The organism is Bacteroides sp. K03 (assembly GCF_019734355.1).
GTDB lineage: Bacteria > Bacteroidota > Bacteroidia > Bacteroidales > Bacteroidaceae > Bacteroides > Bacteroides nordii.
Window position 1 is genome coordinate 1 of sequence record NZ_JAASHC010000012.1, and the last position, 57,671, is coordinate 57,671.

Below are 57,671 nucleotides of genomic sequence, written 5' to 3' on the forward strand. Positions count from 1 at the left end.
GATAGCAACCCATTTAACTTATTTAACTGTTTTTTCTTGCACAAATATTTGCGCAGGTCTTAGAATTCTGCGTTTCATCAAAGACTTAAAACTCCGTGCCCTCTGCGTCCTCTGTGGTGAAATACCCTACAGAATAGACAGCGCAGCCAATTGGCACATTGGCATATTAGCATATTGCCACATTATTCAGAATCTTTTCCAGCAATTCCTCAATAGTATCTACCTTTGAAACTTCTCCTTTCTGAGAATAAACAGTAAAACTCCCCTCCTTTTTCAAGTCACCGACTTCAATACAAAACTCTGATTCTACACCTTTATCAGCAAGAATACCGTTACGTTGTAAAGCTTTACGCACCATAGCATATCCCTGCCCTTCTCCTATAAGACGAAGTTGTGTAATATATTCATTATTTACCCGGAAAAGACCGGTTTCAATATCAAAAATAATTCCCTTATGAGCAAAGAAGGTACTTAAACTACCATTGAGTGAAAGATCTTCAGGAGTACCAATTATAACTCCGTTCATTTTATCCATCAACCATATTTTGTCGGCAATCTGCAATGCCAATTCCAGGTCGTGTGTAGAAAGAAAAATAGTTTTATTCGTCTGACGGCTCAACCGATGAAGTAATTGCATCATCTCTACCTTACTGGGAAAATCAAGAAAAGCGGTCGGTTCATCCAGAAAGATAATAGGCGTTTCCTGTGCCAATGCTTTTGCAATCATCACTTTCTGCCGTTCACCATCACTTAACGTATGCACCATTCTATCAGCAAGTTTCTCTATCTTCACTAAAGAGATAGAACGTTCTACGATTCGTTTGTCATCTTCGTCAAGTGTTCCCCAAAAACCGGTATAAGGAGTACGTCCAAGTCCCACCAACTCCGTTACAGTCATATTGCGCACTTCACATTTTTCGGTCAGCACTACGCTGATGGCCATAGACAGGTCTTTATCCTTGTATTGTTCAATCTCTTTGCCCTGAATGCAAATTTCTCCGCCAAGCTTAGGCTGAAAGGCAGAAAGAGTACGTAACAAAGTAGATTTACCAATACCATTAGCTCCCAACAAACAAGTTAGTTCACCACTATTGATACCGGCATTGATATGCTCGGCAACAACCTTCACCTCTCCTTTACCAGGATAACCGATGGAGAGATCTTTTATATGAATGGTATTTTGCTTCATGATTATTGATGTATGGCTACAATTCCGGGGAACAAAGATACTTATTTATGCAGTGATAGCCCAGACGATAACGGTTTTCTTTTCCATCCTCACCGTTCTTCTTTAGTTTACTTACCGGGGAATGCTCCTGCTCTCACCGGGGGAAGATGTTTTAGATGTACATGTCGTACTGCTCCACATGTACATGTCGTACCGCTCCACATGCACATGTCGTACTGCTTTACATGTACATCTAAAACATCATTCCCCTACGACCTTCGGTACGTTGGGTTATAATAAACTTACCAATGTCCTTACTGCAAGACAAACTACCCAACCCGTTTGTGTACAAAAGGAGCGCAGAGAAAACAAAAGATAAAAGTCTGTATATCAACCGATAATAAAGTACGTACTTTATAGGTATAAGAGAACGTATTTAACAGCATGTTAAAATCTATTTTAACACACCTTTAAATACGTACTCTTGTTTATATGATATTCAATCTTTAAAACAGCGAAAACTGATCATTGCGCAGGCTTTTAACCAAACGCTCTTTCACGATATCATCTTCTTGCAATTCACCTACAAGCATAGGAGAATTTTTATCATGCTTGTTTAAATTATACTTCACCGTGTTATAGTTTCCTTTGATGGCATAACAATAAATACAGCCATTCAGGCAACTCTCATAAGTACCGATGTCAATACTCTCCGCACACCGGCAAATATCACGCTGATTTTTATCTTTCCGGGCGGATATAGGATAACCTGCAATTCTTTCCACCAATTGATTATCAATGCACAATCCACCCGGAATGCCCAAGTGAGTCAAATCTACCTTGGCTGTACATGTATCCAATTGAATAGAACAGGTATCCACCGTTTTTTTAAAGGATACCGCCATCTCCTCAATATCCGCTTTCAGTAGAGGTTGTATGTTGAATCGGCTGACAGCAGTGCGGATATGCTGATAATGATCTATAAAACCAAGCATACATTTCTCTGTATGTTCTTTTAACTCATATGCGATTTCAGCAAATTTCTCTTTGTGAAAACCAGGAGTATATGTCTCATTGGTAAGAACCGGATCATAACGCCAGATTACTTTCTCCTTACCTATCCGGTCCGAAAGACGCTTAAAAGTATCAATACGTTTACTTATAGCAGGGAGATGATTCTCAATATCCGGCCCATAAGGGTTGAGAGTAAACTGAAAATAGTAATTGTATTCTTTCAGTTTGTCCAGCTTTTCAAGCATCGGAGCCGGATTCTTTGACCAGAAAACAATACAGTCTACTACGGCAGGATCCAGACTAATCCTACTTATCATTTTTGAGTTATAAGGATTGGGAACAAGCACATACCTTTCTTTTATCCGGTTAAAAAACCAGTCTGAATAAAAGGCGGGTATATCAGTTCTGCGACTTGCACTAATTATCATCTTGTAAAGTTAGCAAAAAGAGAATAAGGGGAGAAAAAGGGAACGTAAAAAAAAGACAAAAGACTTTAAAGCTATCCAGGCAAAAGGTAAATAGTATAAAGTCTTTTGTCTTTATCCGTAAATCAGTAATCTACTGACCCTTAATCATCAGGCCCTGAAACCGATAACAGAACGTGGAGATAGCCGCATTTCATTGATCTTCATCCGATTTACGGCAAAACGCACATCTTCTTCTTCAATAGTCTGATAAAGCCCCTTATCCTCTGAAGGCGTACTTCTGAATACTCTTTCTGCCATCGCAGGAAGTACCCCGTTCGTTATTAATTGCCCCATCCAGCGGGCGTTACTGAAATAAGAATCTTTATGCTCACAGACGTGAACCACTGTTTCTTTCAGAACACTCCGCGCACCATTCGTCAGCACATACCCTTTCTTATCCAACAGATCATATCCTATCCGTAATAACTCGTCAACAGAGTAATCTTCAAAATGAAATTGATGCGGAAAACGTCCCCACAGTCCCAGGTTGGCATCCATCATCGCCTTCATCTCTTTTTCATAACCGGCAAATATAACCAGTATATCAGCATGCTCCAATGCAAGTACGGCTAATAAGGACTCTAATACCCGAAATCCAAAATCCTTATGGTCACTTGCTCCATCATAAAGCGTATATGCTTCGTCTATGAAAAGAACATTGCCCCGTGCACGTTCCAGAATCTCCTGCATATTTTTTTCCGTCTCTCCGATAAAACGCCCTACCAACTGCGAACGCCCGGTCACTATAACCTCTCCTTTGGACAGTTGCCCCAATGCATGATATATTTTTCCTACCATCTTGGCTACTGTTGTTTTTCCCGTTCCCGGATTACCGGTAAAAATCATGTGATGTGCCCCCGGCCCTTGAACAGGTAACCCCAACTGTTTACGTTTTTCATTGAAACGTACAAATTTGAAAGCCTGTTCCATATTCTGCTTTACTTTACTTAAACCAACCAAAGCATTCAGTTGCTTCATACTTTCATCAAACAAGTTGGCCTGAGCTTCAAAAAAAGTTGTATCGATATCTTGTGCTTCAATACGTATAAGGGCTTCTGATAAATCTTCGGATGGTTGATTCTCTTCGAGAAGAATGCGCTCCTGCATACGGGGATAGATAGCCTTATGGATAAACTTACTGACGGTATCTTCTTTCCAATATAACAATGTTCCGTTATCAGATTCTGTCTTCATGCTCCGGTACAAAACCTGTTGTGCATCCGACGAAAGATAAAAGGATTCGTTTTCCAGTTGTTGCTCTATTAAATTAAGTATATCATGCATAGAGAAACTTTCTGTCTTAAAACGGTTCTCTTCCGGAAAATACGCAGCAAGTTCAGGGACTAACTCAAACAGTTGATTGATCTCAGCGTCCATGCCGGACAGTATAAACATCCCCTCTTGTTTTTGCAATGCATTAATCATCTTGCCAATCACGTTCGAAGCACCCGGAGAGGTTAATGCTAATAAATGATCCAGATAAATAACTTTTCCAAAACACTGGGTGAAAAGTTCAGTTGCCGCTTCATATGGATTAACCGCATTATGTGTTTCGGTCAGCGTATACGCGTTCACCTGTTTAAAGTAAATTTCCGAACCGGTAAGTAGAAAAGCCGCATTTTTTGCGAAAATCTCCTTATTCTTTCCACCCGTTCCGGTAATGACAAAATTTGAATAATACCGGAGAATATTCAGCTTACGACGTTTACGCAACCGGCCGAATTCACTCTGTTTATATAAGTCCAATAGTTGATAACGCGCAGCTGTCATGCCCGGAAGCTTGTGTAACTCATTATACCACAATGGATTCTTTCCTAAATAACGGGCAAGCATATAGTCAACTGAGTTTTTATGGATAGGTTCATAGCCGCAATCGATCATTCCTTTTCCTCCTAAAGAGAAAGAAACCCTGTAAAGAGGCTCATCATTGTGTGATAATAGTACAAAATAATGCCCTTCCTTCCACATTCTTTTAGGATGGAAAGTCAGTCTCACGACGTTCTCATCTGACTCTGCATCTCCCGGCCTGCCTTCGGATTCACCTACCAGATTTAGCAAACTATTATAACAGAATGCTGTAAAATGATGAAAGGAAGTAACTGCTTCCCCAAAAAGGATATTCAAATACATACGTCCGGAAGTTCCGCAGATTTCTTTAGAATCCCCATGATGCTCAATATGTACCGATTGTATAGTATACTTATTACTTTTATCCGTAAATGTTTTGTTTGATTTATTCTTATTCATAGTAGTATAATAATTAAGAGTAAAGAATATAAGACTTTTAAATGTATAGAAACACGAAACCCCGCACAAGTTAATATACGGGCATGAGAAAGACCGCCTCAGTGAAGAGACAGTTATGCGCAAATCATAAAATGAATGAGGAAAAAGGTTCAATTATGAAAAGTACAGGCCTACATAGCTTTCTTCGTTCCCGATCTGCACGAATTTTATACCGGACAGATCTTGAACGTTGTTCAAAATGTCAAAGATCAAAATGTATCAACCAACAAAATCCCAGCCGGGACTCCGTTAATCGAATCACATTGTTCATCTTTGAATTCCGAATTTCAAAACTGTGTAGCCTCATTTTGAGAAAATATTTCTAGTTTTGTGCAAATATACAGGAACTTCCGGGTGTTTCCAAATAATGCTGAAGAAAATTGGAGTAAGCTCTAAAGATAACAACCGTAATTAAGGTATAACTATCCGTAATTTGTATACCTGGGCTTTTGTATATTCCAAGTAATTTTGCAACGTGAAATAATAGATAAGAATATGAAGTTATTAAAACAAATCCGAATGCGTATGTTTATAGGAATACTATTAGTTATTGTAGCTGTTTTCGCCTTGATTGGAATTGTTTTCATTAACCAGTCAAGCTTTGGCAAACTTCCTCAGGGTAAACGGCTGGAAAGAATCAGGCAGTCACCGCATTATAAAGACGGAGCTTTCCAGAATCTGCATGAGACAGTGATGATGACCTCCGACAAGAGCCGTTTCAGAAGCATCCTGGATTTTCTATTCAGAAAAGTCGAAGGACTACGCCCTGAAAAAGAAATACCGGTTATCAAAACGAATCTCCGGGGAATAAGCAACAACAAAGATGTACTGGTCTGGTTTGGACATTCTTCCTATCTTATTCAAATCGACGGGAAACGAATACTGGTAGATCCGGTCTTTTGTATGGGCTCTCCGGTTTCGTTCATCAACAAGCCATTTCCGGCTACCTATACCTACCAACCCAATGACATGCCGGATATTGATTATCTGGTGATAACGCATGACCATTGGGATCATTTGGACTATCAGACGATTATGCAACTGAAAGATCGTATCAGAAAGATAATATGCCCATTGGGAGTCGGCGAGCATTTTGAATATTGGGGATTTGAAGAAGATCAGCTTATAGAACTTGATTGGTATGAAAATTCCACTTCCGACAATGAGGCAGGGCTATCCATACACTGTCTGCCAGCCCGGCACTTCTCAGGCCGTGGCCTTACTGTCAACCAGACACTCTGGGGCTCTTTCCTTATCGAAACCTCGTCAAAGAAGATCTTTATCGGAGGAGATGGTGGGTATGATACGCATTTTGAAGAGATAGGGAATCGTTATCCCGGAATAGATCTGGCAATTCTGGAAAACGGACAATATAATGAGGATTGGAAATACATCCACACAATGCCATCAGAATTAAACCGGGTTGCCAAAGACCTGAAAGCCCGGAAGATACTGACGGTACACCACTCTAAATTTGCTTTAGCAAAACATCGGTGGGACGAACCGATCATGAATGTACGAAAAATGATAGAGACGGATTCGCTAAATGTTCTCAACCCTGTGATTGGTGAAGTTGTCAACATAGACAAATAGATACCGCATTCATACTCATTGGGAGTACAAGTACTGTATCCCAACTATTTTGAAACGCAGATTATCGCAAAGTCATGTAAAGAATATCATCCCTCAACTATAATGTAGTCTTATTATAATCTGCGAAAATCTGCGTTTATTTGCGTTTCAATAAAACACCGTCATAGTATGAACTAAATCTTATCTTTTTATTTCCAATCAGTAATATTGGTAACAATATCCGTAATTTATCTATTTCTTAACCAAACATATCAGAGTAATTTTGCATCAGTCAGATAAAAAATAAAAGATATGAGAACAAGAAACATTTTAATGATGCTTATAGTTATGGTAACAATGTCAGGAACAAATGTAAAAGCTCAGCAAGTATTTAAAGCAAAAAAGGTGTTAGTCGCCTATTTCTCATGGTCGGGAAATACCCGTAGTGTTGCAAACCAGATCGCAGAATTGACCGACGGAAAGCTTTTCGAAATTCAAACAACAACACCTTATCCGGAAGAATATCGCTTATGTACGGAGGTAGCTAAAAAAGAAAAAGAAGCAGACGCACGCCCGGAACTGAAAACCAAAGTCGACAATATAGATACCTACGATGTCATATTTGTAGGATACCCTAACTGGTGGGGAACTGCTCCTATGGCTATATGGACTTTTCTGGAAAGCTACAATTTCTCTGGCAAGACAGTCATTCCTTTCTGCACACATGGTGGCGGAGGTGAACAGAATTGCTTCAAAGATTTTGTAAAGCACACTGAGAAAGCTACAATAAAAAAGGGCTTTCTCATCAATGGAGGAAGCGCAAACTCAGCTCGGACAAAGGTAGAAAAATGGCTGCACGAAATTGATCATTAAAAACACAATTATGTTACGAAAAGTAAGACTCATTTCCGCCCTGGTATGTTTCACTCTGATCACTTTACTGTTTCTTGATTTTACAGGCACTATTCATACCTGGTTTGGATGGTTGGCAAAGATACAGTTCCTACCGGCCCTATTGGCACTGAATATAGGAGTAATCATTGCACTAATGGTATTAACTCTCATTCTGGGGCGGATCTATTGTTCAGTCATCTGCCCGCTCGGTGTGTTTCAGGACCTGGTATCGTGGATAGCCGGAAAACGCAGAAAGAATCGTTTTCGTTATTCCCCCGGCCTTTCGTGGTTACGGTATGGAGTACTGGCGGTCTTTATCATTGCCATTATTGCCGGTATAGGTACGATTGTTACCTTACTGGCACCTTATAGCACTTACGGACGCATCGTTTCCAATCTGTTTGCACCGCTTTACCAATGGGGAAACAATCTTTTGGCCTACTGGGCAGAACGTGTGGACAGTTATGCTTTTTATTCAGTTGATGTATGGATGAAGGGTGTCACAACTTTTGGTATTGCTATTACAGCATTTATCATTCTTGCTTTGCTGGCATGGCGAAACGGACGTACTTACTGTAATACAATTTGTCCGGTGGGAACACTTTTGGGTTTCGTAGCTAAATATTCATGGTTGAAGCCGGTAATTGACACTTCAAAATGCGTAAATTGTCAGTTGTGTGCCCGCAATTGCAAAGCTTCATGTATCAATATAAAAGAACACAAGATTGATTACAGCCGGTGTGTGGCATGTATGAACTGTATCGGAAAATGTCCTAAAAATGCGATTCAGTACAAACACCCTCTCAATGCCGGCACAAAAATAGTCAAAGTAACAGATGAACAGATAGACAATGCACGCCGTAGTTTCTTGTCTGCCACTTCTTTGTTGGCTACTTCTACCCTTCTGAAAGCACAAGAGAAAAAAGTAGATGGCGGACTCGCGATAATAGAAGAAAAGAAGATTCCCAATCGTACTACTCCTGTCACTCCGGCAGGTTCATTGAGTGCCCGGAATTTTGCAAATCATTGTACGGCTTGTCAGCTCTGTATATCCGTTTGTTCCAATCAGGTACTGCGTCCTTCCGCTAAGCTTGAAACACTGATGCAACCGGAAATGTATTATGAACGTGGTTATTGCCGCCCTGAATGCACGAAATGTGCCGAAGTATGTCCGACAGGTGCTATACGGCCCATTACCACAGCAGAGAAATCTGCAATACAAATCGGTCATGCAGTATACATATATGAAAATTGCGTAGTCAATACAGATGGCGTAAATTGTGGAAACTGTGCCCGTCACTGTCCGACAGGTGCTATACAAATGATAGCCAGTATTGCCGATGACCCGGAATCTCCTAAACTTCCGGTAATCAATGAGGAACGTTGTATTGGTTGCGGAGCTTGTGAGAACCTTTGCCCGGCACGTCCGTTTAGTGCAATTTATGTAGAAGGACATCAAAAACACAGAATTGTTTAAAAGAGAAGCCATGAATAAGAAAAATAAAAAGGAGATAGACCGTCGGAAGTTTCTGAAAGTATTAGGTGCAGGTGCCGTAACTACTACAGCTGCCATGTATGGTTGCAGTTACCAAAGTGACTCAGCAGCAATAAATGGAAACTCCGGAGACACCCAAACAGGCGAAATGACCTATCGCATCTCCCCTTCCACAGGTGATAAAGTTTCCATACTGGGATATGGCTGCATGCGCCTGCCAACTATTAATAATACCAGTGCAAGAGACACTCAGGATGAAATTGATCAGGATATGGTCAATGAACTGACCGATTATGCAATTGCACACGGCGTTAACTACTTCGACACATCGCCTGCATATTGCAGAGGGCGTTCCGAACATGCTATGGGGATTGCACTCAGCCGACACCCGCGCGACAGCTATTTTATAGCTACGAAGTTATCCAATTTCAGTCCGGATACCTGGAGTCGGCAGGCTTCCATAGCTATGTATCACAACTCCTTGAAAGAGCTACAAGTAGATTACCTGGATTATATGCTGCTACACGGTATTGGAATGGGAGGCATGGAAGCGTTGAAAGGCCGTTATTTAGATAACGGCATGCTTGATTTTCTTATCAAGGAACGCGAAGCGGGACGCATCCGTAACCTCGGTTTCTCATACCATGGAGATATTGAAGTATTCGATTATCTACTTTCCCGGCACGATGAAATAAAATGGGATTTTGTACAAATCCAGCTGAACTATGTAGATTGGAAGCATGCCAAAGAAGTAAATACCCGTAATACAGATGCTGAATACTTGTATGCCGAAGTTTCCAAGCGAAACATTCCTGCAATTATCATGGAACCTCTATTAGGAGGGCGTCTGTCTAATGTGCCCAACCACATAGTAGGGCGCTTAAAACAACGTCGTCCGACAGACAGTGTTGCCTCATGGGCATTCCGCTTTGCGGGTTCACCCGAAGGAGTACTTACGGTATTGAGTGGAATGACGTATATGGAGCATCTGAAGGATAATTTACGTACCTATTCACCTTTGGTGCCATTGACTGAAAATGATAAAGAGTTTCTGGAAGAAACGGCACAACTGATGTTGAAATATCCTACAATCCCCTGCAATGATTGTAAATATTGCATGCCTTGCCCCTATGGCCTGGATATTCCGGCCATTCTGATACATTACAATAAGTGTGTAAATGAGGGTAATGTCCCGGAAAGCAGTCAGGAGGAAAATTATCGTAAAGCACGCCGTGCATTTTTAGTGGGTTATGATCGTAGTGTACCACGCCTGCGTCAGGCCAATCACTGTATCGGATGTGACCAATGTGTACATCATTGTCCGCAGAATATAAATATACCGGGAGAACTACATCGCATTGATCAATTTGTAGAACAGCTAAAACAAGGTACTTTATGAATATGGAAAAATTAATCCAACTACTACATGAAGAGCAATATTCATGCGTTATCCGCCACAAACGAAAAATTTATGTATTTGAACAACGAGGAGTTGCTGACTTATACAACTTACTAAAACAGACTCCGTGGATACTACAAGGGGCCCATATTGCAGACAAGGTAGTTGGAAAAGCCGCGGCCGCCTTAATGATATTGGGCCAGGTGAAACAACTGTATGCTGATGTAATAAGTGAACCTGCCTGGGAAATATTGCAGGAAGCAGCTATCAAGGTGGAATTCAGGCTAAAAGTACCTCTGATAAAAAACCGCACTCAAACAGGTTGGTGTCCGTTGGAAACGCTATGCAAAGAAAAGGCTACTGCCCAAGAGTGTTTTATATCTATACAACATTTTATAAATACACAGAATAAGATTGCAACGTGATAGAAGTAACTATCATAAAAGTATTTTATATGCCCAAAGCGACATTTTACAGGTGAGATAAATATAGATTCCCGGCAACATTAATTTTGTGAAATTCTGTATTCATTTGGTGCCACTCCGGTTATCTTTTTAAACAGGCTGCTAAAGTACTGTACATTAGTGAAACCTAACTTATCTGCAACCAGGGCAGTCGTATTGTTCTTATCGGACAACATTCTTTTAGATGTCTCAAAACGTTTTTGCTGGAAATACTCATATATATTTTTTCCTGTCTCAAACTTTAACAGGTCGCTAAAGTAATGAGGAGATAATTGAAGGTTCCTTGCACAATACTCGGCTGATGGCAATATGCCATTCATGAGTTTGCCAGACTGAACATATTCATCCCATAACAAGTCGGTTTTATTGATTATGAGTTTATTGGGTTCGTTGCGTGTGATAAATTGCCGTTCATAATAACGAGTGCAATAGTCTAAAAACAACTCGATATATCTCGAAATAATTGTTTTAGTATGACAATCGATGGCATGTTGCAATTCTTCTCCGATATTGCATAAACATTCTATTATCTTTGTCTTTTCACGCAAAGAAAGATGTAAGGCCTCCTCCGGTTTATAATAAAAGAATGAGTAATTCTTTATATTTGCTTCCAGCGAAGTGTGATACAGTAAATCCGGGTGGAATGCCAGCAACCAACCTTTTTGAGAAAGTATCTTGTTTTTATCCGCCTTAAAGGATTCTCCCGGAGTAAGAAATATCAATGATGCATTGGAATAATCATAATATTTACGTCCGTACAGGAAATCTTCAGCATGACCTTCTATCAATATGACTGTATAGAAGCCAAACTTAAGGGTACGTTGTTCCAAATTAGCTTTCGACAAATCAATGACACTTATCAATGGATGAAGCGTTTTACACCCTAAACAGCAATTACATTGATGTACAGTTTCTATATTCAATATGTTTTTTTTCATAAAAACAGCCTATTTTTAGCAAAGACTACACTAAGTAGTTTATCAAAGAACTATATCGTTTTGTGCCCTGTACTCATTAGGTGAACATCCGACGTTCTTTTTAAACAGACGTGAAAAATGTTGCGTATACTGAAATCCTAACTTATATGCAATCTGAGAAATTGGCTGATTGGTATTGAGTATCTGGTCTTTTGCATGATTGATTATTTTGAACACAATGTGCTGCTGGGCACTCTTCCCTGTCTCTTTTTTTATTAAATCACCAAAATAATTAGGCGAAAGAAAAACCTTATCTGCAAAGTATTTCACGGTGGGGAAACCATTCTTTTCTGCATTTTGTTCCAGGAAATAATCATCCAGGAGATGTTCAAACTGTACAATAATGTCTTTATTCACTCCACTGCGGGTGTTAAATTGCCGTTCATAAAAACGCATACAATAGTCAAGCAATAGTTCTATGTTTTTAGCTATCAAAATTTTGCTATGTTTATCTATTGCACGCTCTAACTCCATCGTGATATTTTTAAGGCAGTCCGTTATTATTTGCTGTTCAGCAAGAGACACATGAAGCGCTTCACTTACCTCATAAGAAAAGAAAGAGTACTTATTGATGTTCTGCCCCAAAGATGTACCACGAATTAAGTCAGGATGAAACACAATGCCTATGGAAGACGGTTGGACGTTTTCTTTCAATTCAATACCTATAACCTGTCCTGGCGCAAAACTAACAATTGTTCCTTCCTGATAATCATATTGTTTTTTACCGTATTTAAGATCTCCGCACTTCGTATGTTTCAAGAAGAGCGAATAAAAACCCATATTGATCCGGATATGATTCGGACGATTGGTTGCCTTTTTCAAATCTACAATTCCGACCAGCGGATGCATGGTCTCCAACCCGTATAACTTATTGTATTGATCAATGGTATCAATCTTTATAATTTCATCCATAATATGAAGTATATTAAATAATTTGACCTTGTTGCGTTCTGTATTCATTGGGAGTACACCCTACGCGTTTCTTAAATAACCGGCAAAGGTGCTGCGGATATTGAAAGCCTAAAGTGTAGGCTATCTGACTAACAGTTTCATCCGTTTCGGCAATATGTTCCTTTGCCATTTCAATAACCTTATCCTGAATATGCTCTTGCGGAGTTTTTCCTGTTTCCTTTTTTACCATATCTCCAAAATAGTTGGAGGAAAGGCAAATTTTGTCTGCAAAATATTTCACTGAAGGCAAACCTTCCTGCATGGGGAGTTTACTTAGGAAATATTCATTCAAAAGTTGCTCAAATTTCGTAAGAGCATCTTTATTTGCATCACTGCGGGTAATAAACTGTCGTTCATAGAACCGCATGCAATAATTAAGGAGTAATTCTATATTCATTGCAATCAGAGCCTTGCTATGTTTATCAATAGCATGTTCCAGCTCAATGCTGATTTTCTTGAGACAATCCATAACAATCTCTTTTTCCTGATCTGAAAGATGAAGTGCTTCATTAACAGCATAGGAGAAGAAAGTATAGTTTTTTATACTCTTTCCCAAAGAAGTGCCACGAATCAAATCAGGATGGAAAACAATACCATAAACTTCCGGCGTGATTTCATCTTCAATCATATCTACACGTACAGCCTGACCGGGTGCGAAACAGACAATCGTTCCTTCCTGATAATCATAAGATCTACGTCCATACTTAAGATCACAGCTCTTGGTCTGCTTTAAGAAGAGTGCATAAACCCCATAATTCATTTGGGTGTGATTAATGATCTTAGTTGCTTTTGTAAGATCGACGACACTCACTAACGGATGCAATGTCTCGAGTCCATACATGCTGTTGTACCGGTCTACACTTTCTAAGTTTACTATATTATCCATAGACGTAAGTATTTGAATTTTAGCAAAGATATAAATAAAATATACACTGATTCAGCAGAATTAGTCAAATCTGTAATTTGGGTTATACTATCCGTAATTTGGGTACATCTTTTTTATGCCAACAGCTGAAGTTGATTTGGAAAGCCATTTTCTTCTGTAATCAGGGTTATCATACCTGAATAGAAATGAAGTAAACTGCGTTCTATTTTTATGGCACACGGATCAGGCAGATCAGGCAGATGACAACGGATCTTTTTATTTTATTCACTGATAATCAAGGAAAAATAAAATCTGATCCGTTGTCATCGTTTTATCCGCTTCATCCGTGTGCCAATAGAAAACAGGAGATCGTAACGCATTGGTGAGTATCTTTGAAAGAAAAACGGTTACCATGCATACAATCTGTAATTGGGGTTATATTATCCGTAATTTATCTACAAAGTATCTCCTCACAACAGTGTACTTTTGTAACATAAAAAAACAACGAATTAAACGACCTGTCATTATGAGTAAAAAAGTACTGATTTTATCATCCAGTCCGCGACGCGGAGGCAACTCTGACACACTCTGTGATGAATTCATGCGTGGAGCTATAGAAGCTGGAAATGAAGCGGAAAAGGTTTTTCTACGGGATAAAACGATCCACTATTGTATGGGATGCAGTGTGTGCAGCCAATATAAGAAACCATGCCCTCAGAAAGATGATGCGGCGGAAATCATTGCTAAAATGCTGGCTGCTGATGTCATAGTTCTTAGTACTCCCGTCTATTTCTATGCAATGAGTGCACAACTGAAAACATTGCTCGACCGTTGTTGTGGGCCCTATACCGAAATGAAAAACAAAGAATTCTATTTCCTTGCTGCCGCTGCCGAAGGGAAAGAAGGGCTTGCCAGCTTAGAGCATGTTTTCGATAATCTGATGGGCTTTATAGATTGTCTGGAAAATCCGGTCGTAAAAGGCAAAGTTCTTGCTACTGATGTCTGGCATGTAGGTGAGATAAAAGGCAATCCAGCCTTGATCGAAGCCTATGAGATGGGAAAACTAATTTGATAGTGATATCTTCTTCCAAAGTACGGATTGATTACATTAAAATAAAAATATGGAAACAAAAACAGTAAAAGCGTATGGAACGGAATCAGCAGAAACTCCGCTCCACAGTTTAGAAATTCAACGTCGTTCGCTTCTACCGAATGATGTAGAGATTGATATTTTGTATTGTGGTATTTGTCATTCTGACCTTCATTCCATCCATAATGATTGGGGTGGAACTACCTATCCTATTGTTCCCGGACATGAAATAGTAGGACGTATTACCGGAATAGGCAGAGATGTAACTAAATTCAAAGTCGGAGATTTGGCTGGCATCGGTTGTATCGTCGATAGTTGCGGACACTGCGAACATTGTCACAACGGTGAAGAACAATATTGTGAAGAAGGTTGGACGGTTGTTTTTAATTCTCCCGACAAATATCTTGGAGGACAAACTTATGGTGGTTTTTCGCAAACGATTGTAGCCGATGCTAATTATGTATTGAAACTGCCTGAGACAATTGATCTTGCAGCATCAGCTCCTATCTTATGTGCGGGAATCACCGTTTATTCTCCTTTGAAGCATTGGGGAGCAGGACCTGGGAAAAAAGTAGGTATCATAGGTATTGGTGGTTTGGGCCATATGGCTATAAAGATTGCAAAAGCGATGAAAGCCCATGTAACCGTTTTTACTACGTCTCCCTCTAAAATAGAAACAGCCAAAGAGTTGGGCGCGGATGAAGCCGTGCTGTCTACTGACGCGAACCAAATGGGAAACCTCTCTAAGTTTGATATGATTCTGGATACGGTTTCCGCACGACACGATGTTAATATGTATTTGAATCTTTTGAAAGTAGATGGTAGTCTTGTATTGGTTGGTCTTCCTAATCAACCGTTGGAAGTCGGTGCATTCAATATCGTAAACGGACGCAAGAGTTTTTCCGGTTCCAACATTGGTGGCATTGCCGAGACACAAGAAGTAATTGATTTCTGTGCAGAACACCATATCACAGCTCAGATAGAACTAATCAGCGTTGACCAAATAAATGAAGCCATGGAACGTTTGGAAAAGAATGATGTCAAATATCGTTTTGTGATTGACATGAAGACAAAAGGAATGTAATCTATAATCAGATATCAACGGTAGTAAGAGGGTATCAAAAGTCTGAGAAAGCTATCAATATCTAACTTTAGAAACGCAGATTTACGCAAATTATCACAGATTTAAACAGGCTCTTAATCTTTGCGTAAATTAGCGTTAATCTGCGTTTTAATGATAGTGAGTTTCACTTTTGGCACCCTCTTGCCATATCTTCAGATTCTCTTTTTATCCGGTTTTATTAAGAAAAAGTGAATGTAAATATTACAATCTGTAATTCGGGTTATGATGTCTGTAATTTGTCTACAAAGAATCTCTTTTCTTCCCCGTACATTTGCAATATAAAAAATAGACAATCAATTCTTTATTCATTAAAACCCCAAGAGATATGAGACGAAACTTATTATTAGCAGCAACATCCCTTACAATGCTCAGTACTACCCTCTCTTTTGCGCAAACCGACGCAGACAACTTCTATAAAAGTAGTACGGTAAGCACAGAGAAAGTAACCTTTCTCAATCAGTACAAAATGAAAGTGACAGGCAATCTCTTTCTTCCCAAAGACATGAAAGAAAGTGAAAGATATCCGGCAGTTATTGTGGGGCATCCTATGGGAGCCGTCAAAGAGCAGAGTGCCAACTTCTATGCTACGAAGATGGCCGAACGTGGTTTTATAACCTTGTCCATCGACTTATCTTTCTGGGGAGAGAGTGAAGGGGAACCACGTAATGCAGTCCTTCCCGAACTTTATGCAGAATCTTTCAGTGCCGCAGTAGATTATCTTGGTACACATCCTTCTGTTAATCGTGAACACATTGGTGTGATCGGGATTTGCGGTAGTGGAAGTTTTGCTATCAGTGCAGCTAAAATCGATCCGCGGTTGAAAGCCATCGCAACCATAAGTATGTACAACATGGGTACAGCCAGTCGTAATGGCCTGAAACATGCATTAACACTGGAACAAAGAAAACAGATCATTGCCGAAGCTGCCGAACAACGCTATGTGGAATTCTTAGGTGGGGAAACGAAATATACCGGTGGTACAGTACACGAACTAACAGAAAGCTCCTCTCCGATAGAACGCGAGTTTTACGAATTCTATCGTACAGAACGCGGAGAGTTTACACCCGAAGGTGCAACATCACTGACTACTACACATCCCACATTGACAAGCAACGTGAAATTCATGAATTTTTATCCGTTTGCTGACATTGAGACTATCTCTCCTCGCCCCATGCTTTTCATTGCCGGAGAAAATGCGCACTCACGCGAATTCAGTGAAGATGCTTATAGTAAAGCTGCCGAACCGAAAGAATTGTATATCGTGCCCGATGCAGGACACGTAGATCTTTACGACCGGGTAAACCTTATTCCATTTGACAAATTGGAATCTTTCTTCAAAGAATATCTGAAATGATGAAAATGGATATGAAATATTATATTATAACTCCTCTTGTGACACTGACATTATTGATTAGTCTCACATCATGTAGTACTGATGACCCTTTCCCAAGCCCGCTGGATACAGTACAGCCCTCTCCCACTGTCAACCCTAATGAGTCCGATGATAACAATGATCCCAATAAACCAGGTAATAATGAAGAGGATAATTCTATGAATAATAATCTTAAAATAAACATCGGTTCCACCTCGTTCAATGTAACTCTGGAAGACAATCCAACAGTAACGGCATTTAAGTCATTACTGCCAATGACAGTGAATATGTCAGAAATGAATAATAATGAAAAGTATTACTACTTACCGGAAAATCTTCCGACGGCATCTTCCAATCCCGGTAGAATCCAAACAGGAGATTTAATGCTTTATGGTTCTTCATGTGTAGTACTCTTTTATAAGACATTTTCTACGTCTTACAGTTATACACGTCTGGGACGTGTGGACAATCCTGTGGGCCTGGCATCTGCTCTTGGTTCGGGCAATATAACTGCCACTTTTGAATTACCATAACGGAAATAAGACGCCATCTGAAGAATAAAGAGTCGGCAAAATGCCTATAAAACAGAATTAGAATTATAAAATAAAAAACAATTGAAATATGGAAATAATTAAAAACAAGGAATATGAAGGCGAACGCCCTCTATTTGCAACACATGACCTGCAACTGGAAAATGTAACCATTCATACCGGCGAATCAGCATTGAAAGAATGTAGTAATATTATAGCTGTAAACTGTCGTTTCGAAGGTAAATATCCTTTTTGGCATACGAATGGTTTTACCGTGAAAAATTGTCTCTTTACGGAAGGGGCACGTGCCGCCCTCTGGTATTCTCAAAACCTTCATATGACCGACACTGTGGTAGAAGCTCCGAAAATGTTTCGCGAAATGGATGGGGTCAAACTGGAAAATGTACAGCTCCCCAATGCACTCGAAACCTTTTGGTATTGCCGCAATGTAGAATTAAAAAATGTACAGATAGACAAAGCCGACTACTTGTTTATGTACGGTGAAAATATCCGTATTAAGAATTACAGTCAAAACGGAAATTACTCATTCCAATATTGCAAGAATGTAGAAATCCGCAATGCAGTAATCAATTCGAAAGACGCTTTCTGGAATACTGAAAATGTAACAGTGTACAACTCTGAGCTAAATGGCGAATACTTAGGTTGGCATTCTCACAACCTACGTCTAGTAAATTGTAAGATTTCAGGAACCCAACCACTTTGCTATGCCCATAATCTTATTATGGAAAATTGTATAATGGCTGATAACGCTGATCTCTGTTTTGAGTATAGTAGTGTACAAGCCACTATCAACAGTCCGGTACATAGTATAAAAAATCCACGTAGCGGGAGTATCATGGCAGAAAGTTACGGTGAAATTATCATCGACGAAAACATCAAAAAACCTGCCGACTGTGAATTACAACTATGGGACAATATAACCTGCTTTAGCGCATGAGATACGATTTTGATGAAATAATCCCCCGTCGTGGTACCAACTCCTATAAATGGGATACAGAGACGGAAGAGGATGTTTTGCCTATGTGGGTAGCTGATATGGATTTCCGTACAGCTCCCGCTGTGGTTGATGCATTGAAAAAACGGGTAGAACACGGTATTTTCGGTTATACAAAAGTTCCCTCTGAATATTATGATTCTATTGTAGATTGGTTTGGGCGAAAACACAATTGGACAATAGAAAGAGATTGGATTATTTATACAACCGGAGTTGTACCGGCACTGTCTGCAATAATAAAAGCCCTGACATCTCCCGGAGACAAGATATTGGTACAAACTCCGGTATACAATTGCTTTTTCTCATCCATTCGTAATAACGGATGCGAGATAGTAACCAATCCTCTCATTTATATAAACGGAACATACCAGATAAACTTTGATGATTTAGAAAAGAAAGCAGCTGATCCGAAAGTTAAACTTCTGTTGTTGTGTAATCCACATAATCCGGCAGGCAGAGTATGGACAAAACAGGAGTTAGTACGTATTGGTAAGATCTGCCTTCAAAATGATATATTGATAGTAGCGGACGAAATTCATTGCGAATTGGTTTTTCCCGGACATACATATACTCCTTTTGCCTCTGTATCGAAAGAGTTTCTAATGCACTCTGTCACCTGCACTTCGCCAAGTAAAGCCTTCAATCTGGCAGGACTTCAGATTGCAAATATTATTTCTGCCGACACGAATATACGTATGAGAATAGAAAAAGCAATTAACGTAAACGAAGTATGCGACGTAAACCCATTTGGAATTGAAGCTTTGATGGCAGCATACAATAATAGTGAGGAATGGCTGGATAAACTTAATCACTATTTATTTGCCAACTACAATTATCTGAAAAACTATTTCAAAGAACATCTTCCACAGTTTCCCGTAATAAGGCTCGAAGGTACTTATTTGGTATGGATAGACTGCTCTGTATTGAAACTGTCATCTAAAGAAATTGTAAAAATACTGCTTAAGAAAGGTAAGATTCGAGTAAATGAAGGCAATCTGTACGGAGAAGCAGGTGATGGTTTTATTCGTATCAATATAGCTTGCCCCCGACAAACATTGATTGACGGGCTAAACAGAATAAGACGTGCTTTAAGCAATTAACAACCCAATAAAGGAAATATGCCGGAAGGGAAGAAAGTAAACAAGATTTCATTGATTTCTCTGATTTCTTTTGGCTCTTATTCAGTTTATGTGTGGTTATTAAAAGTTCGTCCGGCAGCAGAAGTTGGAACTCATGCTTATGTCAATCCTTTTATAGCCATTCTGTTTTGGAGTGCTTTTAGGGAATGAAAGCGTCAGCATTATTCAGTTAATCGGTCTCATGGTCATATTGTTAGGAATGACTATGATAAACCGAAAATGTTTATTCAATTCTTAATACTCTATGCACTGATGCTATTACTGTAATAAACCGTTAAAACAAAGATATATAACTACTACCACTTTGTTGAAAATATTTCCAATAATTGTTTTTTAGATAAAGGTTTTGCTAAGAAAACATTACACCCTGCCTCAATGGCACTACCTTTATCAGAATCAAAAGCATTGGCTGTTAGTGCTATAATAGGAACCTTAGCATTGAATTCACGAATTCTTCGAGTTGCTTCCAATCCTCCCATTACAGGCATTTTCATATCCATAAAAATAAGATCAAAGTTTTCATTCCGAGCCTTCCAGACGGCATCTGCACCATTCAATGCTCTCGTAAGATTATAGTTTTTGAGAATATGTCGTATTAATAAATAATTACTATCATTATCTTCAGCAACTAAAATTTTTAAATCTTCCTTACTAATTTCATTCAGTACAGACAGCTGGCCTAACGGTTGAGAATTGACCGAGGGTACTTTTTCCGGCATTTCTATCTCACATGGAACCCATGCCCAGAAAGTAGATCCTTTGCCTGGTTGAGAAATAAATCCGACTTTACCTCCTGCCCCTTCTATTATGGCTCTGGAAATAGCAAGTCCAAGCCCCGTCCCTTGTGCAAACTCATTGAGCTTTTGGAACCGACCAAAAACTCTATCCTGTAATTCTACAGGAATACCCTTTCCGGAATCTTCAACATAAAATCGAATCCCCTCTTCCTCAATTGAATATCCCATTTTTATATATCCGGACTGAGTACATTTCACAGCATTAGTAAGGTAGTTCATCCACACTTGCTTGAGCCTGTTTCTATCCAAGAAGACCAAGCATTCCGGACCGGATTCATCCAGGCAAAATTCAACATCAGGATTTGTAACCTTGGGTTGAATCATAGTATACAATTCACTACAAACCTTACTCATGTTAAATTTTTCCGGTTTACGTTCAATAATTCCCGACTCTATTTTAGAGAGATCAAGAATGTCATTAATCAAACGTAATAATAATTCATTATTAGATTGAATAATTTCCATATATTCTTCTTTTTCAGAAGAATCATCACAATTTATCATCAATTCGGAAAATCCTACAATAGCATTCAACGGAGTACGAATCTCATGGCTCATATTGGCAAGAAAAGCTGATTTCAAACGATCAGAAAGCTCTGCTTTTTCTTTCAGATCTTTCAATTCCTGTGCCATCTTTTCCCATTTAGTATTATTAATTTTGATACCAGTGTAACGAGTTACTTGCCCTTTCTTGTTCCTTTCAATCGGAATTCCAGTAACTAACAAGGTTTGCCATTCATCATCCCATTTAGTTTTAGAACGATATTTCAAGTTAAAGTCGCTATTAATTCCCTGAAGTATACGATTTATATATTCACGAACACAATCCACATCATCCGGATGGGCGGTACTCAAATATTCTTCCGGAGAAATTGGCTTTTCGGAATGAAAGTCATTGACCGGATCATTAAACGCTCGGAATTGCCCGCTCTCTACATCAAAATCCCAATAGGACATTCCAACGGTCTTGAAAGTGAGCTCCATTTTGTAGTTTCTCTCTCTAAGTTCTTCATCCAATTGATGTTGTTTCGAAATATTTTGTCTGAATCCTGTATAGCGTACAATATCTCCATTTTCATCTCGCTCAAAAGGCTCTCCGATTATATTGTAATATGACCACGTTTTGTCATATTTTGTTTTAATACGACAAGAAAATTCTACGGTAAGATCTTTACCAGATAACATGGTTTGTATGGCATCATAAGCGGAAGAACGATCTTCAGGATGTATCACATTCATCTGTTCTTCAATAGTCAATAGTTTGTCGCTGGCATAATCATTAACAGGATCATTGTAAGACTCGAATTTCTGAGTTCGCACATCAAAATCCCAATGAACGATATTGCTAACCTGCATAGCAAGCTCACGCTTTGCTATTAATTCCTCTGTTTTCTTTGCCAACCGTACCTTTTCAGTCACATCCATTTCCGTACCGATAATCAGTAATTTTCCGAAATGCTCAGAGGATAAACGTATTCTACCTTCATAATAGCGGTATTGTTTTTCCTCTTCATTATAAATACGTACAGTGATTTGTCCATGTTGAATTTCTTTCTGCTCCAGTTGATCAAAGAGTTGAATTAAACGAAGCTGATCCTGCGGATGCATTATTTTTAATAATTCTTCTAACGTCGAAATAGCTTTTACTACAGGAGATCCATATAATGAACTGAATGTTTTTTTATATACATCATATACCCATGAAGACATATTGGTGGCATCCATAGCCATTTCCAGATTTTTCTTGCTTTCCTCCGTGTGAAACTCCGCTTCTTTTTTTGCAGTTACATCATTAGTAAGCAGTATATGTCCGATGATAGTTTCTTTTTTATTACGTACGGGAACGACCTTAACTTCGTAAATCATACTATTCTTGTTATTGGAAGAAAAATATGCATTCCTGTTTATCCGATCAAAATCATACTCAAACTCTAATATAATATCCTCACCACGTTGTATCCTTGCCTTTAGTTCTTCATCGACATACGGGCTATTAAACAGATTCACAACACCTATCACTGTATTCCGGTCTTCCACACCATACATCTTCAATGCATAGTCGTTTATACTGTGAAGGAGACCCGCCACATCATAAATTTCAACTCCCATTGGTAAATGAACATATATACTTTCTGTGAACAGAAGTTGTTCTTGCATCAAATTGGAGATTTCTTTCTCAAAAGATATACTGTCGCTCTCTTGAGATTTTACTTTAATTTCTTTCATCTGTTATTATATCTATCAGAATATTATACTCTAAAGAATCAAAATGTTATTTTATGAAAGTATTACTACTATTGTTTATTTTGCATAATTAAAAAACGAAATCTATCCAATATAAAAACAAGAAGTAATGACATTGTTTTGTTTGAGTGCTTTCATTGTTAATTATTTTAATCGACAAATTCATTATTTTATTTACAAATATAATATTTATTATCACAATATTCTTAAACAAGAAGAAATAATAAGCTTTTTTATACTATCGAATCATCCTATTTTTTACCCACAAAAAATGGTTTCTAAAGTTATTGCAATCGTATAAACAATTTATTATTTACTTATTGAATTTACATTATATTTCTACAAGATTTCTTTCTTTTATTTTTTCAAGTAAAAGTAATACTATTGATCCATATATTGAATTTTATCGGAAACAGATAGAATGAATTTAATTTTAAAAGATACAACAACTTGCATAAAAATGAAAACGGAAATAATTATCAATTGTTATGAAAACAGAAAATGAAGTAAAGAGGTGAGGGTTTTATTGATTGACTTTTATCATTGAAAAATATCAGCCAAAGCTTAGGCGGTACGATCACAATAAATGATCGTATGCTGTTTGAAGTAGTTGAGACTTTAAATAAAGGCTTCTACTTCTAACAAAAAACTAACCACTAAATCAAAGAACGGTGAAAAAAACATAAAGCACCAGAATATTTATATCACACAATAACCTATTGATTATCAATAATTATATATATTTGCGATATAAACTTAATCTTTATCCTAAGAAAGCATTCTATTCTATCTCTTTACCACCAATTAAAACAGCAAAATATACCTGGAATATGAGCTGAAAGAGACTTATCGTTAAAGTCAGAATAAAATAAGGTATAAAGATGGATTCAGGAACATAAATTGCCTATAAATAGTAACATTAAAATTAAAGGAATAGGATGGAAGATTATAAGAAGATAAATAAAGCCGCTTGGAACTTGAAAACCGACATTCACATTAAAAGTGAATTTTACAATAATGCACTCTTTTTGAAAGGGGATTCATCATTGAAACATATTGAACTTGATTTATTAGGAGAGATCAAAGATAAATCTATCCTCCACTTGCAATGCCATTTCGGTCAAGACACCATTTCACTATCTCGATTGGGTGCAAAAGCTACAGGTGCAGACTTATCAGATAATGCGATTAGCTATGCTCAAAATATGGCAAAGGAGTTAGAGACTGATACCAAATTCATTTGTTCGGACATATATGAACTTCCAAACGTCTTGGATGATAAGTTTGACATCGTTTTCACAAGTTACGGAGTAATAGGATGGTTATCGGATTTGAAAGAGTGGGCCAAAGTTGTAGCCCATTTTTTAAAACCAGGTGGACAATTTATTATGGTAGAATTCCATCCTGTAGTGTGGATGTTTGATGACGATTTTAACTCTATTGATTATAGTTATTTTAAGGGGGCAGAAATCATCGAACAATTGGAAGGAAGTTATGCCGACCGAAATGCTAAAATCAAATACTCTACTATCACATGGACTCACAGCTTGAGTGAAGTCATTAATAGCCTTATTCGATCGGGTATTCACCTCACAGGATTTGAAGAATATGATTATTCTCCATATAACTGTTTTAAACATACGATCCAAATTGACAAGGATAAATATCGTATAAAACATTTAAACAATAAATTGCCTATGGTTTATGCCATCACAGGAGTAAAACTATAAAATGAACAATTATAGAGCTCCTTTCATAATAAATAGTGATATAAAAGTAGATGATATGATAGTTACCAGAAAAGCATTAAATACAGATTTATTTGAAATTAAGTCTTGATATCCCTCCCAAAAACACCGAATTAGCTACTATCAAAGTTCGTCCTTCCTCTCTTTTTTATTCGGTAAGAATAAAAAAAAGCCCTGATTCTGTTAAAATCAAGACTTTACAATAACTGAGCGGTGCGTACGGGACTCGAACCCGTGACCCCATGCGTGACAGGCATGTATTCTAACCAACTGAACTAACGCACCAATATTTCATTTTAATTTCCTTGCTATCTCTCTCGATTGCGGATGCAAAGGTAGACATTTTTTTTATATCTGCAACAATTAGAAAGAAAAAATGCGAATATTTTTGTTTGCAGTAACTCATCAATAAAAAATATTTCATGGATGGATTTATTCTTTATCTTTGTAGCTCAGAAGTATAATATAAAAATAAAGACATGAAAGATACACCTATCAAACGACATCTGATTGACGAAACTATCGAAGAATTTCAGATTGCAGACTTTTCAAAAGCAACCATTCGCGAAGTAAAAGCCATTGCAGCCAAAGCTGAAGCTGAATCAGGAATAGAATTTATTAAAATGGAAATGGGCGTACCTGGTCTCCCACCCTCAGCTGTGGGCGTAAAGGCAGAAGTGGAAGCATTGCAAAAAGGGATAGCAAGCCTGTATCCGGATATTAATGGACTTCCGGAACTTAAACAGGAAGCATCACGTTTTATTAAAGCATTCATAAATGTAGATTTAAAACCAGAAGGATGTGTACCTGTTACAGGATCCATGCAGGGTACTTTTGCTTCATTTCTAACTTGTAGTCAGTGTGATGAAAAGAAAGATACCATACTTTTTATTGATCCGGGATTTCCTGTACAAAAACAGCAACTTGTGGTTATGGGACAAAAATACGAAACCTTTGACGTATATGATTTCCGTGGAGAAAAACTAAAAGAGAAACTGGAAAGTTATTTGCAAAAAGGAAATATATCTGCAATCATCTACTCTAATCCCAACAACCCAAGCTGGATTTGCCTGAATGATAAAGAACTTAGAATCATAGGCGAACTGGCAACTCAATATGACGTTATTGTTTTGGAGGACCTTGCCTATTTTGCCATGGACTTCCGTCAGAATCTCAGTACTCCGTTCCAGCCACCTTATCAACCGTCAGTAGCACATTATACAGACAACTATATATTGCTCATCTCCGGTTCTAAAGCATTCAGTTATGCAGGACAACGTATCGGTGTCAGTTGTATTTCCGATAAACTATATCACCGCCACTATCCCGGACTCACAAAACGTTATGGTGGAGGAACCTTCGGAACAGTATTTATCCACCGTATTCTTTATGCGCTATCATCCGGCACCAGTCATTCGGCACAATTTGCCATGGCAGCAATGCTGAAAGCAGCCAATGAAGGAGAATATAATTTCCTTGATGAAGTAAAAATCTATGGGGAACGGGCAAAGAAGCTAAAAGAAATTTTCCTTCGCCATGGTTTCCATCTTGTATATGATAAAGATTTGGGTGAACCCATTGCCGATGGTTTCTACTTTACAATCGGATATCCGGGAATGACAAGCGGAGAGTTAGCTAAAGAGCTGATGTATTATGGCGTAAGTGCTATTTCTCTTGTAACTACCGGAAGCCATCAGGAAGGTCTGCGAGCATGTACCTCTTTTATAAAAGACCATCAATATACACAATTGGATGAAAGAATGAAAATTTTTAAAGAAAATCATCCTATATCATAAAAAGTACACACAAAAGTAAAAAAAAGGAGAAGATAGTTTGTTCCTGCGAAATAAATATTTATATTTATCGCATGAATAATATCAATTCCGACATATTTAAGATACAATCTAATAATGTATTGCCTTCACGGGGAAAGATTCTGATATCAGAACCTTTCCTGTGTGATGCGACATTCGGACGTTCGGTAGTATTACTCGTTGACCATACCGACGAGGGAAGTATGGGGTTGATAATGAACAAACAACTCCCTTTGCTGGTGAACGATGTTATCAAAGAATTCAAATATCTGGAAGATATACCTCTTTATAAAGGCGGTCCTATAGGAACAGATACACTTTTCTATTTGCACACTCTACCGCATATTCCCGGAGCACTTCATGTAAGTAAAGGATTATACCTGAACGGAGATTTTGATGCATTGAAAAAGCATATTTTACAAGGGAACAATATCAATGGAAAAGTGCGTTTCTTTTTGGGGTATTCGGGATGGGAATACGAACAACTGATACAAGAAATCAAAGAGAATACGTGGTTGATAGCCAAAGAAGAATCCTCTTATCTGCTCAATGGAGAAGCCAAAGATATGTGGAAAAATACACTGGGAAAGCTGGGTAGCAAGTATGAAACCTGGTCGCGCTTTCCACAGGTTCCTTCATTAAATTAATTGATTAACACTATCCGAAACGTTGCATCAATGCAGCATCTTTATAGCCCTCTGAAGTTACAATCCAGTCTTTTAGCAAACCACATTGTACAAAACCACAGGAAAGAAATAACTTCATACTGGCTTCATTCTCTATTGCGACATGTGCATAGAGTTGATGGATTTGCAGAAAATCAAATGCATAATCGCACAATAGGTTGAGTGCATCAGAAGCATAACCCTCCCTACGAAAATCAGTATGTACTGCAATACCTACAGCTCCACGTGAATGCAAAGGAACAAAGTCGGTTATGTCAATCGTTCCAAGGATACGATTGTCTTCACGACGTATAATCATCAGACGCAATTGTTTATCAGCAAACATATCGCTTTGAGATCCCTCAATGTACTGACGCAATACATAACGGGAATAAGGCACAGTAAAACTGCTTATATCCCACATCAAAGGATCATTTTCCATTTCGTACATCACATCAATATCTTCCGGTTCTACAGCACGGAGATAAATACGGTCATTTACTAAAAAAGGTTGTTTCATGTTTTAATTAATACGTTTGTACTTGGCATAAAAATAACACAAAGCACAGAAGTGCTTCCATGCCAAACGGGAGAATAATTTCTTATTTGTAGCACGACGCCAATGATGTACTATTGCATATTGAGGGAGATAAACGACTTTCCAGCCTTCCGCCACAATACGCATGCAATAATCAGCATCTTCGGGGCCATAAAAGATGTTTTCATCTAACAGTCCGATCCGCTCTATTACTTCCCGGCGAATCATCTGACAAGCACCTATTACATAGACAGGTTCGATAGGTGAAGTGACTGTTTGTAAATCCGGAACATTCGTTTTAGCTATACCTAATACATTTTTTATCTTCAGCCATAATCCGGGAAAGGATTTAAAACTATCTTGTATCTGATTATTATTATCAATCAGCCTACAGGCACACAGTCCCACTTTCGGATGTTCATCCAGATAAATTTCCATTCCGGATATGGCATTTTCATTTACTACAGTGTCATTATCAAGAAATAACACTTTATTACCTTGTGCAAGCTCCAAGCCTCTGTTCCGGGCATAAGCTACGCCTTTATTGCAATCATTTATATGCAGATGAATTTGAGGATAATTCACAGTCAGATACTGACACGTACCATCTCCCGAACCATTATCGACTACAATTACTTCAACATCCTTCCGTCGCATGACAGGTTGAAGCGAGTACAAACAGTTCCGTAAATAAGAAAGCTGATTCCAGGTGATAATTACAATAGATAATTGAACCATTCTTTTCAACCGAACAATTTGATTTTCAAAGCCTTCAATGCATGAGTAAATTCACTCAAACTAGAGAACCGTTTCAACTGCGTTATGACAAAATGCGGAGAAAGGAAATAACTGACATTATTATAGAACAAGATACGTTCCATATCCTTTGACGACAGTGAAGGATATCTCAATATCGATTCACGTTGTACGTCAGTAGGAACGTATTCTTTGGTTTCCAACCAACCGTTTTCTTTGGCCATAGCATAAAACTCCGTACCTGGGAAAGGAGAAACAATGTTGAACATCACCTGATCTACCTTCAGAGCCTTTGCTTCACGCAGAGTATGCCGCAATGTCTCTTTTGTTTCCAACGGACTGCTTCCAATAAGGATATTCAATTTCACAGGTACATGATATTGTTTCAACCAACCTATAGCCGTATAAATCTGCTTGCTGGTAATTCCCTTCTTTATAAATGCCAGAATTTCATCATTGAATGATTCGACGCCTAAATCTACATAACGACAACCAGATTCTCCAAGCATCCGTGCAATTTCTTCCGTTATAGCATCCACGCGCGCCTGACATCCCCATACAATACCATATTTCTTCATAATACGGCAAATATCCCCCGTACGTTTTTCATTCCAAATGAAATTATCATCCATGAAACCTATCGCCTTATACCCCTCTTTACTTATTTGTTCTACTTCTGCCTCGATACTTTCAATAGAACGGAAGGAGATAAATGGCTTTTTGCCATGCTCTTTCTGATATTCTATTTCACGGGCAAAAGTGAGTGAACTAGGGACGCAATAAATGCAATGGAACGGACAATTCCGGGAAGTTACCATCGTCGTATAAGGTCCTATTTTTAATTTGGGATTAAAGTATCTTCTATCCTGTATAAAATGGCGTGCCGGGAAAGGTAAATCATCCAGTTCTTTCATCAAAGGACGGGAAGGATTGTGCTTCACTTTCTCTTCTTTCAAATAAGAGATGCCTATGATAGATGTCCAGTCAGCACCATCAGCTATTGCTTTGGTTAATTCCAAAACAGTTAGTTCCGGCTCTCCACGCACAACTATCTCTTTGTCACTCAGCAAACATTTGGAAGTGAAATAAGTAGGACCCGGTCCCATAAATATAACATAGGCTTTCGGATTATTCTTTCGAATCAGTTCCAATGCCAATAAATCATTTTCAATGGAGAGATTAACAGCCCAAATATAATATATATCACTAGTATCGTTTTTCAGAAAATCGGAGAAGATCTCACGAGACTCACGTTTGTAGACAAAATCACGATAATGGATATCATCAAAGCCTTCTTTTTCAAGTAAAGCGACAACAGTCAGTTCATAAATATTAGGTGCAAGATAAACCACACGGGTACAACCGGCAGTACGTTCAGCCGGATTCTTATTGTCAAGTACAGGAGGTATTAAAAAAGTAAGTTTCATGCTCTCATCTTTCTTTGATTTTAAATAGAATCTCCCTTATTTATATGTAGTTCTTCACGTAAACGCTTCTCACCAGGAATGCAAAATAAGGAAGCTGTTAAAGTTATTAACGCGCAAAGCAGTCCTGTATTGCTTAAAGTCAGATAATATGTAAAAATATTAATGATAACCGCAACCTCCAAAATTAACAAGCGTACACTACTCCATCTGAAATACAGGCGCAAAGCTTCCGGAAAAGAGACTACATCTATTTTCTTAGTCAGAACCCATGAAAATAATTTTAATGCCAATGGTACACAAGCTGCAGCCAACAGTATTCCGATTGTTTCTGCCAGATAGGAAGCTCCGAAATTATCAGCATAAAGCCCCACCCACTCATGATCACATTCACCCAGTAAAACGACTATCAAAGGAAGCCCCCAGAAAAGGGTATATTCTATTTTTAAATTCAAAAGAGTTTTTCGTATTAGTTCTTCCATAATTCAATTTCATTTTTTCCTATACAGTTCCTGTAAATACCGTCCGGTTAACAATGCTTCGTCCCAGTGTCACTTCATCAGTATACTCCAACTCATCACCTATAGAAACACCACGGGCAAGTACACTCAACTTAACACCCATTCTTTCGAGCTTACGGTAGATATAAAAATTGGTCGTATCTCCTTCCATGGTAGTGCTCAAGGCAAGTATAACTTCTTTTATTCCACCGTCTGCCACACGTTGCACAAGGCTATCTATCTGAAGATCACTGGGTCCTACTCCATCCATAGGTGAGATAACACCTCCCAGCACATGATATAATCCACGGAATTGCTGAGTTCCCTCTACCGCCATTACATCCCGGATATTCTCTACCACACAGATTGTTGAAGCATCACGGGCGGGATTGGCGCAAATCTGGCAGGTATCTGTATCGGATATATTATGACATACATGGCAATACTTCACCTCGCGTTTCAATGTGATAATTGAGTTTCCAAAAGCTTCAACGGTAGCGCTATCTTGCCGCAGCAGGTGAAGCACCAGTCTCATAGCAGTCTTTCGTCCTATTCCGGGAAGTTTGGAGAACTCTCCGACTGCCTTTTCAAGCAGTACAGAAGGATATTGTTGGTTCATATATTTCTAACTGAATCTATTATTCAGTGCAAAGATACTTATTATTTGCAGATAGAAAAAACCCGTCACGTGAATTGCAAAATAAATCGTACCTTTGTGCCCGTTATGAGAATACTTGTCACTATTATATGCTACTTTGCAGTACTGCTACTGATAGCCCGCCTTACCGGAAGGGGAAAAAGAAGCGGTTCGGATGCCGCATTCTTCCGGGGAGAGAATCGGTCACCATGGTATATCGTCTCTTTCGGGATGATCGGTGCCAGCATATCGGGAGTGACCTTTGTATCTGTACCTGGTATGGTGCGAAGTATGGACATGACGTATATGCAAACAGTTTTCGGCTTTTTCTTCGGTTATCTGGTGGTAGCACACGTGTTACTTCCCTTATATTACCGGCTCAATCTGACAAGTATCTACAGTTATCTCGGCACACGAATCGGACCACGAACTTACCGTACAGGTTCTTTCTTTTTCTTACTGTCCCGTATGCTGGGTACAGCTGCCAAAATGTATCTGGTTTGCCTCATTCTTCATACATATGTATTCGGTAGCATGGATATACCCTTTTGGATGATTGCTGCCGGTTCAGTGACACTGGTTTGGATATATACGCATAAAAGTGGTATAAAAACAATTGTCTGGACAGACACTTTACAAACCTTCTGTCTGATAGCAGCATTAATCTGCATCATCTATATTACCATACAAAAGTTGGATTTAGGAGAAAACAGCATAATACAGCTTATCAGTAATAACCCACATAGCCGTATATTCGTATTTGATGACTGGATGTCACGACAGAATTTTTTCAAGCAATTCCTGAGTGGCATTTTCATTGTAATTGTGATGACAGGGTTGGATCAAGACATGATGCAGAAAAATCTTTCCTGTAAAAACCTGCGCGAGGCACAAAAGAATATGTATTGTTACGGGTTCTCTTTTATCCCGCTGAATCTCCTGTTTCTTTGTTTAGGGATACTTCTGTTGATATTGGCAGGACAAATGAGCCTTATCCTCCCGGAAGTGAATGACGATATACTTCCGATGTTTACCACACAAGGATATCTGGGGCAAACAGTACTTATACTCTTTACAATCGGTATCATTGCAGCGGCATTCAGTAATTCCGATTCCGCACTGACTGCAATGACTACCAGTGTATGTGTAGACCTTCTTGACACCAATAAAGATACAGAAGAAGTAGCCCGGCAACAACGTGGGAGAGTACACATCATATTATCTGTGATACTCATTCTCTTCATCTGCCTGGTAGAAGCACTCAACAATAAAAGTGTAATCGATGCTATCTATATCATCGCTTCCTATACGTATGGCCCGTTATTGGGTATGTTTGCTTTCGGACTATTTACACGCAGAACCACCCGAGATCGGTGGGTGCCGTTTATAGCAGTAGCTTCTCCATTGATATGCTATGCTCTCGATTGTTTCGCAATGCAGAGGTATGGATATAAGTTCGGGTATGAGTTGCTAATGTTGAACGGAATACTTACTTTTGCAGGGATGTACGCTTTATCTTCAAATGAAATAATTAATAAAGAATATGGAAATATCAAACGCTGAATTTATCATTAGTAATACGGACGTAAAGAAATGTCCGGCCGGGCGCCTTCCTGAGTATGCTTTCATCGGACGCTCCAATGTGGGTAAATCCAGCCTTATTAATATGCTGACTGGCCGGAAGGGGCTGGCTATGACATCGGCTACTCCCGGAAAAACAATGCTTATCAATCACTTCCTAATCAATGATAGCTGGTACATCGTCGATCTTCCGGGTTACGGTTATGCCCGTCGCGGAATGAAAGGTCAGGAACAGATTCGTACCATCATCGAAGACTATATCCTGGAACGTGAACAGATGACAAATCTCTTTCTGCTGATAGACTCCCGTCTGGAACCACAGAAAATAGATATGGAATTTATGGAATGGTTGGGCGAAAACGGAATACCATTTTCCATTATATTTACCAAAGCAGATAAATTGAAAGGTGGACGCTTAAAGATGAATATCAACGCATACATACGCGAACTTCGCAAACAGTGGGAAGAACTTCCCCCCTATTTTGTATCCTCTTCGGAAGACCGGATGGGACGCACGGAAATATTGGATTATATAGAAAGTATCAATAAAGAAGTTAATTCAAAATAGACAAAGTAGAATGAAAAAGTATGTTTTATCGCTGACAGTCGTGTCAGCTTTATTGCTTGTTACAACGAATGTACAAGCACAATCATGGAAAGATTTATTTAACAAAGACAACATTGAAAAAGTCGTAAATGCCGTAACCGGTAATCAAACGATAGATATGACCGGAACCTGGACATATAGTGGTTCGGCTATTGAATTCGAATCAGATAACCTGTTACAGAAGGCAGGTGGTGCAGCAGCGGCGTCCATTGCAGAAAAGAAATTGGACGAACAGTTGGCAAAAGTCGGTATCAAAGACGGACAGGTCAGCTTTACTTTCAATGCGGACAGTACTTTTACAAGTACAGTAGGAAAACGTACCATGACCGGAACTTATTCATATGATGCGACAGACAAAGTTGTACATCTAAGATACTTCAAGTTGCTGAATATGAATGCAAAGGTAAACTGTACAAGTACTAATATGGACCTGCTGTTCAACTCTGACAAACTACTGAAACTGATTGCATTTATATCAAGTAAAAGTAGTAGTACAACTCTTAAAACAATCAGTTCACTGGCAGACAGTTATGACGGAATGATGTTGGGGTTTGCATTGAAGAAATAAACCATTGACAAACAGAAAAAGTGTCAATGGGATTTACAGAAAGTGCCGATTGCATTTGGTTAATATGCAACCGGCACTTTTTTATTAGCCAAAATTCATGGAAAGTTATGTTTCCCGCACGGGGAAGTGCATCAGGCGATAGTTGGTGAATGGAAACACAGGACGAACGTAGACTTTTACTCTTAATCTACTACTCCGAAACGATACACACAATGACTGTAATATTTTTCTCCGGGACGAAGTACTGTGGACGGGAATTGTGGCTTATTAGGACTATCCGTAAAATGTTGCGTCTCCAGACAAACGGCCGTACGCTTCTGATAAGCAATCCCCTTCTTTCCTACCATTGCACCACGCAATCCGTTTGCCGTATATACCTGCAATCCAGGTTCTGTAGTATAAACCTCCATACTACGTCCGCTTTTAGCATCTACCAGACGAGCCGCCAGCTTCGTATCATCTCCGTTCGTATTCAGCACCCAATTATGATCATATCCTTTCACTATATTCAGTTGCATTACATTTTCATTAATACGCTCACCAATTAAATGAGGAGTGGTAAAATCAAAAGGTGTTCCCGCTACCGGTAAGATCTCTCCCGTAACACATTTCAACGAATCATAAGGAGTATACATATCCGCATTGATATAAAGAGACTGGTCTTCAACTGTCGTATCGAAATCACCGGAGATATTAAAGAAAGAGTGATGTGACAGATTAATAACAGTAGGTTTATCTGTTTCCGCTTCGTAATGAATATCCAGTTCATTGTCATTGGTCACCACAAAAATAACATGTACCTGCAAATTACCGGGAAATCCATTCTCCCCATCCGGAGAAAACAAACTTAATTTCAGTGCATTTTCATCCAGCTGTTCTGCCTGCCATATTTTAGAAGCAAAGCCCGGATCTCCTCCGTGAGCGCAATGTTCTCCGGTATTAGGAACAAGATGATATGTAATAGAATCCAACGTAAAAGTAGAATACATGATTCTACCGATATATCGTCCGATGGTAGCACCAAAGTTCTGTTTTTTAGCGAGATACTCAGCAATAGTAGGATATCCACATACGATGTCCTCCATTTTTCCATTACGGTCCGGTACCATTAACGAAACTACCCTCCCACCATAGTTTGTAATGCAAACCTCCATTCCATTCTGATTTTTAAGCACATACAAATTTGTCAGTTGTCCGTCTACTTCCGTCTGAAAGTCCCGTACATCCAAACCGGAAAGTGTCATCTCTTTTTCTTTTCCACAAGATGCACACAGCAATAAAATAAAAGCTATAAAAATGATACTTCTACTATTCATAAGCTATTGTTCGTCTTTTTTTAATACTATTTCGCAAAGATACGGCATTATTTTTAAAAAAAAGCTCTACCTTTGTCATTCATAAACCATAAAAAGGAAATGAATATGAAAAAAATAGCATTATTCGTTGCAATGTTGGTAATGGGAATCAGTTATGCATCTGCTCAAACTGCCGACATTAAGTTTGACAAAACCACTCATGATTTCGGAACATTCTCAGAAAACAATCCGGTTGTATCTTGTGTATTTACTTTCACCAATATCGGCGATGCTCCTTTGGTTATTCATCAAGCTGTAGCATCTTGCGGATGTACAGTGCCCGACTATACAAAAGAACCGATTCTTCCAGGAAAAACAGGAACAATCAAGGTGACATACAACGGAACGGGTAAATACCCCGGACACTTCAAGAAGTCAATTACTCTTCGCACAAATGCAAAAACAGAAATGATGCGTTTGTACATTGAAGGTAATATGACAGCAAAAGATGCTAAATGAGAAAAAATAGACAACAACAGTAAGGAGAATCTTTCGATTCTCCTTTTTTTTTGCTTTCTTTGATGCATATTTACAGAATACATAATTAAACACATTAAATATTTATATAGAAACTATGAAACAAGAAGAAGACAAATTCACCGGCTTGCCCGAGAATGCGTTTAGAGAATTAAAACCGGGCGAAGTATACAACCCTCTGATGAGTCCCGGTAAAAATTATCCGGAAGTAAACTTCTGGTCAGTCACTTGGGGTATCACCATGGCCATCCTTTTTTCGGCAGCCGCTGCCTACCTGGGGCTGAAAGTAGGTCAGGTATTCGAAGCTGCCATTCCTATTGCTATCATTGCGGTAGGTGTTTCCGGCGCGGCAAAACGCAAAAATGCATTAGGAGAAAATGTGATTATCCAGTCTATCGGTGCTTGTTCGGGTGTTATCGTAGCCGGAGCCATCTTTACACTCCCCGCTTTGTACATTCTGCAAGTTAAATATCCGGAGATGACGGTTACTTTCATGCAGGTATTCATCAGTTCGCTGTTGGGTGGTGTATTGGGCATTTTGTTTCTTATCCCTTTCCGTAAATATTTTGTTAGTGATATGCATGGCAAATACCCCTTCCCGGAGGCTACAGCAACCACACAGGTACTCATATCCGGTGAAAAAGGAGGCAGCCAAGCCAAACCATTATTAATGGCAGGTATGATCGGTGGTTTGTACGACTTCATTGTAGCTACTTTCGGCTGGTGGAATGAAAACTTTACCACCCGTGTATGCAGTGTCGGTGAAATGCTGGCAGAGAAAGCCAAATTGGTATTCAAAGTAAATACAGGTGCTGCCGTATTAGGTCTGGGATACATCGTCGGATTAAAATATGCATCTATCATTTGTGCCGGTTCACTGGTAGTATGGTGGGTTATTGTACCAGGTATATCAATGTTTTGGGGAGATAGCGTGCTGAATGCATGGAACCCGGAAATCACTAACACCGTAAGTATGATGACTCCCGAAGAGATATTCAAATACTACGCAAAAAGTATCGGTATCGGTGGTATTGCTATGGCTGGCGTTATCGGTATTATCAAATCATGGAGCATTATCAGAAGTGCTGTCGGGTTGGCTGCCAAAGAGATGGGCGGCAAAGGGAATGTTGAGAAAAACATTATTCGTACACAGCGTGACCTTTCTATGAAGATTATCGCTATCGGCTCTATCATCACACTGATTCTTATTTTCCTGTTCTTCTACTTTGACGTGATGCAGGGTAATCTGGTACATACAATAGTGGCTATCGTACTGGTGGCAGGTATCTCTTTCCTGTTTACTACAGTGGCCGCCAATGCAATCGCAATTGTTGGTACTAACCCTGTTTCGGGTATGACACTGATGACGCTTATTCTGGCTTCTGTTGTAATGGTAGCTGTAGGATTGAAAGGTCCTTCGGGTATGGTAGCTGCGTTGGTGATGGGTGGTGTAGTATGTACAGCCTTGTCCATGGCAGGTGGTTTCATTACCGACCTGAAAATTGGTTACTGGCTGGGAAGTACTCCTGCCAAACAGGAGGCATGGAAATTCTTAGGAACAATTGTTTCGGCTGCTACGGTAGGCGGAGTCATGATTATCCTGAATAAAACATATGGTTTCACAAGCGGAGCGCTGGCTGCACCACAGGCAAATGCTATGGCAGCCGTTATCGAACCACTGATGAGTGGTGTAGGTGCACCCTGGTTGCTTTACGGCATCGGTGCGGTATTAGCTATCATTCTGACACTCTGTAAGATTCCTGCTCTTGCTTTTGCATTGGGTATGTTTATCCCGTTGGAGCTGAATGTGCCTTTGGTAGTAGGTGGAGCCATTAACTGGTATGTGACCAGCCGCAGCAAAGACACTTCACTGAACACTGAACGTGGCGAAAAAGGTACGTTACTTGCTTCCGGTTTCATTGCCGGTGGTGCATTAATGGGTGTTGTAAGTGCAGCGATGCGTTTTGGTGGTATCAATTTAGTGAATGATGCCTGGCTGAATAATACCTGGTCGCAGGTACTCGCTCTAGGTGCTTATGCCCTGTTGATTCTTTATTTTATCAAAGCTTCGATAAAAGTGAAGTAATATTTCTCAAGTAACGATATAAAAACTATTTTCATGAAAAACCTATTAATGGTTGCATGTTTCGTAATCCTCCCCCTGAGCTCCACAGCCCAGGGGGATCGTTACAAGCAGATAACCGACCCCAAACTAACCAGTATCAACCGTGAAACTCCCCGCAGTACTTTCACATCGTACACCAACGAAAAAGATGCAACCGTAAACAACCGCAAAGATGGTACTTTCCGCCTCTCGCTGAATGGTAAATGGAAATTCAACTATGTAGACAGCTTTTCCACCCGCCCTACAGACTTTATGCTTCCTGAGAAAAATGTAAGCGACTGGGCAGATATTGAAGTTCCCGGCAACTGGGAACGACAGGGTTTCGGGATTCCGATCTACGTAAATACCACTTATGAGTTTTGTTCACCGGGCTATGCTCCCTACTGGAATAAACCCAATCCTCCGTATGTACCGGAAGAATGGAACCCGACAGGTACCTATCGCCGTGACTTTAACCTCCCTGCCAACTGGGATGGAAAAGAAATATTCCTCAGTGCCGACGGAACCAAAGGTGCAGCATTCTACTACCTGAACGGAGTATTCATTGGAATGAATAAAGATGCAAAAACTCCTGCCCGGTTCAACATCACGAAGCAGGTGAAACCTGGTAAGAATGTGCTTGCCGTACAAATTCACCGCTTTTCGGATGCCAACTATCTGGAGTGCCAGGACTTCTGGCGATTGAGTGGCTTTGAGAGAGATGTCTATCTCTATGCACAACCCCAGCTCCGTATTGCAGACTTTAAAGTGGAAAGCCCGTTGGATGCTGACTACAAAAACGGTATCCTGAAATTCAAAATTAAAATAGCCAATAGTGGCAAGCCGGTTTATCCTTCATATGTTATCTCTTACAAACTTCTTGATAAAGACGGACAACAGGTAGCTACTTCAGACTATGCTGTAAAGGCAATGCCTGCTCCGGGCATCTCTCAAAGCCTGAACGAATTTGTTTTTGATGACAATATCATCAAAAACCCCAAACAATGGACAGCTGAAACTCCCTACCTATACACCCTCGTTATCAGCCTGAAGAAACCCGAAGGTGGTGAGGTAATGGAAGCAACCAGTGTGAAAGTAGGTTTCCGTAGCGTGGAAATGAAAAACAACCAGCTTTGTGTCAATGGTAAACCAATTCTCGTAAAAGGTGTAAATGTACACGAACACGATGAACACACCGGACATTACGTCACTGAAGAGCTGATGTTGAAAGACTTCGAACTCTGGAAGAAGTACAACGTAAACACCGTCCGTACCTGCCACTATCCACAACAAGAACGTTTTTACGAACTATGTGATGAATATGGAATCTATGTGATTGATGAAGCCAATATCGAATCTCACGGAATGGGATATAATCGCGAAGTAGGTGGTACTTTGGCCAACAACCGTCTATTCATGGATGCACACGTATACCGTACCATCAACATGTACGAACGTGATAAAAACCATCCTTCGGTGATTGTGTGGTCATTGGGAAATGAGGCCGGAAACGGTGTTAACTTCTACAAGACTTATAGTGCACTGAAAGAACTCGATAGTCGTCCGGTACAATACGAACAGGCACACCTGGAATGGAATTCGGATATCTACTGTCCGATGTACACACGGCCTGCCGACATCGAGAAATACGCAAAGGATCCGAAACATACCCGCCCGCTCATTTTGTGTGAATACGCACATGCTATGGGAAACAGTCTGGGTAATTTCCAAGAATACTGGGACATCATTGAGAAATATCCGCTCTTACAAGGTGGTTGCATTTGGGATTGGGTAGATCAAGGCTTTGCAGAGAAAACTGCCAACGGACGTAAATACTGGACCTATGGTGGTGATTACGGTGCCTTTGGTACTCCTTCCGACGGAGATTTCTGTATCAATGGCGTTGTTTATCCGGACCGGACTGTGAAACCGCATACTACGGAAATGGGTAAAGTGTATCAGAATATCAAGTTTATCAACTTCAACAAAGACAAGAGAACAGTCGATTTACGCAATGATTTCAGCTTTACCAATCTGAATAAATACGATTATCACTACATTATTCGCGATCACGGAAATGAGATATATACAGATAAATTCCAGGTCAGTGGAGCGCCGGGCGAGACGGTAACCGTACAATTGAAAGGTATCCCGCAGACACAAACCAATACCGGCGATGTACGCATCGAATTTTATGCTACCGTCCGCACTCCGGAACCATTCCTTCCGGCAGGTACAGTAATAGCCCGTGAACAGAACTACATCTATACTTTCCACAAAGACAAAGTGGCTCAGCAAGAAGCTGCACCCATGAAGGAAACAGATACACAGGTTATCTATTCAGGAAAGAACTTCAAGGCTGTTTTCAATAAGAAGAGTGGACTGCTCGTCTCTTACCAGTACAACGGAGCAGAGTACATTCTCAACGGACAAGGATTACATCCTAACTTCTGGCGTGCACCGATTGACAATGATTATGGTGCAGGATTGCCACGCAAACTGGGAGTATGGAAAGAAGTAAGTTATCAGGATATAACGGCTGCCTCTTTCAATGCCTGTAACGGAGAAGTGACCTGTACTTACCAATTCCCGCAAACTGACGCAACTTGGGATATTATTTACAAAATTTACACAAACGGAGTAATAAAGGTAGATAACCGCTTTGTGGCAGCCAATGAAAAGACTCCGATGATTCCACGTATCGGCCTGCGTATGCAAATGCCGGAAACATTCACCACACTTACTTACTACGGACGCGGACCAGAAGAAAACTATCGCGACCGCCGTACCTCACAGTTCTTTGGTGAATACTCCACTCCTATCAAAAAGATGTACGAACCCTACATTCGCCCACAGGAAAACAATCACCGCACAGATATTTACTGGTGTGCACTTACCAATAAATCCGGTGCAGGATTGCTCCTTGTAGCCGACCGTACTTTCGAAATGAACGCCTCAAACTATCCACTCGAAACCCTTGATAGCGGAGACGATTTGCACAACGCTGCCCCGCGTACAGCCGAAACCAACCACCGTCATCTCACTGATCCGAAACCGGAAAAGATGGTAGATCTCTTTATTGATTACCGCATGATGGGTGTCGGTGGTGATAATAGCTGGGGAGCACTTGCACACGAGCCTTATCTGATTCGTACCGGTGTACAGAATGTTGTTGAATATGGCTTTACACTGGTTCCTTTCGGTCGTAAAACCGATTTCAGAAACTTAATTTATCAATATTAATAATGAAAACAATCAGTTCATTTTTACTGGCCACCTGTTTACTGGGTGGCCCGGTTGCAGCGCAACAGGAAACCAATCTTATGCTAACCAATGCCCAGACATTCATCGATACTCCATACTCTGCCCACACGCTGGAAATGGATGACGAAGAAGATCTTATTATCAATTGCGACGAAGTAGACTGCACCACTCTTGTAGAATATGTGCTTGCCATGTCTCTCTGCCCCACCCAGGATAAAGATATGCGTGAAGGTGATTTCGCAGAGAACCTGCAACGTATCCGGTATCGCGGCGGAAAGATTGACGGATACACTTCACGTTTGCACTACATTGCCGACTGGATAAACAACGGAGTACGCGAAGGAATCATGGAAGATGTAACCGCTGCCAATAGCCCATATACACAGAAATTATCTCTCTCGTACATGTCTACTCATCCGCAACAGTATAAACAACTTGCTAATTCCCCGGCCAATGTCAGTAAAATGGCAGGTTATGAAAAAGCGTTGACAGGACACGAAGTTCATTGGTTACCCAAAGATGCATTACCCGTAACGGGACTTCCCTGGATTAAAAACGGAGACATCATCGCCATTACTACAAACACCCCGGGACTGGATGTGGCTCATATGGGAATTGCCATTTATATAAAAGGTAATCTATGTCTGCTTCATGCCTCTTCTTCAAAAGGAAAAGTATTAGTAGAAAAACTTGCACTGAGTCGCCTGCTCGACCGTAACAACAGTTGGACAGGAATACGCGTAATCAGAATGAAAAAATAAAAACAATGATGAAAACGACAAAGAAAATGAAAACAATTTATCTTTTACTTATCAGCCTGTTCCTTATGAGTGGCAACATTGTCGCACAGGATTGGGCTAACTTAAAACAGTTCCAGAAAGACAACGCAGCACTGGGTGCTCCTGCAAAAGGAGAAAAACGCGTCGTATTTATGGGTAATTCCATTACAATCGGATGGCTTCACAACTGCCCGGAGTTTTTCAAAGACCGCCCTTATATCAATCGTGGTATTAGCGGACAAACTACTCCGCAGATGTTGATTCGCTTCCGTCAGGATGTGATTGACTTACAGCCGAAGGTAGTAGTGATACTTGCCGGAACAAATGATATAGCAGGAAATACAGGCCCTTCTACCCTTGAAATGATAGAAGATAATCTGGCATCTATGGCCCAGCTTGCCAAAGCGAATGGCATTAAAGTAATCCTCTGCTCTGTACTTCCCGCTTTTGATTATCCCTGGTGTCCGGGTATGGAACCTAATGTGAAGATTCCTGAACTGAACAAATGGATTAAAGCTTATGCAGAAAAGAATAAATTTATCTATCTGGATTACTTCTCCGCAATGGCTGATGAGAGAAATGGATTACCTGCTGATTTGTCAAAAGATGGCGTACATCCCAATAAGAAAGGATATGAAATCATGCAGCCAATGGTTGAAAAGGCTATCGCTAAAGCTCTGAAATAACGAATTCAAGATCGCGTAAGCAGGCTCTTTATTTCAAGTTCAAGGCGTTGCTTCACTTCGGACATCGGGATCTCAAATCCCAGTTCCTGACGCAGTGAAGTAACGCCTTTATCTATAAACCCACAGGGATGTATATAGCTGAAATAACGCAAATCGGTATTTACATTCAACGCCAGTCCATGCATTGTGACATAATGGCTACTCCTCACTCCTATCGCACAAATCTTACGGGCGCGGGAAGTATCTCCTTCCAACCACACTCCAGTTGCTTTCTCCAGCCTTCCGGCAGTGATGCCATAAGAAGCACAAACACGAATAACGGCTTCTTCCAGTAAATGTACGTATTCTTTCAATCCGAGATCAAACTCTTCAAGATTAAGAATAGGATAGCAAACCAACTGTCCCGGACCATGATAAGTTATATCTCCACCGCGATCAATATGGTAAAGTGTAGCACCAATCTTTTCTAACTGTGCTTCACTCAAAAGCATATTATTTTCTTTTCCGCTACGTCCCAAAGTATAAACAGGAGGATGTTCACACAGAATTATGCAGTTCTCATACTCTTCTCCGTTTTGTTTGGCCCGGACAAGGGTGTCAAAATATTCAGTCTGCCGTTGCCAGGCTTCGGCATACGGGATAAGATTCCAATCAATTACAATCGTTTTCATAAAGACAAAGATAAAAGAGAATTATGATTTATGAAGCATGAACTATATTAAAACTCCAATAAAGCAGTATAATAAATCACACTTCATAAATTATAACTCTAAAATCATTTCCTCCTTCCCAAACTCAATGAATTTAATACTACACTCACACTTGAGAATGCCATAGCAGCACTTGCAAGCATCGGATTCAGTAATAATCCATTCAATGGAAAGAGTATGCCGGCAGCAATAGGAATGCCTATGAGATTATAAATAAATGCCCAAAACAGATTCTGATGAATAAGTCTCACAGTCTGCCGGGATAAGTTAAATGCTTTCGGAAGCAACAGCAAATCAGAAGTCATCAGAGTAACCATAGCCACATCCATTGCAATATCCGTTCCCTTGCCCATGGCTATACTGACATCCGCCAGAGCCAGTGCCTGCGAATCATTAATTCCATCACCCACCATTGCTACAGTCTTTCCCTGTAATTGCAACTCACGGATAAAGTCCTCTTTGTCATCCGGCAAAGCATCTGCAATAAAACGGTCTATACCCAATTTCCCGGCTACCGCCAAAGCCGTACGTTGTCCGTCACCTGTCAGCATACAAATATCAATACCTTGGCGTCTCAGTTCCTTCACAGCTTCGGAAGAGGTAGATTTTATTGCATCTGTAACAGCAATAATAGCCAATAACTGATTCTCACGGCCAAAATAAATGATTCCGTTTCCTTCGGATTCATATTGCACAAGCATATCTGCCATTACATCCGTAACAATAGCATCGAAATCTTTAAGTAACTTGTGGCTACCTACCCAGAACAGATCGCCTTCATAAACCACCTTCACCCCTTTTCCTGTAATACTTTCAAAACTTTCAAGTGGTGCAGGAACAACCTTTTCCTCATCCTGCAGAGAGGTGACAATAGCCCCGGCAAGGGGATGTTCTGATTTCATTTCAGCAGCCAGAAGAACATTCTTGAAACACTCTTCCTGCGTTTGTGCCCATAACCACCCGCTTACGGTAGGATGCCCTTCTGTCAATGTCCCGGTTTTGTCAAGTACCACTACATCGACCTTGCGCATCTGCTCCAAAGCCACCGCATCTTTTATCAGAATGTGCTGACTGGCAGCTTTGCCAATACCTACCATAAGTGCGGTAGGTGTGGCAAGTCCCAAAGCACACGGACAGGCAATTACCAATACCGAAACTGCAGAAAGCATGGCGTATGAGAAGTATTCTGTTCCACCTATTACCAGCCAAAGCACAAAGGTAAGTATGGCAATACCAAGAACCACAGGAACGAAAATTCCCGTTACACGGTCAACGATACGCTGTACAGGTGCCTTGCTTCCCTGGGCCTCTTGTACCATGCGGATAATACGGGCCAGTACCGTCTCACTTCCTACCTGTGAAGCCTTTATTATAAAAGAACCTCGTTGATTGATTGTTCCGGCAAGCACCTTGTCGCCTTGTTTCTTTTCAACAGGAATCGGCTCGCCACTTATCATACTTTCGTCTACAAAAGATTCTCCTTCGGCAAGAATCCCATCCACAGGAATCTGTTCGCCGGGACGGACCACCACAAGATCACCTACCTGTAACTGGTCGATTAAAACTTCTTCTTCAATGCCATTACGCACGATACGCGCTACTTTGGGTTGTAATCCCATCAGTTTTTTGATAGCAGTTGAAGTATTACCTTTGGCACGTTCTTCCATTAACTTACCTGTCAATACAAAAGCGATGATAACAACGGAGGCCTCATAATAAACATGTGGTTCCAGTCCCCGGCTATACCAGAATTCGGGAAAGAAAGTATTAAATGCACTAAACAGAAATGCAATAGAGGTACTCAGCGCTACTAAAGTATCCATATTGCTACGCCCCTGTTTGGCTTGCTTCCAGGCACCCGTATAGAATGAACCACCAAAAAGTATCATCACCGGAAGAGTGAGTAACAATTGCAGTTCATTTGAGTATGGTACATGCATAAAAACCATAGAAAGAAACAGCATAGGGACTGCAAATATCCAAGCTCCGATAACCTGCATCTTCAGCTTTCGGTAGTGTTGCTGTTGCGCCTCTTCCTTTCGTTCTTCTTTAAGATTACCCTCTTCTATTATAAGGTCATAACCACCGGACAATACAGCGGCACGAATTTCTCCGGGAGTCAGTTTGTCGGCTTCATATGAGACAGAGAGCGTATTGGTAGCAAGATTGACCGAAGCATCTACAATACCCGGCAACTTGCGAACTGTCTTTTCAACATTATTAGCACATCCTGCACAGTGCATGTTCAGCACAGGAAACGCTTTCTTTGTAATAGTACTCATAATATTATTAATTAGCGATTAGTGAATAGTGATAAGTGAGTAGTGATAAGCGATGAGTGATAAGTGCCATACGGCATACAGCGTAGCTTGCTAATCACTTATCACTACTTACTCATCACTATTAAAACAATCTCTCCGGGACGTTTGTTCAATTACTTCTTTTCTGCCTGCTTTGCTTCTTTCACAAACTCAGCTTCATAATTAAACTTCTTAAATCCAGCTTTCAGTTTCTCTACATTTGTCTTGTCAGCGTCATAAGTGATAGAAACGGTTTTCGTTTTCAAGTCTGTAGAGAACTCTTTTACTCCCTTCTCAAACTTGATGTTATCTTTCACTTTTCGTTCACAATTTTCACAATGCATCTGCGATACTTTAAACACTGCCGTACGGATATCTTTTGCCATAACGGCTGTCACACTCAATAAAGCTACTGCTAGAGCAGCTACCATTCTTCTTGTTTTCATAAACTGTTTTTTTTAGTAGTTAAGTAGTCAAAGTAGTTAAGTAGTAAGTAGAGGTAGTTAAAATGTATATGGCAGGATAACGTTAGCACTCTGCTACTTACTACTTAACTACTTTGACTACTTAACTACTCTCTTCTACATTCTCGGTAAATTAAAACGAACCCCTATATACGCCTTTGCTCCATGCATTGGCCCCCATATCATGGTCGAATCAAAATTTTCTCCCCATGGATTAGCGGCATCTATAATCGGATTCTGTTGTTTAAAGTTTGTCAGGTTCTCCCCACCCACATAGACAGACCAACGACGGAAATAACGCGTCACTTGTGCACTCAGTTGCTCAAAGCTGCCATAGCGCGCCTCCCATGACGGACTACCATCAGCAAGTGTATATGGATTCGGCATCCTTCCCCCACCGTTCAACTGCAACGTTGCATCAAATTGCCACAATCCAAGTGGCGTTTGATAAGAGGCCGTCAAAAGTCCTTTATACTTACTGGTCAGAGGTTTCTCCAATAACTTCCCGTTATAAGTTGTCTTTGCATCTGTCAGACGATAAGCAACCGTCAGGGTGAAACCCTTGAAAAGCGGATAGTTCGCTTCCAATTGCAACACTTGTGAGTAAGAACGTCCGTCCAGATTGTAGAATGACACTTCATGGGGGTCTGTATCCATATCCACAACAACCTGTTTCAGGAAATCAGTGTAATAATATTCCGCATTAATATTCAAAGTCTTACCAAATAAAGGAATATAGGTTGAAACACTTGCTCCATAATTCCAGGCTTCTTCCTGATTAAGATGATCAGCTATCTTTACCTTCCTGCTGCTGGCAAGCAGATAATTGTTCTCTGCCAGTACATGATTGGTGCGATAGCCTTTTCCAGCTGAAAGCCGAAAATGGACATACTCATTCGGATTATATTTGATGTGCGCACGGGGAGTTACAAAGAAACCATATTTACTGCTATGATCTCCGCGAAGTCCACCCATAAGCATCAATTTATCATTCAAATTAAATGTGTACTGAATATATGCTCCGGGAACAGATTCTTTTACCAAAGCCTTTGTCAATCCCTGCCCTGCATCGTTGGTCAGGCGATAATGTTGATTATATCCATCATAATTGAAACTCAATCCGGTAGAAAGGCTGTGTTGCTTACTGAACTCCGTCTCAAAAAGCAGAGAAGCATACACATTACTCTGATCCACATCATAGAGTTTAAGACCATAGGTAGCATCCTGATTGTGAATCGTCCCTTGGAGGATAAGGGCAAGATTGGTATTCTTCTCCTTATTAAATATATAAGCATTCTTGGTGAAAGCTTCGTAACGATCCGTTTTAATACCTATTTCATAAAGATCATGTGCCGGTTCTTTCCCATGACTGACCTGCCCGCTGTTACGACGTTCAGATAATCCCTTGATACCTGCCTGAAAGACATAGTGATCGCCCATATACGCCCAACGGTTCCACAAATTATACTGCTCTACCCGGGGAATATCGGCAAAGCCATCATCATTTGCATCATGTGCTTTTGTTTCATTTTCATAATGTGCCAGCAGTGAAGTACTCCACCGTTTGGAGAGTTTTATCGTTGCATCAGCATTGGCTTCATAACGGCTCGTACTACTGGCAAACAGATTGGCCGATACCCAGTCCGCCTCCGGGAGCTGAGGTTTCTTGAACTCTACATTGATCTGCCCGGTGATAGACTCATAGCCATTTTTTACCGAAGAACTACCTTTGCTAACTTGGATACTCTGCATCCACGGGCCGGGCACATATCCCAGACCGTAGGGTGCAGCAGCCCCCCTGTAATTAGGAATATTTTCCGTCATCATCTGTACATACATACCCGAGAGTCCCAGTAACTTTATCTGCTTGGCTCCCGTTGCAGCATCCGAATAGCTGACATCTACTGAGGGATTAGTAACAAAGCTTTCGCCAAGATTACAGCAGGCTGCACGTGTCAGCTCAGCACTGCTGATGATATCTTCATTCATCACGCTGTTTCGCAATTTCATCGTACCGAGTTTCCGGCTTACAATGTTCACCTCACCTAATTCAACACCTTCGTGAAGAACTATATCAAGTTCCTGATTCTTACTGCTGACATGAATTGTGTCATTCTCAAAACCGATAAAGCTAACGACAAGCATATGGCTTTTAGCTGGTTTGGAAATAGAGAACCGGCCCTCTTCGGTAGTTGTCACACCGTTTGTAGTATTCATCCAAAACACATTGGCACCGGGAATGGGTTCTCCGGTGTTGTCTTTTACAATTCCCGTCACCTGTGCCTGTAAAGCATGGAAAGTGAAGAGAGTAAATAATAAAAATACATATTTCATATAAATTAATTCATTTCATGGTGCAAATTTACAAAATAACCTGTGCAACACGGTTGCATGAAAAGTACATTCTGTATTCGTACATTTACAGGCTTCTTTACATTCTGTTTACCAATATCTTATCTGTATAACATATGAGATGAGAAATCAGAACATCCGGATGTTGTTATACAAAACACCCGGATGTTTTAGTACACAACATGGGGATGTTTTCATAAAGAACATGGGGATGTTTTACATTCTGAAACCTAAAGATACAAACACAAGGAATAGTGAAAGCAGTACTATGAAACACTACCAACACGTATACCTTTCTTATATACTTTTGGCTAAATAAGAAGAGTTGAATAAAGAGCCAGATAATACCGCGAACTGACAGGATGCGGAGGGACAGCATAAGATACTTCCTGCCATTTATTAAAAGACGGAAGGAATTGGAAGTCCGGTAACAATTCACAGATAAGTTGTATCACGGGCGCAGCAACAGAGGCTTCGCACGAATGTTTCATCAAATCTACTTTATAGATAGTAGCTGTACAACCTTCGTCTTTACATGATTTATCTGACTGATGATGAGCTTTATTACATTTAGGGCAACCACTGGTGCAGCAAGTCTGCGCAGTTTCGCAACCGACACAGCAGTAATGGACAACAGAGACTCCCACCCCAGCGTAAATAATCAACAGGGAGAGCATAGCAAGCAGTATGTATCGAAGTCTCTTCATAAATCCGGTACAAAGATAGGGATAAAATATGGAAAATAGAATAGAATAAAGAAAAGTAGCTATAAATTATTAGCCAATATTCAATAATTATGGTAATAAAGCTAATAGTCATCTGTAATGATTTCTATATTTCACATATATTTTCATCAATAGTTTCTCGAAGTCAACATTTTTTTCATAACTTTGTACAGAACATACAAAACCTCCTTTCTCTTTATTAAATAAAAACAATTAAAATAGTACTTATGAAAAAATTACATTTCCTATTACTTCTTATTGTGATGTTAATATCATGCCAAAAAGAAGAAAATTTAGAAATTATAATCAACATTCCTAAAAAAGAGTATTTCATTGAAAACACAGAGAGCATTGTCGATGTTTTTTATCAAACAAATATGGAAGTAAACATTGAGATCGAGAAAGAAGAGTGGTTACATTCCACTATTACTAACACAAAGGCGGAAGGACTCAACATACTAAGTTTAAACTGTGATCCTAATCTTACATCTGTAGAACGAATATCTAAAGTCATATTTAGAGTACCAAATTCTGACGTTACACAAACAATTCTAATCATCCAGAAGGCGGCTAATAATATAGAGCCTCGTATTATCTCTTTTGTTTTTGAAGCATCCAAAAACCCTCAATTGCTCCTTGCTGATATTACTGCAACAATAAATGAAAACGGAACAATTTCTGCATTAATTCCTTATGTAATTCCCAATAAAAAATTAATCCCCACTATTGAATTTTCCAATAAACAAGCATACATACAAAGTCCTGAAGCAATAGATGATATTGATTTTTCCTCTCCTGTAGAAATCACAATAAGAGATACAGAAGGGAAAACACAGGAATATAAAGTTTTGATATATGCATTTACCGGATTACCTATCGTATATATAAATACAGAAAATGATACAGAAATTACTTCTAAAGATGAATACATCAATGCTCATATCCGAATTATAGAAGATATACATACTCGTTCAGGAGAGATATTCAAAAGTAATGTCACCATCAAAGGAAGAGGTAATTCAACGTGGGGATTACCCAAAAAGCCCTATGCCTTAAAGTTTGACCAAAAAGTCTCATTATTAGGAGAGCCCAAGGATAAATCATGGGTATTATTAGCAAATTATACAGATAAAACAAGTTTGCGTAATGAGACAAGTTTCTTCATGGGAAGAATAAGTAACTTAGAGTGGACTCCAAGAACACATTTTGTTGAGTTGTTTATGAATGAGGAATATTATGGAACTTATCAATTATGTGAAAAAATAAAGATTTCAGATTCAAGAGTAAATGTAACAGATGATGGATATCTGATGGAAATAGATCAACCAGAGAGAGTGTCTCCCGAAGATATTACATTCAAAACAAAAAAACTACTCTTTTGCGTTAAAGATCCTGATATAGAAAAAGATGGAGAGCGTTATAAATGGATCTCAAATTATGTAAATAAAGCAGAAGAATCATTATTAGGAAGTCATTTTTTAGACGAAAAAGAAGGCTATGCAAACTATTTTGACAAAACAAGCTTTGTCGATTGGTATTTGATCAATGAAATAACAAAAAATAATGACGCTTGTTTTTACAGTAGCTGTTATCTAAATATAGTTCCAGGAGGAAAACTTAAAATGGGACCATTATGGGATTTTGATATTGCTTTAGGTAATATCAACTATAACGGAAATCAAGATTATGAGGGTTTTATGATAAAGAAAAAGGTTACATGGTTTTCCAGAATGTTTGAAGATCCTTCTTTTCTTACTTTAATAAAAGAACGTTTTGCATATTTTAAATCTAAAAAAAATGATATACTAACAGATATCAACGAAAATGCAACTTATTTAAAATATTCTACTATCGAGAACAACGCAAAATGGAATACCTTATATCAATACACATGGCCCAACTATGCCATATGGGGATCTTATGCCAACGAAGTACAATATTTAAAACAGTGGTTAGATAAACGTTTTGACTGGCTTGAAAAAGCTTTTTCTGAATTGTGATATGATACAATATTATTTTTTTTAAAACTTTATTATTTGAATTTATATTTGTCTATGAAGAGATAGGGAGATTTAACCGTTTCAGCACATTATTTTTTTCTTTTTTTTTCTTTTTTATTCGTTAATATGTTCTATATTTGTCGATAGGGAATAGCCTAACAAATGTTGAATTTAAAGAAAAAAACCTTATGAAAAAACAATATGTCAGCCTACTTGCAGTTATACTTGCGGCAAGCGGCTTTTTATTTTCTTGTGGTGACAAGATGAAAAAAGATACCGGTTCACTGGAATTCGATAGCATACAGGTGAACAAGACGGCACATCTCTTTGGAGATACAGCCAAACCAGCCTGCAACCTGCTGATAAACTTTGCCTATCCCTCCAAATCATCTGACGAATTACTGAAAGATACGTTGGATAAATATTTCATTGCTGCTTGTTTCGGCGATAAATACATGGGAGAGAAACCTCAGGAAGTAGTAAAGCAATATACAGAGACATATATCAGTGAGTATCGCCGCGACTTGGAACCTATGTATCTGGAAGATGAAAAAGATAAAGAAAATGAATCATCCGTAGGTGCATGGTACTCTTATTACAAAGGAATCGAAAGCCATGTACAGCTCTATGAAAAGAATTTGCTTGTATATCGTATTAACTACAATGAATATACAGGTGGGGCCCATGGCATCTACATGACTACTTATCTTAACTTCGACCTCGGTCTGATGCGTCCGTTACGTCTGGACGATATTTTTGTTGGAGATTATCAGGAGCCACTGACCGATCTTATCTGGAATCAGCTTATGGCGGATAACGGAGCCAAGACACGTGCCGAACTGGAAGATATGGGCTATGGATCAACAGGCGAAATAGCCGCTACAGAAAACTTCTACCTCAACAAAGACGGAATTACTTTCTACTATAATGTATATGATATCACTCCATACGCAATGGGACCGGTTATAGTATCCCTGCCGTTCCAGATGCTGGAGCATATGCTGGGTAGTAACCCGATTATTGGTGAACTGAAAAATTAAAAATATAACTCATACATTAAACAAAGCAGTGGAAATCATACTAAAATATTTTCCAGACCTTACGGAAGAACAGCGCAGACAATTAGCTGCTCTATACGACCTATACATCGACTGGAATGCTAAAATCAACGTTATTTCGCGTAAAGACATCGAAAACTTGTACGAACATCATGTGTTGCATTCACTGGGTATTGCCAAAGTGATTCAGTTTCGTCCCGGTACCAGCATTATGGACTTGGGTACGGGCGGTGGTTTTCCCGGTATTCCGTTAGCTATACTTTTTCCTGATGTAAAATTTCATCTGGTAGACAGTATCGGAAAAAAGGTGCGCGTAGCTACTGAAGTAACCAATGCCATCGGGCTGAAAAATGTAACCTTCCGCCATGCACGTGCCGAAGAAGAGAAACAGTTATTCGACTTTGTAGTGAGCCGCGCTGTTATGCCGTTGGCAGATTTAATCAAAATCATCAAAAAGAACATCTCACCCCGGCAACAAAATGCATTGCCAAATGGTTTAATCTGTCTCAAAGGTGGAGAACTTGAACATGAAGCAATGCCGTTCAAGCATAAAACCACCTTACACAGCTTAAGTGAAGATTTTAAGGAAGAATTCTTCCAGACAAAGAAAGTGGTATATGTGACCGTATAAATAGATAGATACGTAACGTCAAATAATCATGAAAATAAAGAGATTTGAATTTAATATGTTTCCCGTAAATTGTTATGTATTATGGGATGAAACAAAAGAAGCAGTTGTCATAGACCCGGGCTGCTTCTATGATGAAGAGAAACAAGCATTGAAAAACTTCATCAACACCAATGGGTTAACAGTGAAACATTTGCTGAATACACACCTGCATCTGGACCACATCTTTGGAAATCCGTTCATGCTGAAAGAGTTCGGTCTTTCAGCAGAAGCCAGCCAAGCGGATGAATACTGGATCGAAGAAGCTCCGAAGCAGAGCCGTATGTTCGGTTTCCAACTACAGGAACCTCCTGTGCCATTGGGGAAATATCTGCATGACGGAGATATAATCACCTTCGGAAATATATCGCTGGAAGCAATTCACGTACCGGGACACTCTCCGGGAAGCCTCGTATATTATTGTAAAGCAGAGAACTGTATGTTCTCCGGAGATGTACTTTTTCAAGGCAGCATCGGACGTGCCGATTTAACGGGAGGCAATTTTGATGAACTAAAAGAACACATCTGTAGCCGTCTGTTCATTCTTCCCAACGAAACTGTGGTTTATCCGGGACACGGAGCACCAACTACCATCGGTATGGAAAAAGCGGAAAATCCGTTCTTCCGATAACTGTTTCGCATACGGAGAATCTACGCCAAGCGATTATACAATCCATATGAGCAACTTAAAAACTAATTAATATGAAAACCGATTCATTCGCCAATCGCCATATAGGTGTTAGCGAAAAAGACATTGAAGTGATGCTCCGCAAGATAGGCGTAAGCACCCTTGATGAACTGATTGATAAAACAATACCGGCCAATATCCGGCTCAAAGAACCATTGGCATTGCCTCCGGCTATGACCGAATATGAATTCAGCAAGCACATTGCCGAACTGGCTGGTCAGAATAAACTATTCACCACTTATATCGGAATGGGCTGGTATAATACCATCACCCCTGCCGTAATTCAGAGAAATGTGTTCGAGAACCCTGTATGGTACACCTCTTATACACCTTACCAGGCAGAAGTATCACAAGGACGCCTGGAAGCATTAATGAATTTCCAGACAGCCGTTTGCGATCTTACAGCTATGCCATTAGCTAACTGTTCCTTACTGGACGAAGCCACCGCCGCCGCAGAAGCAGTTACAATGATGTACGGACTGCGCCCACGCGATAAGCAAAAGTCGGGAGCTAATGTTGTATTCGTTGATGAGAATATTTTTCCACAAACGCTGGCTGTGATGAATACACGTGCCATACCGCAAGGCATTGAGCTACGTGTAGGCAAGTATCAGGAATTTGAACCGACTCCGGAAGTATTCGCCTGCATCCTCCAGTATCCCAATTCGGACGGAAGTATTGAAGATTATCGCAGTTTCACTGAAAAGGCACATGAGGCTGATTGTAAAGTAGCTGTAGCTGCCGATCTGTTGAGTCTTGCACTCATCGTGCCTCCGGGTGAATGGGGAGCAGACATTGTATTCGGTACAACGCAAAGACTGGGAACACCGATGTTCTACGGTGGTCCTTCAGCAGCCTATTTCGCTACCCGTGACGAATTTAAACGCAACATGCCGGGACGTATCATTGGCTGGTCAAAAGATAAGTACGGAAAGATGTGTTATCGCATGGCTCTGCAAACCCGTGAGCAACACATCAAACGTGAAAAAGCTACTTCCAACATCTGTACCGCCCAAGCATTACTGGCTACAATGGCAGGATTCTACGCTGTTTATCATGGTCAACAAGGCATTACGGATATTGCATCGCGTATCCACAGTATCAGTGCTTTCCTTGAAAAAGAGATCAGCAAATTGGGATATAAACAGGTGAACAAACATTATTTCGACACGCTCCGTTTCATACTACCCGACAATGTTTCGGCACCGCAAGTACGTACCATCGCACTCAGTAAAGAAGTGAATCTGCGCTATTTCGACAATGGTGACGTTGGTTTCAGCATTGATGAAACCACTGATATTTCTGCTGCCAATATGTTGCTTTCTATCTTCGCTATCGCTGCTGAGAAGGATTATCAAAAGATTACTGAAATCCCCGATGCTGATACACTCTCTAAAGAACTGAAACGCCAGAGTGCATTCCTTACCCACGAAGTATTCAATAAATACCATACGGAAACGGAAATGATGCGCTATATCAAGAGGCTGGACCGCAAAGATATCTCGCTTGCCCAATCTATGATTCCGTTGGGTTCGTGTACAATGAAGCTGAATGCTGCTGCCGAAATGTTACCACTGAGTCGTCCGGACCTTCTGTGTATGCATCCGTTAGTACCCGAGGATCAGGCCGAGGGGTATCGTAAATTAATAGAAAACCTGAGTGATGAACTGAAAATAATTACTGGATTTGCTGGTGTCAGCTTGCAACCGAACTCCGGTGCAGCAGGTGAATATACAGGTCTTCGTGTGATTCGCAGTTACCTCGAAAGTATTGGTCAAGGACACCGTAACAAAATTCTGATACCCGCATCGGCACATGGTACGAATCCTGCATCGGCTATACAGGCAGGCTTCACAACAATCACTTGTGCTTGTGACGAACATGGTAATGTAGAAATGAGTGATCTTCGTGCCAAAGCTGAAGAAAACAAAGAAGAGTTAGCCGCCCTGATGATTACGTACCCGTCTACACACGGCATTTTTGAAACAGAAATCGTAGAGATCTGCGATATCATCCACGCTTGTGGTGCACAAGTGTATATGGACGGTGCAAATATGAATGCTCAGGTAGGACTAACCAACCCAGGCTTTATTGGCGCAGATGTCTGCCATCTGAATCTGCATAAGACCTTTGCATCTCCCCATGGTGGTGGTGGCCCCGGTGTAGGTCCTATTTGTGTAGCCGAGCACCTGATACCATTCCTCCCGGGTCACGGATTGTTTGGTAATCCGATAAATGAAGTATCTGCCGCTCCTTTTGGTAGTGCAGGAATACTACCTATCACATACGGCTATATCCGCATGATGGGCACCGAAGGTTTGACTATGGCAACAAAAGCCGCTATCCTCAATGCCAATTATCTGGCTGCCTGCCTGAAAGACACGTATGGTATCGTATATCGCGGAGCCAATGGTTTCGTAGGACACGAAATGATTCTGGAATGCCGCAAAGTACATGAGGAAACAGGAATCAGCGAGAACGACATCGCAAAACGTCTTATGGATTATGGATATCATGCTCCTACTCTCTCCTTCCCTGTTCACGGAACACTGATGATTGAACCTACAGAAAGTGAAAGTTTGTGGGAACTGGATAATTTTGTAACCGTGATGCAGACGATATGGAAAGAAATCCAGGAAGTGAAAAATGGCGAAGCAAGCGTGGAAGATAACGTACTAATAAATGCTCCGCATCCGGAATACGAGATCGTGAACGACCACTGGGAACACAGCTATACACGTGAAAAAGCTGCCTACCCGATAGAAAGCGTACGTGAAAACAAATTCTGGGTAAATGTGGCACGCGTAGATAATACATTGGGAGACAGAAAGCTGTTGCCAACAAGGTACGGTTCGTTTAGTTGAAAATTGAAAGTTGAAAGTTGAAAATTAGCTGCGCTGTCACGCTGCATAGTAATTTTCAACTTTCAACTTTCAATTTTCAACTAAACAACGGTTATCGTTCCCGCCTTTACTTTCTTTTCTTTTATTGGAATAGAAGGATCAGGATATCCTAAGGCTACACAACCGTATACTTTGTGATTTTCGGGGACACCGAGAGAAGTGATAAATTCACGTACTTCGGGGGCATCGCATGTTGTCCCCAGCTGGTTGATCCAGCAAGAACCAATGCCCAGAGAACGGGCAGCAAGAAACATATTTTCAATAGCACAGGCACAATCCATTCCTGCCCACCATTGTGTCGGTTCATTAGAAACAATTACAAGCGTTGGTGCATGATAATAACAGCAATACGTCTGGCTATGTCCGCGCTCCTGCAAATGTTTATCCTCACTTTTGGCAAATGCACCTTTGATACGGGCATTTAATTCTTCGAGTTTCTCTGTATTTTGTATAGCTGTGAAATGCCAAGTTTCAAGATGCATACCACTCGGAGCATATGTGGCAGCTTCAAGAATAGTCAGCAAATCTTCTTCAGCTACCTGTTGAGTAGTATAAGCACGTACGCTACGACGTGCTTTGATATTTTCTAATACTTCATTTGTTTTCATGATGAATAGTGTTTTAATTTTTATTTGTTAGAAATAAAATGATGAACTGGTTACACTGCAATGTATCATACCTCATCACCTTTTAACCAACCCAATCTTCACATTCAACTTAAAGTAATATACCCCATTCTCCCGTTCCAGGAAGCCGTACTTATCTTTATCCACAGATCCTTTCTCTAAACGGGTATTCAGATAGAGAAAATCCTCAAATGTCTTTTTCTCCGCTTTATGATAACAAAGCACTTCTCCGTTTCCATCTATCAGCAAAATTCCTTCCACTGCAGAATCCGTCCCGTTATAAATCTTTGCCGGACGCATCCCCAATGCCAGAGTAAGCAGGAACTGCTTCATTTTAAATTCATAAAAACCATGTTTATTGATCAGTTCATCCTTAATTTTCAACGGATTGATTCGTTTTATCTCCTCCGTTAATTCACTGATACGTGTGATGCCATCCAAATGCATAATACGTACCATCTCTGCCAGAACACGCGGAAAGTGCAAATCTATCATCAACAGGTTGCAACGGAATACACGGTCTGCCACATCAGAATACTTTAATACACCGCCCAGACGTTCTATCATCATCATACGCTCTGCCACTTCTGTAGGCGACTCTTCCAATGCATTTATTTTATTCACAGTAGGTACGGCAAACTTAACACCTGTCTGCTCCAATTTCAGATTGGCAGTTCGTCCGCCATCAAGCAAAGGATTCATGGCACTAAGACGTGAACGAACATTGAATCCTGTCAATGGAGCCTCAGGATGCCAAAAGGCAACAGAAAAATCCGTACGATCATCCGTTTTTGCTTCAAGATCAAAAATACC

At 39.9% G+C, this 57,671-nt stretch carries 48 protein-coding genes and 1 tRNA gene (1 of these 49 running past the window's edge); 28 read left to right on the forward strand and 21 right to left on the reverse strand.

The window, feature by feature from the left end:
• Positions 1-166: 166 nt before the first annotated feature.
• The 3 genes from HCG69_RS10285 to HCG69_RS10295 all read right to left on the reverse strand — a co-directional run bounded on the left by HCG69_RS10285 (position 167) and on the right by HCG69_RS10295 (position 4,896).
• Entirely contained in the window at positions 167-1,189 is a 1,023-nt protein-coding gene (locus HCG69_RS10285) for an ABC transporter ATP-binding protein (RefSeq protein WP_221649967.1), read from the reverse strand.
• Positions 1,190-1,674: 485 nt separating this feature from the next.
• Positions 1,675-2,610, reverse strand: a complete 936-nt coding sequence (locus tag HCG69_RS10290; RefSeq protein WP_221649968.1) for a DUF1848 domain-containing protein — start codon at positions 2,608-2,610, stop codon at positions 1,675-1,677.
• A 147-nt stretch (positions 2,611-2,757) separates the two neighbouring features.
• On the reverse strand, positions 2,758-4,896 hold the full coding sequence (locus HCG69_RS10295; protein WP_221649969.1) for an AAA family ATPase: 2,139 nt from the start codon (positions 4,894-4,896) through the stop codon (positions 2,758-2,760).
• 534 nt (positions 4,897-5,430) lie between these two features.
• On the opposite strand from HCG69_RS10295, the gene HCG69_RS10300 reads away from it, so the two are divergent.
• From HCG69_RS10300 to HCG69_RS10320, 5 genes are all read left to right on the forward strand, one after another.
• A complete protein-coding gene (locus tag HCG69_RS10300; protein WP_304524017.1) occupies positions 5,431-6,528 on the forward strand; it encodes an MBL fold metallo-hydrolase in 1,098 nt (365 codons plus the stop codon).
• Between the two features lie 291 nt (positions 6,529-6,819).
• The gene (locus tag HCG69_RS10305; protein WP_221649970.1) at positions 6,820-7,380 is read left to right on the forward strand and encodes a flavodoxin; all 561 of its coding nucleotides are present in this window, start codon (positions 6,820-6,822) and stop codon (positions 7,378-7,380) included.
• Between the two features lie 10 nt (positions 7,381-7,390).
• Positions 7,391-8,878, forward strand: a complete 1,488-nt coding sequence (locus HCG69_RS10310; protein ID WP_221649971.1) for a 4Fe-4S binding protein — start codon at positions 7,391-7,393, stop codon at positions 8,876-8,878.
• A 10-nt stretch (positions 8,879-8,888) separates the two neighbouring features.
• A complete protein-coding gene (locus HCG69_RS10315) occupies positions 8,889-10,295 on the forward strand; it encodes an aldo/keto reductase (RefSeq protein ID WP_221649972.1) in 1,407 nt (468 codons plus the stop codon).
• A gap of 2 nt (positions 10,296-10,297) precedes the next feature.
• Positions 10,298-10,720, forward strand: a complete 423-nt coding sequence (locus HCG69_RS10320) for a DUF1893 domain-containing protein (protein WP_221649973.1) — start codon at positions 10,298-10,300, stop codon at positions 10,718-10,720.
• A gap of 80 nt (positions 10,721-10,800) precedes the next feature.
• Here HCG69_RS10320 and HCG69_RS10325 read toward each other — a convergent pair whose 3' ends face one another.
• From HCG69_RS10325 to HCG69_RS10335, 3 genes are read right to left on the reverse strand one after another with little or no spacing between them, the layout of a single operon-like run.
• Positions 10,801-11,697, reverse strand: a complete 897-nt coding sequence (locus tag HCG69_RS10325; protein ID WP_195569946.1) for an AraC family transcriptional regulator — start codon at positions 11,695-11,697, stop codon at positions 10,801-10,803.
• Positions 11,698-11,739: 42 nt separating this feature from the next.
• Positions 11,740-12,648, reverse strand: coding sequence for an AraC family transcriptional regulator (locus tag HCG69_RS10330; RefSeq protein ID WP_221649974.1), 909 nt, complete (start codon positions 12,646-12,648; stop codon positions 11,740-11,742).
• Positions 12,649-12,661: 13 nt separating this feature from the next.
• Positions 12,662-13,573: an AraC family transcriptional regulator gene (locus HCG69_RS10335; protein WP_221649975.1), complete on the reverse strand. Its 912-nt coding sequence runs from the start codon at positions 13,571-13,573 to the stop codon at positions 12,662-12,664.
• Positions 13,574-14,078: 505 nt separating this feature from the next.
• On the opposite strand from HCG69_RS10335, the gene HCG69_RS10340 reads away from it, so the two are divergent.
• From HCG69_RS10340 to HCG69_RS20695, 7 genes are all read left to right on the forward strand, one after another.
• Entirely contained in the window at positions 14,079-14,624 is a 546-nt protein-coding gene (locus HCG69_RS10340) for a flavodoxin family protein (RefSeq protein WP_221649976.1), read from the forward strand.
• Positions 14,625-14,673: 49 nt separating this feature from the next.
• Positions 14,674-15,726 carry an NAD(P)-dependent alcohol dehydrogenase gene (locus tag HCG69_RS10345; RefSeq protein ID WP_221649977.1) on the forward strand — a complete coding sequence of 351 codons (1,053 nt, stop codon included), beginning with the start codon at positions 14,674-14,676 and terminating at the stop codon, positions 15,724-15,726.
• A 364-nt stretch (positions 15,727-16,090) separates the two neighbouring features.
• On the forward strand, positions 16,091-17,119 hold the full coding sequence (locus tag HCG69_RS10350; protein WP_221649978.1) for an alpha/beta hydrolase: 1,029 nt from the start codon (positions 16,091-16,093) through the stop codon (positions 17,117-17,119).
• Positions 17,116-17,670, forward strand: a complete 555-nt coding sequence (locus HCG69_RS10355; protein WP_221649979.1) for a cyclophilin-like fold protein — start codon at positions 17,116-17,118, stop codon at positions 17,668-17,670. Before HCG69_RS10350 ends, HCG69_RS10355 begins: the two co-directional genes overlap by 4 nt.
• Positions 17,671-17,758: 88 nt before the next feature.
• Positions 17,759-18,625 carry a DUF3737 family protein gene (locus tag HCG69_RS10360; protein WP_221649980.1) on the forward strand — a complete coding sequence of 289 codons (867 nt, stop codon included), beginning with the start codon at positions 17,759-17,761 and terminating at the stop codon, positions 18,623-18,625.
• Positions 18,622-19,782: a MalY/PatB family protein gene (locus HCG69_RS10365; protein ID WP_221649981.1), complete on the forward strand. Its 1,161-nt coding sequence runs from the start codon at positions 18,622-18,624 to the stop codon at positions 19,780-19,782. Before HCG69_RS10360 ends, HCG69_RS10365 begins: the two co-directional genes overlap by 4 nt.
• A gap of 18 nt (positions 19,783-19,800) precedes the next feature.
• Positions 19,801-19,971, forward strand: coding sequence for a hypothetical protein (locus HCG69_RS20695; RefSeq protein WP_002560390.1), 171 nt, complete (start codon positions 19,801-19,803; stop codon positions 19,969-19,971).
• 146 nt (positions 19,972-20,117) lie between these two features.
• Here the strand turns inward: HCG69_RS20695 and HCG69_RS10375 are convergent, their stop codons facing one another.
• The gene (locus HCG69_RS10375) at positions 20,118-22,844 is read right to left on the reverse strand and encodes a response regulator (RefSeq protein WP_221649982.1); all 2,727 of its coding nucleotides are present in this window, start codon (positions 22,842-22,844) and stop codon (positions 20,118-20,120) included.
• A gap of 995 nt (positions 22,845-23,839) precedes the next feature.
• Here HCG69_RS10375 and HCG69_RS10380 point away from each other — a divergent pair.
• On the forward strand, positions 23,840-24,592 hold the full coding sequence (locus HCG69_RS10380; RefSeq protein ID WP_255585766.1) for a bifunctional 2-polyprenyl-6-hydroxyphenol methylase/3-demethylubiquinol 3-O-methyltransferase UbiG: 753 nt from the start codon (positions 23,840-23,842) through the stop codon (positions 24,590-24,592).
• 229 nt (positions 24,593-24,821) lie between these two features.
• Here HCG69_RS10380 and HCG69_RS10385 read toward each other — a convergent pair.
• Positions 24,822-24,895: transfer RNA gene (locus tag HCG69_RS10385), tRNA-Asp, on the reverse strand.
• A gap of 194 nt (positions 24,896-25,089) precedes the next feature.
• Between HCG69_RS10385 and HCG69_RS10390 the strand changes: the two genes are divergently transcribed.
• Together HCG69_RS10390 and HCG69_RS10395 are read left to right on the forward strand one after the other, a co-directional pair.
• On the forward strand, positions 25,090-26,406 hold the full coding sequence (locus HCG69_RS10390) for a pyridoxal phosphate-dependent aminotransferase (RefSeq protein WP_221649984.1): 1,317 nt from the start codon (positions 25,090-25,092) through the stop codon (positions 26,404-26,406).
• A 71-nt stretch (positions 26,407-26,477) separates the two neighbouring features.
• Positions 26,478-27,071: a YqgE/AlgH family protein gene (locus HCG69_RS10395; protein ID WP_221649985.1), complete on the forward strand. Its 594-nt coding sequence runs from the start codon at positions 26,478-26,480 to the stop codon at positions 27,069-27,071.
• Between the two features lie 10 nt (positions 27,072-27,081).
• On the opposite strand, the gene HCG69_RS10400 is transcribed toward HCG69_RS10395, so the two are convergent.
• Genes HCG69_RS10400 through recR form a run of 5 tightly spaced genes read right to left on the reverse strand, consistent with a single transcriptional unit; the run spans position 27,082 to position 30,926 of the window.
• Positions 27,082-27,609, reverse strand: a complete 528-nt coding sequence (locus tag HCG69_RS10400) for a GNAT family N-acetyltransferase (protein WP_221649986.1) — start codon at positions 27,607-27,609, stop codon at positions 27,082-27,084.
• Positions 27,610-27,612: 3 nt separating this feature from the next.
• Entirely contained in the window at positions 27,613-28,365 is a 753-nt protein-coding gene (locus HCG69_RS10405; protein ID WP_221649987.1) for a glycosyltransferase family 2 protein, read from the reverse strand.
• A gap of 5 nt (positions 28,366-28,370) precedes the next feature.
• Positions 28,371-29,810 carry a radical SAM protein gene (locus HCG69_RS10410; RefSeq protein WP_221649988.1) on the reverse strand — a complete coding sequence of 480 codons (1,440 nt, stop codon included), beginning with the start codon at positions 29,808-29,810 and terminating at the stop codon, positions 28,371-28,373.
• A 20-nt stretch (positions 29,811-29,830) separates the two neighbouring features.
• Positions 29,831-30,289: a hypothetical protein gene (locus HCG69_RS10415; protein ID WP_221649989.1), complete on the reverse strand. Its 459-nt coding sequence runs from the start codon at positions 30,287-30,289 to the stop codon at positions 29,831-29,833.
• Positions 30,290-30,308: 19 nt separating this feature from the next.
• Positions 30,309-30,926 carry a recombination mediator RecR gene (gene recR, locus HCG69_RS10420; protein WP_002560508.1) on the reverse strand — a complete coding sequence of 206 codons (618 nt, stop codon included), beginning with the start codon at positions 30,924-30,926 and terminating at the stop codon, positions 30,309-30,311.
• Positions 30,927-31,031: 105 nt separating this feature from the next.
• Between recR and HCG69_RS10425 the strand changes: the two genes are divergently transcribed.
• From HCG69_RS10425 to HCG69_RS10435, 3 genes are read left to right on the forward strand one after another with little or no spacing between them, the layout of a single operon-like run.
• Complete coding sequence (locus HCG69_RS10425; protein WP_221650069.1) at positions 31,032-32,507, forward strand: sodium:solute symporter; 1,476 nt, start codon at positions 31,032-31,034, stop codon at positions 32,505-32,507.
• On the forward strand, positions 32,488-33,093 hold the full coding sequence (gene yihA, locus HCG69_RS10430; RefSeq protein ID WP_221649990.1) for a ribosome biogenesis GTP-binding protein YihA/YsxC: 606 nt from the start codon (positions 32,488-32,490) through the stop codon (positions 33,091-33,093). Before HCG69_RS10425 ends, yihA begins: the two co-directional genes overlap by 20 nt.
• Before the next feature lie 10 nt (positions 33,094-33,103).
• Positions 33,104-33,700, forward strand: a complete 597-nt coding sequence (locus HCG69_RS10435) for a DUF4923 family protein (protein ID WP_221649991.1) — start codon at positions 33,104-33,106, stop codon at positions 33,698-33,700.
• Positions 33,701-33,882: 182 nt separating this feature from the next.
• Here HCG69_RS10435 and HCG69_RS10440 read toward each other — a convergent pair whose 3' ends face one another.
• Positions 33,883-35,016 (reverse strand): aldose epimerase family protein, encoded by a 1,134-nt coding sequence (locus HCG69_RS10440; RefSeq protein ID WP_221649992.1) that lies wholly within the window; start codon positions 35,014-35,016, stop codon positions 33,883-33,885.
• A 105-nt stretch (positions 35,017-35,121) separates the two neighbouring features.
• Between HCG69_RS10440 and HCG69_RS10445 the strand changes: the two genes are divergently transcribed.
• The 5 genes from HCG69_RS10445 (at position 35,122) to HCG69_RS10465 (ending at position 42,365) form a co-directional block, all read left to right on the forward strand.
• Positions 35,122-35,514, forward strand: a complete 393-nt coding sequence (locus tag HCG69_RS10445) for a DUF1573 domain-containing protein (protein ID WP_221649993.1) — start codon at positions 35,122-35,124, stop codon at positions 35,512-35,514.
• A gap of 115 nt (positions 35,515-35,629) precedes the next feature.
• The gene (locus HCG69_RS10450; protein WP_221649994.1) at positions 35,630-37,618 is read left to right on the forward strand and encodes an OPT family oligopeptide transporter; all 1,989 of its coding nucleotides are present in this window, start codon (positions 35,630-35,632) and stop codon (positions 37,616-37,618) included.
• 33 nt (positions 37,619-37,651) lie between these two features.
• A complete protein-coding gene (locus HCG69_RS10455) occupies positions 37,652-40,879 on the forward strand; it encodes a glycoside hydrolase family 2 TIM barrel-domain containing protein (RefSeq protein WP_221649995.1) in 3,228 nt (1,075 codons plus the stop codon).
• 2 nt (positions 40,880-40,881) lie between these two features.
• On the forward strand, positions 40,882-41,661 hold the full coding sequence (locus HCG69_RS10460) for an N-acetylmuramoyl-L-alanine amidase-like domain-containing protein (protein WP_221649996.1): 780 nt from the start codon (positions 40,882-40,884) through the stop codon (positions 41,659-41,661).
• An 8-nt stretch (positions 41,662-41,669) separates the two neighbouring features.
• Positions 41,670-42,365: an SGNH/GDSL hydrolase family protein gene (locus tag HCG69_RS10465; RefSeq protein ID WP_221650070.1), complete on the forward strand. Its 696-nt coding sequence runs from the start codon at positions 41,670-41,672 to the stop codon at positions 42,363-42,365.
• 5 nt (positions 42,366-42,370) lie between these two features.
• On the opposite strand, the gene lipB is transcribed toward HCG69_RS10465, so the two are convergent.
• The 5 genes from lipB to HCG69_RS10490 all read right to left on the reverse strand — a co-directional run bounded on the left by lipB (position 42,371) and on the right by HCG69_RS10490 (position 48,898).
• Positions 42,371-43,036 carry a lipoyl(octanoyl) transferase LipB gene (gene lipB, locus HCG69_RS10470; RefSeq protein ID WP_221649997.1) on the reverse strand — a complete coding sequence of 222 codons (666 nt, stop codon included), beginning with the start codon at positions 43,034-43,036 and terminating at the stop codon, positions 42,371-42,373.
• Between the two features lie 104 nt (positions 43,037-43,140).
• Complete coding sequence (locus HCG69_RS10475) at positions 43,141-45,357, reverse strand: heavy metal translocating P-type ATPase (RefSeq protein WP_221649998.1); 2,217 nt, start codon at positions 45,355-45,357, stop codon at positions 43,141-43,143.
• Positions 45,358-45,509: 152 nt separating this feature from the next.
• Positions 45,510-45,821, reverse strand: a complete 312-nt coding sequence (locus tag HCG69_RS10480) for a heavy-metal-associated domain-containing protein (protein ID WP_195350303.1) — start codon at positions 45,819-45,821, stop codon at positions 45,510-45,512.
• Between the two features lie 135 nt (positions 45,822-45,956).
• Complete coding sequence (locus HCG69_RS10485; protein ID WP_221649999.1) at positions 45,957-48,173, reverse strand: TonB-dependent receptor; 2,217 nt, start codon at positions 48,171-48,173, stop codon at positions 45,957-45,959.
• A 329-nt stretch (positions 48,174-48,502) separates the two neighbouring features.
• On the reverse strand, positions 48,503-48,898 hold the full coding sequence (locus HCG69_RS10490) for a hypothetical protein (protein WP_221650000.1): 396 nt from the start codon (positions 48,896-48,898) through the stop codon (positions 48,503-48,505).
• A 245-nt stretch (positions 48,899-49,143) separates the two neighbouring features.
• Between HCG69_RS10490 and HCG69_RS10495 the strand changes: the two genes are divergently transcribed.
• The 5 genes from HCG69_RS10495 to gcvP all read left to right on the forward strand — a co-directional run bounded on the left by HCG69_RS10495 (position 49,144) and on the right by gcvP (position 56,193).
• Positions 49,144-50,916, forward strand: a complete 1,773-nt coding sequence (locus tag HCG69_RS10495; RefSeq protein ID WP_221650001.1) for a CotH kinase family protein — start codon at positions 49,144-49,146, stop codon at positions 50,914-50,916.
• Between the two features lie 188 nt (positions 50,917-51,104).
• Positions 51,105-51,956, forward strand: a complete 852-nt coding sequence (locus tag HCG69_RS10500; protein WP_221650002.1) for a DUF3298 and DUF4163 domain-containing protein — start codon at positions 51,105-51,107, stop codon at positions 51,954-51,956.
• A 28-nt stretch (positions 51,957-51,984) separates the two neighbouring features.
• On the forward strand, positions 51,985-52,605 hold the full coding sequence (gene rsmG, locus HCG69_RS10505; protein WP_221650003.1) for a 16S rRNA (guanine(527)-N(7))-methyltransferase RsmG: 621 nt from the start codon (positions 51,985-51,987) through the stop codon (positions 52,603-52,605).
• A gap of 28 nt (positions 52,606-52,633) precedes the next feature.
• A complete protein-coding gene (locus HCG69_RS10510; RefSeq protein ID WP_221650004.1) occupies positions 52,634-53,272 on the forward strand; it encodes an MBL fold metallo-hydrolase in 639 nt (212 codons plus the stop codon).
• 71 nt (positions 53,273-53,343) lie between these two features.
• Positions 53,344-56,193, forward strand: coding sequence for an aminomethyl-transferring glycine dehydrogenase (gene gcvP / locus HCG69_RS10515; RefSeq protein WP_221650005.1), 2,850 nt, complete (start codon positions 53,344-53,346; stop codon positions 56,191-56,193).
• 80 nt (positions 56,194-56,273) lie between these two features.
• Here gcvP and HCG69_RS10520 read toward each other — a convergent pair whose 3' ends face one another.
• A complete protein-coding gene (locus HCG69_RS10520) occupies positions 56,274-56,840 on the reverse strand; it encodes a nitroreductase (RefSeq protein ID WP_221650006.1) in 567 nt (188 codons plus the stop codon).
• Between the two features lie 75 nt (positions 56,841-56,915).
• Positions 56,916-57,671, reverse strand: partial view of an HpaII family restriction endonuclease gene (locus HCG69_RS10525; protein WP_221650007.1) — the 3' portion only. 333 nt of this gene lie beyond the right edge of the window; only the last 756 of its 1,089 coding nucleotides appear in the window; its start codon lies off the right edge, out of view; the stop codon is at positions 56,916-56,918.

Excerpts from the sequence above, each read along its gene's own strand:
- HCG69_RS10475 (WP_221649998.1), bottom strand. The coding sequence starts at position 45,357 with ATGAGTACTATTACAAAGAAAGCGTTTCCTGTGCTGAACATGCACTGT.
- HCG69_RS10405 (WP_221649987.1), bottom strand. The coding sequence starts at position 28,365 with ATGGTTCAATTATCTATTGTAATTATCACCTGGAATCAGCTTTCTTAT.
- HCG69_RS10390 (WP_221649984.1), top strand. The coding sequence starts at position 25,090 with ATGAAAGATACACCTATCAAACGACATCTGATTGACGAAACTATCGAA.
- HCG69_RS10395 (WP_221649985.1), top strand. The coding sequence starts at position 26,478 with ATGAATAATATCAATTCCGACATATTTAAGATACAATCTAATAATGTA.
- HCG69_RS10360 (WP_221649980.1), top strand. The coding sequence starts at position 17,759 with ATGGAAATAATTAAAAACAAGGAATATGAAGGCGAACGCCCTCTATTT.
- HCG69_RS10315 (WP_221649972.1), top strand. The coding sequence starts at position 8,889 with ATGAATAAGAAAAATAAAAAGGAGATAGACCGTCGGAAGTTTCTGAAA.
- HCG69_RS10310 (WP_221649971.1), top strand. The coding sequence starts at position 7,391 with ATGTTACGAAAAGTAAGACTCATTTCCGCCCTGGTATGTTTCACTCTG.
- HCG69_RS10415 (WP_221649989.1), bottom strand. The coding sequence starts at position 30,289 with ATGGAAGAACTAATACGAAAAACTCTTTTGAATTTAAAAATAGAATAT.
- HCG69_RS10340 (WP_221649976.1), top strand. The coding sequence starts at position 14,079 with ATGAGTAAAAAAGTACTGATTTTATCATCCAGTCCGCGACGCGGAGGC.
- HCG69_RS10285 (WP_221649967.1), bottom strand. The coding sequence starts at position 1,189 with ATGAAGCAAAATACCATTCATATAAAAGATCTCTCCATCGGTTATCCT.
- HCG69_RS10460 (WP_221649996.1), top strand. The coding sequence starts at position 40,882 with ATGAAAACAATCAGTTCATTTTTACTGGCCACCTGTTTACTGGGTGGC.
- recR (WP_002560508.1), bottom strand. The coding sequence starts at position 30,926 with ATGAACCAACAATATCCTTCTGTACTGCTTGAAAAGGCAGTCGGAGAG.
- HCG69_RS10425 (WP_221650069.1), top strand. The coding sequence starts at position 31,032 with ATGAGAATACTTGTCACTATTATATGCTACTTTGCAGTACTGCTACTG.
- lipB (WP_221649997.1), bottom strand. The coding sequence starts at position 43,036 with ATGAAAACGATTGTAATTGATTGGAATCTTATCCCGTATGCCGAAGCC.
- HCG69_RS10295 (WP_221649969.1), bottom strand. The coding sequence starts at position 4,896 with ATGAATAAGAATAAATCAAACAAAACATTTACGGATAAAAGTAATAAG.
- HCG69_RS10450 (WP_221649994.1), top strand. The coding sequence starts at position 35,630 with ATGAAACAAGAAGAAGACAAATTCACCGGCTTGCCCGAGAATGCGTTT.
- HCG69_RS20695 (WP_002560390.1), top strand. The coding sequence starts at position 19,801 with ATGCCGGAAGGGAAGAAAGTAAACAAGATTTCATTGATTTCTCTGATT.
- HCG69_RS10445 (WP_221649993.1), top strand. The coding sequence starts at position 35,122 with ATGAAAAAAATAGCATTATTCGTTGCAATGTTGGTAATGGGAATCAGT.
- HCG69_RS10375 (WP_221649982.1), bottom strand. The coding sequence starts at position 22,844 with ATGAAAGAAATTAAAGTAAAATCTCAAGAGAGCGACAGTATATCTTTT.
- HCG69_RS10325 (WP_195569946.1), bottom strand. The coding sequence starts at position 11,697 with ATGAAAAAAAACATATTGAATATAGAAACTGTACATCAATGTAATTGC.
- HCG69_RS10365 (WP_221649981.1), top strand. The coding sequence starts at position 18,622 with ATGAGATACGATTTTGATGAAATAATCCCCCGTCGTGGTACCAACTCC.
- HCG69_RS10300 (WP_304524017.1), top strand. The coding sequence starts at position 5,431 with ATGAAGTTATTAAAACAAATCCGAATGCGTATGTTTATAGGAATACTA.
- HCG69_RS10320 (WP_221649973.1), top strand. The coding sequence starts at position 10,298 with ATGGAAAAATTAATCCAACTACTACATGAAGAGCAATATTCATGCGTT.
- HCG69_RS10480 (WP_195350303.1), bottom strand. The coding sequence starts at position 45,821 with ATGAAAACAAGAAGAATGGTAGCTGCTCTAGCAGTAGCTTTATTGAGT.
- HCG69_RS10490 (WP_221650000.1), bottom strand. The coding sequence starts at position 48,898 with ATGAAGAGACTTCGATACATACTGCTTGCTATGCTCTCCCTGTTGATT.
- HCG69_RS10290 (WP_221649968.1), bottom strand. The coding sequence starts at position 2,610 with ATGATAATTAGTGCAAGTCGCAGAACTGATATACCCGCCTTTTATTCA.
- HCG69_RS10455 (WP_221649995.1), top strand. The coding sequence starts at position 37,652 with ATGAAAAACCTATTAATGGTTGCATGTTTCGTAATCCTCCCCCTGAGC.
- HCG69_RS10400 (WP_221649986.1), bottom strand. The coding sequence starts at position 27,609 with ATGAAACAACCTTTTTTAGTAAATGACCGTATTTATCTCCGTGCTGTA.
- HCG69_RS10355 (WP_221649979.1), top strand. The coding sequence starts at position 17,116 with ATGATGAAAATGGATATGAAATATTATATTATAACTCCTCTTGTGACA.
- HCG69_RS10410 (WP_221649988.1), bottom strand. The coding sequence starts at position 29,810 with ATGAAACTTACTTTTTTAATACCTCCTGTACTTGACAATAAGAATCCG.
- HCG69_RS10500 (WP_221650002.1), top strand. The coding sequence starts at position 51,105 with ATGAAAAAACAATATGTCAGCCTACTTGCAGTTATACTTGCGGCAAGC.
- HCG69_RS10510 (WP_221650004.1), top strand. The coding sequence starts at position 52,634 with ATGAAAATAAAGAGATTTGAATTTAATATGTTTCCCGTAAATTGTTAT.
- HCG69_RS10305 (WP_221649970.1), top strand. The coding sequence starts at position 6,820 with ATGAGAACAAGAAACATTTTAATGATGCTTATAGTTATGGTAACAATG.
- HCG69_RS10335 (WP_221649975.1), bottom strand. The coding sequence starts at position 13,573 with ATGGATAATATAGTAAACTTAGAAAGTGTAGACCGGTACAACAGCATG.
- HCG69_RS10330 (WP_221649974.1), bottom strand. The coding sequence starts at position 12,648 with ATGGATGAAATTATAAAGATTGATACCATTGATCAATACAATAAGTTA.
- gcvP (WP_221650005.1), top strand. The coding sequence starts at position 53,344 with ATGAAAACCGATTCATTCGCCAATCGCCATATAGGTGTTAGCGAAAAA.
- HCG69_RS10345 (WP_221649977.1), top strand. The coding sequence starts at position 14,674 with ATGGAAACAAAAACAGTAAAAGCGTATGGAACGGAATCAGCAGAAACT.
- HCG69_RS10465 (WP_221650070.1), top strand. The coding sequence starts at position 41,670 with ATGAAAACGACAAAGAAAATGAAAACAATTTATCTTTTACTTATCAGC.
- HCG69_RS10485 (WP_221649999.1), bottom strand. The coding sequence starts at position 48,173 with ATGAAATATGTATTTTTATTATTTACTCTCTTCACTTTCCATGCTTTA.
- HCG69_RS10520 (WP_221650006.1), bottom strand. The coding sequence starts at position 56,840 with ATGAAAACAAATGAAGTATTAGAAAATATCAAAGCACGTCGTAGCGTA.
- HCG69_RS10435 (WP_221649991.1), top strand. The coding sequence starts at position 33,104 with ATGAAAAAGTATGTTTTATCGCTGACAGTCGTGTCAGCTTTATTGCTT.
- HCG69_RS10350 (WP_221649978.1), top strand. The coding sequence starts at position 16,091 with ATGAGACGAAACTTATTATTAGCAGCAACATCCCTTACAATGCTCAGT.
- HCG69_RS10440 (WP_221649992.1), bottom strand. The coding sequence starts at position 35,016 with ATGAATAGTAGAAGTATCATTTTTATAGCTTTTATTTTATTGCTGTGT.
- yihA (WP_221649990.1), top strand. The coding sequence starts at position 32,488 with ATGGAAATATCAAACGCTGAATTTATCATTAGTAATACGGACGTAAAG.
- HCG69_RS10495 (WP_221650001.1), top strand. The coding sequence starts at position 49,144 with ATGAAAAAATTACATTTCCTATTACTTCTTATTGTGATGTTAATATCA.